The sequence below is a fragment of the Vicinamibacterales bacterium genome (genome assembly GCA_036496585.1).
In the GTDB taxonomy this organism is placed as follows: domain Bacteria; phylum Acidobacteriota; class Vicinamibacteria; order Vicinamibacterales; family 2-12-FULL-66-21; genus JAICSD01.
The window spans coordinates 115344-162426 of sequence record DASXLB010000024.1; the positions used below are offsets into that span (position 1 = coordinate 115344).

The window sequence follows — 47083 nt, forward strand, 5'->3', positions numbered from 1 at the left end:
GAAGGCGGATACCGATCGAGTCTCGCGTCCAGCCTGCTCGCGCAGGAAGGCATCGCCGTGGTGAACGTCGCGGGCGGTATGGCGGCGTACCGCGGCAGCCCACAGAGCGTCGCGGACCGCCACTGACGCCGCCGAGCGCCCACGGACGAATCCGCGGCGATCAGTGCTTGTCGGCTGCTTTCGCGGCGTTCCGCGGGGAACGCGTGTCGAGGACGTCGACCATCCCTTTCGCCGCCGACGGCACGGCAACGGTGCCGTGGACGATATCCTTCGCCGCAATCTTGCTGCCGTAGACGAGGGCGTTGCCGTCGTTGTCGGGGCGCAGCGTCGATCCTTCGAGCGAGATGCCGGCGAACAGCCCGCGGGCGCGCGAGTAGGACAGCATCTCGGCGCGCATCACGACGTCGGTTGCGGCGGCGGCGGTCCGTCCTTTCGGGCCCGCGGCGGCCGAGGCGTCGGCGCCAAGCTTCACCTTGCTGCTCAGTACGGACGTGGCGCCGCGCTTGTTCATCACCAGGATCACGAAATCGGTTTCCTGGCCGCCAAGCTGGAGACCGATGCTGCCGCCTTCGAGGGCCATCAGCGTCGGCGCGCTCCACGGCCCGTCGAAATCGGCGCCGGTTCGGCACGTCATCGCGCCGCGGCCGTAGCTGCCGCCGACGCCGATCGCGAGTTTCTTGACCCCGGGAAACACCACCACGCATTCCGACTTGTCCAGCAGATCCTTCGGGATGTTGTCGGGGATGTTCAGAATCTCCTTCACCACGGTCGCGCAGGCGCGCAGCCGATCCTCTTCCTTGCCCTGCGCCGCGAGCGTCGTCGAGAGCGCCAGGACCATCACGACCAGTCTCTTCATATTGCTGAGTCTACCCCGGCCGGCCGTCCGCATGCGGCTTCAGGACGGCATAGAGCGTCGCCATGATCGGCACCGCGACACCGGCCTCCGCCGCGCGGCGCACCACGCTGCCCTGGAGCGCGTCGACCTCGATCCGCTTGCCGGCCTGGAGATCGATGAGCAGCGACGAGCGCATCGATCCCGGGATGCCTTCGACGTAGGGGATGATGCGATCCACGACGTCGGCGGCCACCGGCACACCGCTGGCGCGCGCCACGGCTTCGATCTCGCGGCACGCCGCGAGGAACTGTGCGCGCGTGAACGGATCACCCCACACCGGGCCGATGGGCAGCCGCGCCGCGCCGGTGAACCCGGCGAGCGCGGCGAGGAAGACGAACTTCTCCCAGATCGGCACGCGGCCATCCTCGACCGGGTACGACTGGATATCGGCGCCGGCGAACGCCGCGTGAATGGCGCGCACCCGCGAGGTCAGCTCCGGCAGCCGGCCGAATATTTCGCCAAACACGATCCGCCGGTGATCGCCGGTCTGGACGATCGTGCCCGGCGCCTCGAGCGCGGTCGCGATGTAGGTGCTGCCGCCGAGCGTCCGGGAGGGTCCGGCGGCGCGCGCCACTTCATCGCCGCTGTCGACGCCGTTCTGCAGGGTGAGGACTGCCGTGTCGTCGCCGAGCAGCGGTCCGAGCCGCGGCAGCGCCGACGCGTTGTCGTAGCTCTTGACGGCGAACAGGACGAGGTCGACAGGACCGATCGCGGTCGTATCCTCCTCGGCGCGCGCCCGCACCGTCAAGTCGCCGAGCGCCGGACTGCGGATCTCGAGCCCGCGCGAGCGAATCGCTTCGAGGTGGGCGCCGCGGGCGATGAAGATGACGTCGTGACCGGCGCGCGAGAGGCGCGCGCCGTAGTACCCGCCAACCGCGCCCGATCCGAGTACGGCGATTCTCATACATCACCCGAGGCGAGTTGCCTCACGGCTTCCCTCGCCCCGCTTCGACATCAGGTAGAACGGCACGCCGATGGCCAGGAGCGCCAGTCCGGCCAGCGATTCCTTCGGGCGCTCGACGAGGGTGTTGATCACGACCGCGCCACCGGCGGCGATGAAGATGATCGGCACGACCGGATAGCCCCAGACGCGGTACGGACGCGGCAGATCCGGCCGCCGTCGTCTGAGCCTGAAGACGGCGAACGCGCCGATCACGTGCAGTAGGTTCGACGCGAAGATCACGTAGGTGAAGAGCTGCTCGTAGCTCCCAGACAAGGCCAGCAGCGCCGCCCATGACGCCAGCGCGACGATCGCGACGTGCGGCGTGCGATAGACGGGGTGCACGCGCGCCGCCGCCGGCAGGAACACCCCGTCGCGGGCCATCGCGAAGAGCAGGCGGGCGCCCGCCAGGATCGCCGCGACGTTGCAGCCGAACGTCGACACGATGACGGTCAGCGCTACGAAGGTGGCGCCCCGCGAGCCGACCATCGCGGTCGAGGCCCGTTCGGCGACCCGGCTGGCGCCGCGCAGCTGATCGAGCGGCAGCGCGTAGAGATATGCGATGTTCACCGCCAGGTAGATGACCGTCAGCAGCGAAATCCCGTAGAACAGCGCGCGCGGTAGATCGCGCTGCGGATTCTTCATCTCGCCCGCGATCCAGGTGACGCAGTACCATGCGTCGTTCGCCCACAGCACCGCGATCATGGCCACCCCAAATGCCGCGACGGGATGGGCGATCGCCGGCACGACAGGCGTCCACGCGGGAGAGGCCTTCGCGGCGGCAAGCGCCATGATCGGCAGCGACGCGAGGCCGGCCACTTTCGCGATCGTGATCACGACGTTGACGCGGTTGCCGCTGCGGACGCCGACGTAGTTGATCCACGCCTGCGCGGTAATGCACAGGACGGCGACGACCTGCGCCGCCGAGAGCGTCCACGTACCGATCGGGGTTGGCGCGCTCAGCAGCACGCGCGAGGCCGACAGTCCCGGCCAGAAGTAACTGAGGTAGTCGGCGAAGCCGACCGACACGGCAGCAATGCCGCCGCTGAAGAAGATGAGGAGGGCCGCCCATCCGTAGAGGTAGGCGAGCAGCGGACCGAACGCCTCGCGCAGGTAGACGTAGACGCCGCCCGAGTTGGGGAACATCGCCCCGAGCTCCGCGTACGTCAGGCCGCCGGTCAACGCCACCACGCCGCCGGCCAGCCACGCCAGCAGCAGCAGGGACGGCGATGGCAGCGTCTCGGCCATCACCCCGGTCGTCAGGAAAATGCCCGAACCGATGACGCTGCCCAGCACGAACAACACCGCCGAGCCCAGCCCCAGCGCACGGATGAGCCCTTCATCGGTCGGCGGCCCGACCGAACCAGCCGTTTTCTCTGCAATCCCCACAGGCGCCGGCACTTTAGCACGCGCTGCCGCCGACCCCTGCGCAGGATGGTAGAATCCGCCCTCAGGCCCGTCATGGCAACGCGTCTTGCTACTCTCCTCGTCGTTGCCATCGTCGGAGCCACGCTCATCGCCGGGCTGATCGTCGGTGCCCAGCGCGACGACAACAGCGGCCCGGTCGACCTCATCATCCACAACGCGAAGGTCTACGTCGCCGACGATCTGGGCACGACCGCCGACGCGGTGGCCATCCGCGGCAACAAAATCCTGCGAGTAGGCGGCGAGCGTGAGGTGATGCGTTCGCGGACGCCGCAGACGACCATCGTCGACGCGCACGGCGCCGCGGTGTTGCCCGGATTCGACGATGCCCACGTCTCGCTCATCGCCGGCGGCCTGGCCCGGGATGGCGTCCAGCTGCACGGCGCCCAGACGCTCGACGAGATACAGTCGCGCATCGCCGAGTGGGCCACGGCGCGCCCCTACGCGATGTGGCTCACCGGCGGCGGCTGGTCCTACGACGCCTTCGACGACGCCCCGACGCGCGGGCAGCTCGACTCGGCTGTCGCTGATCGGCCGGCGCGGCTGCTCTCGGCCGACGGCCAGGCGCTCTGGGTCAATACGAAAGCGCTGCAGGCGGCGCGGATTACGAAGAAGACGCCGAACCCGACCGGCGGCGTCATCGTCCGCGATCGGCGCGGCGAGGCGACCGGCCTGTTGAAGGGCGCCGCCATGGCGCTGGTCGATCGCGTGATGCCGCGGCCGACGCGGGAGGAACGCGCCAAGGCGCTGCAGCTGGCGATCGCCGACGCCGGCGCGCACGGCATCACCAGCGTGCAGGATTTCGGCGCCGCATCCGGCGACCTCGACCTCTACGACGCGGCGCGCGAGGCGGGCACCCTGTCGATCCGCGTCTACGCCGCGGTCCAGGCCAGCCGTACGGCGCTCGAGGATCTCGACGCGATCGCGCGGCGCTATCCCGACGACCCGCTGCTCAAGACGGGGCTGGCGGCGCTTGCGCTGGACGGCTCCGTGGAGTCGCAAAGCGCGGCGATGCTGGCGCCGTACATGCCGAAGGGGGCCGGCGACGGGACGACCGAGCTGGCGGCGCCCGAGCTGGCGAAACTCGTCGCGGCGCTCGACGCGCGAGGCTGGCAGATCGCGATCGACGCCAGCGGCGATCGCGCGGTACGGGCCGCGCTCGATGCCTACGGCGCCGTCGCCAAGAACGCCAGCGGCGCGCACCCGGCGCGCCATCGCATCGAGGATCTGTCGGTGATCGATCCGGAAGACATCCCGCGCTTCGGCGCGCTCGGCGTCGTCGCCTCGCTACAGCCGCTGCACGCCACGCTCGGCGGCCTGACGAACTGGGCGCAGAACCTCGGCCCGGAGCGCGCGCCGTTTGGCTGGCCGGCGCGCAGCCTCAGCGCCGCCGGCGCCCACCTGGCGTTCGGCAGCGACTGGCCGGTGCTGCCGCTCGATCCGCTCGAGGCGATCCGCGCCGCGGTGCGGCGGCCCAACATCCACGCCAGCGAAGCGCTCACGCTGAAATCCGCCATCAACGCCTGGACGTCGGGCGCGGCGTGGGCGTCGTTCGACGATCACCGCAAGGGCACGCTCAAGCCCGGCATGCTCGCCGACCTGGTGATCCTGTCGACGGACCTGTTCGCCGGATCCGATCAGCTCTCGGCTGCGGACGTCGAGATCACCGTCTTCGACGGCCGCGTCGTCTACCGGCGGCCGTCGTAGTGGGCAGCGGGCAGTAAGATGGGCGCATGTCGATGCGCATGTGTGTCCTGCTGACGACACTCGCGTCCTTAGCGGCGCTCCAGGCAGCCCCGCCGCCGATCATCGGCCGCTGGGATCTCACGTTTCAACGGGCCAATGGCGCGACCAGCAGCGGCTGGCTCGAGGTGCGTCATTCGGGCACCAAAGCGCTGGTCGGATCGTTCGTCGGTCTCTCCGGCAGCGCCCGACCGGTATCCGAAGTGAAGGTCACCGGCGCGGAGCTGCGTTTCACGATTCCGCCGCAGTGGGAGCGCGCCGACGGCGACGTCGCCGTGACGGCGCGGCTCGAAAACGATCGACTCGCCGGTTCGATGGCGATCGGCAGCGTAGCTCCGGTGACGTTCACCGGCGTGCGCGCGCCAGCGCTCCGCCGCGCCTCGCTGCCGCAGTGGGAAAAGCCGGAGCCGATCTTCAACGGCCGCGATCTGAGCGGCTGGCACGCCGCCGGCACGAGCGAGTGGGAAGCGGACCAGGGCATCCTGCGCAACCGCAAGTCCGGCGGCAACCTCATCACCGACGCGACCTTCACTGATTTCAGGCTGCACGCCGAGTTCCGCTATCCGAAAGACGGCAACAGCGGCGTCTATCTGCGGGGCCGCTACGAGGTCCAGGTGGCCGACACCGGCGACGAACGCGCGGTCGACAGTCTCGGCGCGATCTACGGCTTCCTCGAACCGTCGGAGTCGGCCGCGAAGGCGGCGGGCGAATGGCAGACGTTCGACGTGACGCTCGTCGGACGGATGGTGACGGTCGTACTGAACGGCACGACCATCATCGCGAACCGTGAAATCCCAGGCCCGACCGGCGCGGCGCTCGACAGCGACGAAGGCGCGCCGGGGCCGCTGCTCCTGCAGGGCGATCATACGGCGATCGAATACCGCAACATCACCGTGGCGCGGGCGCGGTGAGCTGACCCTGCTGACCGCGGCGTCGCCGCGCGAGGGTCACCCCTCTGGGCGACCCTCACTTCGACGCAGGCGTCACGTACACCGTGCCGCCCTTCATCACGAACGTGACCCGATGCAGCGCTGAGATGTCCTTCGTCGGGTCGCCGTCGACGGCGATGAGATCCGCGAGCAGGCCTTCCTTCACCGTGCCGATGCGGTTCTCCCAGTGCAGGACGCGCGCGGCAACCGAGGTCGCGCTTTTCAGCGCCGCCACCGGCGCCATGCCGTAGTCGACCATCATCTCGATCTCGCGCGCGTTGTCGCCGTGCGTGTAGACGCCGACGTCGCTGCCGCTGACGATCGTGACGCCGGCGTCGAGAGCCGCCTTGAAACTGGCGCGCTTGCGCTGGATGCCTGCCGGCTCCGGCTGCTCACCCTTCTTCCACCCCGCGTATTGCGCGGTCGCGTCACCCGCCGCCAGGGTCGGACACAGCGCGACGTTGTGCTCCTTCATCAAGCGAAAGATCTCGGGCGTGCCGGCGTCGCCGTGCTCGATCGTTTCCACCCCGCCGAGCACCGCCCGCCGCATCCCTTCCGCCGTCGACGAGTGCGCGACGACCGGACGGTTGCTGCTGCGCGCCGTGTCGACGATCGTCTTGATCTCGTCGATCGAGAAGGTCGGCGCCGCCTCGCCGCGCGCGCCCCAGCGGTAGTCGGCGTAAATCTTGATCCAGTCGGCGCCGTGGCCGATCTGATCCCTGACGACGCGGATGAGATCGCTGCCGTCGGCTTCCTCCGCTCCCTGCGGCACGCGCCACTCGAGCGAGAACCCCTTCGGGCCGTAGCTGCCGGTCGCGACGATCGCCCGCGTCACGACAATCATGCGCGGGCCGGGGATGATGCCCTGCTCGACCGCCTGCTTCAGCTCGACGTCGGCATAGCCGGCCCCCTCCGTGCCGAGATCGCGGATCGTCGTGAAGCCGGCCGTCAGCGTGGCGCGCAGATGGTTGGTGGCGCGTGCGATGCGCACGCCCAGGCTTTCATGCAGCACCTGGTCATTCCACGTCGTCTCGTTGTAGGGATGCAGGAGCACATGCGAGTGCGCCTCGACCAGACCCGGCATCAGCGTCGCGCCCGCCAGATCGACGACGGTCGCGCCGGAGGCGTCGATCGAGGCCGCCGGTCCCGCCGATTCGATCCGCTCGCCGCGGACGCGGACCGCCCATCCCTCGTGCATCGACTCGCCGTCGAAGACACGGGCCGGACGCAGGACTCGCGTCGAATCCGCCGCCGTCTGCGGCGGCCTCGCCTGCGCCGACACGACGATCGGCAGCACGACGCTGGAGAGCAGGAGCACTCGTTGTATGGCGCGCATGCGGGCCATAATAGCCCGCGATGGAGGGGATGCTGCAGCCGCCATCCGCCTCGGCATTCGATGCGGCCGCGTCGATCGTCTCGCTCCTCGTGTACCTCGGCGTAGCGGTGGCCGCCGTCTGGAAGACGCCGGCTGACACGCGCGCACGCGCGTTTCTCGCCGTCGCGGTGGCAAGCGGCATCCCCTATGCCCTGGCGCCGCTGCAGTGGTGGAAGGGCCCCGGCCTCTACACGCCCGGCGTGATCGCGCTCGCCGCAACGGCGTTCGCGGTCGGCGGTCTCGCGCTCTTTCACTTCACGCAGGTCTTTCCGGCACAACGGCCGTGGATCGCGGCGCACGGCCGCTGGATCACCGCGGCCTATGCCGCGCTGCCGCTGCCGGTCGCGGCGCTCTCGTGGGGCGTCGGCGCGGTCCTGATGCCGATGGCCGCATCGGCCGGAGGCGACACGGGAGCGGTCTCGCTTGCGACGGGACTGCTGCTCATCGGGCTGACCATTCCCCTTATCCTCCTCGTCGGCGTGCTGCTGCCGTGCGCCGGCGTGCTGTCGCTCGTCAAGAGCTGGCAGGAGGCGAAGGCCAATGGGCGCGAACGGGAGCGCTCGGCTACCTTCTGGATGCTCGTCAGCCAGCTCGGGGGCGGGGTTCTGGCCGTGCTGGTGCTGCCGATGCTGCACCTGATCGGCATCGGTCCGCCCTGGTCGATGCTGATCGCGGTGCTGACGTATGCGTTCGCGCTGCTGCTGCCGGCGTCGTTTTTTCGCTACGCCGCCGCCCGCTGAGTATCATGAACCCGTGATCATCAAGCCGCGCGACGTGATGCCGGCCACCGCATTCACGCTGCCGGCGCGCTACTACACGAACCCGGCGTTCTTCCAGCGCGAGCTCGACGAGCTGTTCGGCAGGATGTGGTTCTGCGCGGGCCGCTCACAGGATGCCGCCGCCCCAGGGCAGTACTTCGTCCGCGAGATGAACGGCCGCAACATCGTCATCACGCGCAACGCGCACGGCGGCATCAAAGCGTTCCACAACATCTGTCGCCATCGCGGCACGCGGCTCTGCGCCGAGCGAGAGGGGCAGCTTCCCGGCAGCATCCAGTGTCCCTATCACGCCTGGACCTACGACCTCGACGGACGCCTGATTGGCGCGCCGCATATGGACGACGTGCCGCACTTTCACCGTTCCGACTATCCGCTGCTCGGCGTGCATGCAGCCGAGTGGGATGGACACATCTTTCTGAATCTCGCCGGCGACGCGGAGCCGCTGGCCGCACAGCTTGGCCCGCTCGTCGACAGGTTCCGGAGCTGGCGGATGCCGGATCTCCGTCGCGGCCACCGGATCGTCTACGACCTGAAGGCGAACTGGAAGCTGATCATCCAGAACTACAACGAGTGCCTGCACTGCCCGAACCTGCACCCGGCGCTCAACCGGCTGTCGCACTATCTGAGCGGCGAGAACGAGCCGCTGCACGCCACCTACATGGGCGGCCTCATGGATCTGCAGCCAGGCGTCGAAACGCTCTCGATGGACGGCAGCTGCCGGCGCGCCATCCTGCCTGGCCTGTCACCCGAGGACGCGCGCCGCGTCTACTACTACTGCCTCTTCCCGAATCTGATGCTCAGCCTGCACCCCGACTACATGCTGACCCATACCCTCTGGCCGATCGCCCCGGATCGCACCGTCAATGTCTGCGAGTGGCACTTTCAGCCGGAGGAGCTGGCGCGGCCGGACTTCGATGCCTCGGACTGCATCGAATTCTGGGACATGACGAATAAGCAGGACTGGCAGGTCTGTGAGCTGTCGCAGGCGGGCATCTCATCGCCGGCCTACGTACCCGGCCCGTACTCCAATCGCGAAGATCTGCTCTACGCCTTCGACAGGTGGATCGTCGACCTTCATCAGGGCAACTGAGCCGACAACGCCAGCGACCGCCGCAGCGAGAACGCGGCGGTGAAGAGCACCATCAGCCACGGCAGGGTGACCGCCCACGGCAGCCACGCCGGAATCGAGTCGCCGCCGGGCAGCGTGCGCCGCGCCTGGACGAGATGCAGCGCGAACAGGTCCGGACCGTTGCCGGCGGCCCGCGTGTCGGCCAGCCAGTGGCCGCTGGTCAGCGCGAACTTGAACGGCACATAGTCGATGCGATACCGCAGGTTGGCCTCGCCGGGGCCAGGCTCGATCCGCTCGTAGTAAGGGCTCACCGCGCGGCCGCCGATCTGCACGGGGGACTGGTCCTCGAAGAACGACACCGTCACGGCCAGCGCCGCGATAGCGAACCCGGCGATCGCGCAGGCGCTCACGGCACGGCGCGCCACGCCGATGCCCGGCACGGCCAGCGGCAATAGCAGCAGCGGCACCAGCGGTACGAGGTGGCGCGGCCCGTGCGCGTATCCCCCTTCGGGAAGAAAGAGCGCAGCATAGAAGACGAGCGCCGTAGCGATGGCGAACGCCACGCCGACGGCGAGCCCGCGCCTGAGGCGCCAGCAGGATCGGAGGGCCACCACCGAGAGGAGCGCCGCGGGCGCCCAGACGAAGATCGACTTGCCAGGCGTCAGCAACTGCACGAAGAGGCCGCGCGGCGCCTGTTCCAGCACGAACGGACGCGCCGGCGGATACGGAATCATCCCCGCCAGGTTGTAGCCGAAGTCGAGCAACCGTCCGAATCGGTAGAGATTCCAGCCGACGTGCACCAGTCCCGCCGCGCCGATCGCCACGACAACGAGCGCGATCGTCCGCCAGCGGCGGCGCCGTTCCAGATCCGGTTCGCAGAGGACCGCCACCGCAAACGCCGGCGCCACGACGATCGCGGTCGGCTTGACGACGATGGCGAGCGCGATGAGCAGGGCCGCGACCGCGATCCTGCGGCGCTCGATCAGCAGCGCCGCCGTCCACGCGAACGCCGCCGCCAGCCACGCCTCGCAGTACAGCGTCTTGCCGTACGGCCACAGGATCGTGCACGCCCCGAGGACGATCGACAGCCGCACCGCGTCCGGCGGCGCGGCGCCAAGCGCAAGCGCAGCGCGGCAGAACCCGGCAACGGCGAGCGCCGCGGCGAATGCCATCGCCAGCGACGTGATTCCGCCGACGACGAATTCCCAGGCGATGCCGCCCGGCAGCGGCGCGCGCGGGATGCCCGCGGCCGCCGCCACCAGCCGCCCGGCGAGGTGAAACGGCAGGATCAGGAACGCGGCGCCTGGACCGTAGGGCGCGTACGGGCGGCCGTCGCGCCCGAACTCGCCAAAAAAGATGGGCGCCCCTTGTTCCTGGATCGCGAGCGTCTGCGGCACGCTGATGTCGCCCGCGTCGGCGAGGTGTTCGGCCTGAAAGTACACTTCGAACTCGTCCGGCACGCGAAAGGCGTTGCCCGACGCGGTCAGCGCATACAGGGCGAAGAAGCCCCAGAACAGCCGGACCGCGGGCCGCGGGACGATCATGCCGGCGGCGTCGCCGTCTTGCGCGCCGGGTTGAAGAACGGGGTGCTGACCACCTTGGCGCGGACCCGATGCCGCACCGCTTCGACGGTCATCTCGAACTGCAGCTCGGTGCCCTCCGCGTGGTGGGGCGTGTCGATCGTCGCGAGCGCGATCATCCGCTTCAGCACGGGCGACCAGGTCGTCGAGGTGGCCTTGCCGACCTGGCGGCCGTGGCGATACACCGGGACGGCGGCGCGCGACGCGGTGGCGGCGACGGTCGGCGCGAGGCCGACGGCGTCGTAGAGCTTCTCGACCTCGTTCCAGTCGATCTCGATCCCGACGACCTTGCGGGCGGCGCCACGCGCGCGCTCATCGGCCAGCGCGCGCTGGCCGATGAACCGCCCCTTCCCTGACGCAACCAGGCGATCCATACCGAGCTCGAACGGCGAATACGACTGCGCCGCAATCATCGCCTTGCGGCTGCCGAAGAAATCCACCTCGATCAGCAGCAAGCCGGCCTCGATGCGGGCGACGTCGAGCGCCAGCATGCCGGCCGGCTTGACGTCGAACGGGCGGCCGCCTTCGATCAGCGCGTCCCATACCGCGACGGCGCGATCGGCCGGCATCCAGATCTCGTACCCGAGGTCGCCGGTGTAGCCGGTGCGCGAGATGTCGACGTCGATGCCGGCGATCGTCCCGCGGGTGACGCGGAAGTACTTCAGATGGTCGATGTCGGCGCGCGCGACGGCGCGGAGCAGGCGCGCCGCGGTCGGCCCCTGCAACGCGACCGCCGCCGTTTCCTCCGAGACGTCGTCGATCTCCACCTTCATGCCCGCGGCGTTCTGGCGGAACCAGCGCAGGCTCGGGTCGGCAGCGGTCCAGCGGAAGGCCTGCTCCCCCAGCCGCGACACCGTGCCGTCGTCGATCACTTTGCCGCGCTCGTCGCACCAGGGCGTGTAGAACACCTGCCCGACCTGCATCTTCGACACATCGCGCGTGATCAGCCGATCGACGAGCCTCGCGGCGTCGGGACCGTGGACGATGTACTTGAAGAGCGGCGACACGTCGATCAGCGCCGCGGCGTTGCGGATGGCGTTGTACTCGTGTTCGTGGTGGCTCTCGTAGGCGCTGACGGCGTAATAGCCCGACCACTCGCGATAGTTCAGGCTCTCGCAGAGCGGCAGCGTGCGCGCGTGAAACGGCGTGCCGATCGGCATGGCGGGCATTCTAACTGGAAGGCGTCCCCCGCGCGACGCCCGGCTTGATCGCATAGAATGGCCGCGGCATGCCCGCCGCACGCCTCCGCGCTCTCATCCTGCGCAACCAGACGCTCGCCGCCGGTCTGTCGCGCTGACGCGGCCGGCTTCGCGCGGCCGGCTCTCTCACATCGGACATCGCATATCGGCTTTCAGCTATGCACTACGACGTCATCATCATTGGCGGCGGACACAACGGACTGGTCAGCGCCGCGTATCTGGCGCGGGCGGGACGCAAGGTGCTCGTGCTCGAGCGACGCCACGTGCTGGGAGGCGCCGCCGTTACCGAGGAAGTGTTTCCCGGCTTCAAGTACTCGGTCTGCTCCTACGTCGTCTCGCTGCTGCGCCCCGAGATCATTCGCGACCTCGACCTGCCGCGGCACGGCCTCGAAATCCTGCCGCTCGACGGCACGTTCACGCCGATGCCGAACGGCGACTATCTCTGGCGGGTCAACGACCACGCCCGGACCCGTCGGGAGATCGCGCGCCACTCACGGCTCGACGCCGAGGCCTACGACGACTACGGCAAGGCCATGATCGAGATGGGGCGGTTCGTGAAGCCCATCCTGAACATGACGCCGCCCGATCCGACGTCGCTCGATCCCAAGGGGCTGATGAACCTGCTGTTCCTCGGCCGGCGCTTCCGCTCGCTGTCCACCGAGGACAAGTACAACCAGATCCAGTTGATGACGATGAGCGCCGTCGATTTCCTCGACCAGTGGTTCGAGACCGACGTGCTCAAGGCGACCATGTCGGCGTCGGGGATCATCGGCACCTTTCTCGGAGTGCGCTCGCCGGGCACCGCTTACGTCCTGCTGCATCACTACATGGGGGAGATCGACGGCGCCTTCCGTTCCTGGGGGCTGTCGCGGGGCGGCACCGGCGCGATCTCGGACGCGATCGCGGACGCGGCGCGGGAGGCGGGAGCCGAGATCCGGACCGAGACGCCGGTCGCCCGGATCATCATCAAGAACGGCGTGGCGAACGGCGTGGCGCTCGCCAACGGCGACTACTTCACGGCGGGCGTCATCGCCTCGAGCCTCGATCCGCGGCAGACGTTCTCGCGGCTGGTCGGCGAGGAGCACCTGCCGTCCGACTTCGTCGAGGACGTGCGGCGCTACAAGTTCCGGGGCTCGTCCGGCAAACTGAATCTCGCGCTCGATGGACTGCCCGATTTCACGTCCCTGCCGGGCGCCGGCCCGCATCTGCGCGGCGCGATCTCGATTTCGCCCAGCGTCGACTACATGGAGCGCGCCTACGACGAGGCGAAATACGGCCGGTTCTCGCGCCGCCCGTACATCGACATGGTGATCCCGAGCCTCACCGACCCGTCGGTGGCGCCGCCGGGCAGGCACGTGATGTCGTGCTTCGTGCAGTACGCGCCCTACCACCTGAAGGAAGAGGGCGGCTGGGACGCCCACAAGGAAGCATTCGCCGACACCGTCATCGACACCATCGCGCAGTACGCACCAAATATCCGGAACCTGATCCTGCACCGCCAGGTCGTGACGCCGCTCGACCTCGAGCGCGAGTGGGGACTCTCGGAAGGCAACATCTTCCAGGGAGAACTGACGCTCGAGCAGCTGTTTTTTCTTCGCCCCGCGCCGGGATGGGCGCAGTACAAGACACCGATCCGCAACCTCTACATGTGCGGGTCGGCAACCCACCCCGGCGGCGGAATCATGGGGGCACCCGGTCGAAATGCCGCGCTGCGGATTCTAAAGGAGACGACGGGTAGAAGGCAGAAGGTGTGACCATGCGCGACACAGTCATCATCGGCGGCGGGCACAACGCCCTCGTCACGGCCTTCTACCTGGCGAAGGCGGGCAGGGCGCCGCTGGTCCTCGAACGCCGCGCCACCGTCGGCGGGTGCGCCACCACCGAGGAATTCGCGCCAGGGTATCGCGCCACGACGCTCGCGCACACGCTCGGCCCCATCCGGCCAGCCATCGTCCGCGACATGCACCTCGAGAGGCGGGGTGTCCAGTTCGTCCATCCCGATCCGCGGCTGGTCGCGCTTGGCGGGGACGGACGGGCTCTCGTCTTTTCCAGCGATCCGGCGCGCACCGCCGACGCGATCCGACCGTTCTCCGCGAGCGACGCGACCAGATACCCGGAGTTCTGCGCGACGCTGACACGTCTCGCCGGATTCCTCGGTGGCCTCCTGGAGATGACGCCGCCGTCGCTCGACGCGCCGGAGATGGCAGACCTCTTCGAACTGCTCCGAACCGGGCGGCGCTTCCGCACGCTCGCGAAGCGGGATGCGTTCGCGCTGCTGCGATGGGGACCGATGGCGGCCGCGGACCTCGTCGCCGAATGGTTCGAAACCGACCTGCTGCGGGCGGCGATCGCCTCGCGCGGCATTCACGGAACCGCCATGGGTCCCTGGTCGGCGGGGAGCGGCGCCGTCCTGCTGCTCGCCGCCGCCACTGATCCGTTGCCCGGCGGCAGCAGCATCACGGCGGTCGGCGGACCAGGGGCGGTCACCCGCGCCATGGCCGACGCGGCGCGTGACGCGGGCGCCGAGATCCGCACGGGCGCAGCGGTCGAGCGGATCCTGATCCACGACGGCGCGGTCACCGGCGTCGCGCTGGCCGATGGGACCGAAATCGCCGCGACTACGGTCGTCTCGGGCGTCGATCCCCGGCAGACCTTCCTGGGGCTCGTCGATCCGATTGAGCTGGAGCCCGGCTTCCTGACACGGATCCGCAACTACCGCTCGACCGGCACGGTCGCGAAGGTCAACCTGGCGCTACGCCAGCTCCCCCGCTTCCGCGGCGTGAGCGGCGACCCGGTCGCGGCGCTCGGCGGGCGGGTCGTTGTCGCGCCCGACATCGATTATCTGGAGCGTGCGTTCGACGCATCGAAATACGGCGAGGTCTCCGCGGCTCCCTATCTGGACATCACGTTTCCCTCGGTTGTCGATCCCTCGCTGGCGCCCGAGGGACGGCACGTGATGTCGGTGCACTTGCAGTACGCGCCCTACGCGCTGAAGGTGGGATGGGCGGGGCATGCCCAGACGCTGGGCGACCTGGTGCTGGCCACGCTCGAACCTCATGCACCCGGCATTTCGGGCCTGACCGAGCATCGCCAGGTCATCACACCGCTGGAGCTCGAGCAGACCTTCGGGCTGACCGGCGGACACATCTACCATGGCGAACTCGCGCTCGACCAGCTCTTCACCATGCGTCCCACGCTGGGCTGGGCGGACTATTCCGCCCCGATTTCCGGCCTGTTTTTGTGCGGATCGGGCACGCATCCGGGCAACGGCCTGACCGGTGCCAGCGGCGCCAATGCCGCCCGGCGGATCCTGAAAGCGTAAGTACGCAGTTTTTTTAACCCCGGCCGTCCCCCTGGGGTCTAATTCGGCATGAGGTTTCTGGCACGTTCGGCAGCGGTTCTTATCGCCGCGGCCGCTCTGTCGGCCGCTCCCAACTCGGCCGTTCCCGCCAAGCCGGACGACCGCGCCATTCTGCATGTGCTCAATCGTCTCGGTTTCGGCGCGCGGCCAGGCGATCTCGAGCGGGTGCGCGAGATGGGTCTCGATCGTTACATCGAGGCGCAGCTGCATCCCGAACGAATTCCGGACGCGGCCATGACCACACGGCTCGCCGGATTCGAGACTCTCTCGTTGAGCAGCCGGGCGATCGCCGAGGAGTACTACGTCCCTGCCCAGAAAGCGAAACGCCAGGCGCAGCTCGCGAACAAGAACGCGACCGCCGCCAGCGCCAATCCGGCGCCGAGCGCCGAAGATACGCCTGGGAAGGAGCGGACGCCCCTGGAAATGGAAAAGGCGCGCAAGCAGCGCGAGGTCGTCCTCGAGCTCTCCGAGCAGAAGGTCCTGCGCGCCGCGTACAGCGATCGTCAGCTCGAGGAAGTGATGACCGATTTCTGGTTCAATCACTTCAACGTCTTCGCCGGCAAGGGACCGACGCAGGAGTACCTCACCTCGTACGAACGCGACGTCATCAGGCCACACGCGCTCGGCAAGTTCCGCGATCTGCTCGAGTCGACCGCGAAGAGCCCGGCGATGCTCTTCTATTTGGACAACTGGCAGAGCGTCGATCCGCAGGCTGCCGACCGCATGGCCGCCGAGCGGGCCGCGCGGGCGCAGCGCGCGTCGAGGTTCGGGTTCATGCCGCCGCGCAATCCGCAGGCGGGCCAGGCGCAGCAGAAGCAGCAGCCGAAGCGCGGGCTCAATGAGAACTACGGCCGCGAGATCATGGAGCTGCACACGCTCGGCGTCGACGGCGGCTATACGCAGCAGGACGTGATCAACGTCGCGCGAGCGTTCACCGGCTGGACGATCGAGCAGCCGCGGCAGGGCGGCGGCTTCCGGTTCGATCCCCGCCTGCACGACGATCGCGAAAAGGTCGTGCTCGGCCACAAGATCAAGGCCGGGGGCGGACAGTCCGATGGCGAGCAGGTGCTCGACATTCTCGCGCACCAACCGGCGACGGCGCACTTCATCGCCACCAAACTGGTGCGGCGATTCGTCTCCGACACGCCGCCGCCGGCGCTCGTCGATCGCGCCGCGAAGACCTTCCTCAGCACCGACGGCGACATCCGCGAGGTGGTCCGCACGATCGTGACCTCGCCGGAATTCTTTGCGCCCGAGGCCTATCGCGCCAAGGTCAAGACGCCGTTCGAATTCATCGTCTCGGCGGTGCGCGCCACCGGCGCCGAGGTGACCAACGCACAGCCGCTCGTGCAGAGCGTGCGGCAGCTCGGGATGCCGCTCTACATGTGCCAGCCGCCGACCGGCTACGCCGACCGCGCCGACGCCTGGGTGAACACCGGCGCGCTGCTCAATCGCATGAACTTCGCGTTGCAGCTCGTGAGCGGACGCATGCGAGCGGTGCAGCCGGGTCCCGGCCCGGTCGGCGCTGCCCTGACGGGCGAACTCTCCGAGGCGACGTCGGCGACGATCGCCAAGGCGACCGACCCGACCCAGATCGCGGCGCTCACGCTGGGCTCCCCCGAATTCCAGAGGAGATAGTCATGTTCTCGCGACGCATCTTCATGAAGAACGGCGGCCTGGCGCTGCTCAGCCTCGGGTTCGCACCGGCCTTTCTGGCTCGCACCGTGGAGGCAGCCGCCAACGTCCGCCGCAAGGTCCTGATCACGATCTTCCAGCGCGGAGCGGTCGACGGCCTGAACATGGTCGTGCCGTTCGGCGAGAAGGACTACTACGGATCTCGCCCGAGCATCGCGGTGGCGCGGCCCAACGTCGCCGACGGGGCCGTCGATCTCGACGGCTTCTTCGGTCTGCACCCACGCCTCGCGCCGCTCAAGCCGTTGTGGGATTCGCGGCAGCTCGCGATCGTCCACGCCGCCGGCTCGCCCGACGGCACGCGGTCGCATTTCGACGCGCAGGACTACATGGAGAGCGGCACACCCGGCGTGAAGAGCACGCAGGACGGATGGCTCAACCGCATCCTGCACGCGCGCGAGCACGAGGCTGCCACGCCGTTTCGCGCGGTCGCGCTGGCGGCGCAGCTGCCGCGTTCGCTGCAGGGTACCGAGCCCGCGCTGGCCCTGAATCAGATCGGGCAGTTCGGCATCCGCGCCGGCCAGGCGACCGACATGGTGCAGGCGTCGTTCGAGTCGGAGTACGCGGCCGCCGCTGACGGCGTGCTGAATCGCACCGGCGGACAGGCCTTCGACGCCGTCCGCATGCTCAAGTCGGCCGACCCGTCGAAGTACGAGCCGGAGCACGGCGCCGAGTATCCGCGCGGCGCCTTCGGCGAGGCGCTCCGCCAGATCGCGCAGCTCGTCAAGGCGGATGTCGGTCTCGAGATCGCCTTCGCCGAAGTCGGCGGTTGGGACACCCACGTGAACCAGGGCGCGTCGGTCGGCCAGCTGGCGCAGCGGCTCAACGACTTCAGCCAGGGCCTGGCCGCCCTGGCCCGCGATCTCGGCGACCGCATGGACGACGTGGTCATTCTGACAATGAGCGAATTCGGCCGCGCCGTCGCCGAGAACGGCAACCGCGGCACCGACCACGGCCACGGCAACGCCATGTTCATCATCGGCGGCCACAACGTGCGCGGCGGCCAGGTCTACGGCCGCTGGCCCGGGCTGGCGCGCGAGCAGCGGTACGAGGGGCGCGACCTGGCGGTCACGACCGACTTCCGCAGCGTATTCAGCGAGGTCGTGCGCGGACACCTCGGCGTCACCGATACGACGACGATCTTCCCGGGCTTCACCGGCACACAGTCGCTGGGCTTTGTGGCGTGATTTGGAGGATGTGGAAATGTGGGAATGTGGGAATGTGGAAATGTAGGTAAAATTTCGACATTTCCACATCTCCACATTTCCACATCTTCCACAATGCTCCTCTCGGAAATCCCGACGCCGGCCGTCCTCGTTGAGTCCTCGAAGCTGGCGCGCAACCTGGCGCGCATGCAGAAGCTGGTGGCCGGGCACGGCAAGGCGCTCCGGCCGCACGCAAAAACACACAAATCGCCGGTCGTCGCGCGTATGCAGCTCGACGCCGGTGCGACCGGCATCTGCTGCGCCAAGCTCGGAGAGGCGGAAGTCTTCGCCGACGCCGGCATCACCGATATCCGGCTGCCCTATCCGCTCAATCCCGCCAACGCCGACCGTGTCTTCCGGCTGGCCGATCGCATCGCGCTCTCGTTCATCGTCGACGACCCCGAGGTGGCGCGGCAGTGGTCGGCGCTGGCCGTGCAGCGCGGGCGCAGGCTCGACGTCCTGATCAAGGTTGATGTCGGCTTCCACCGCTGCGGGATCGATCCGCGGGATGCGCGCGCCGCTGCGATCGTGGACGAGATTGCCGGGTTGCCGGGGCTGCGCTTCCTGGGCCTGCTCAGTCACGCGGGGCACGGCTACGGCGCCGGTTCGGACGCAGAGGCGGAAGCGATCGCCGAGGACGAGGCGCGGACGCTTCGCGACCTGGCCGGGGCCTCGGGCGCGGCGTGCGCCGAGATCAGTGTTGGCGCCACGCCGACGGCGCGCTTTTCCGTCCGGCAGGCCGGCGTGACCGAGATGCGCCCCGGCAACTACGCTTATTTCGATCGCACGCAGGTCGCGCTTGGCGCGGCCGCGTGGGACGACTGCGCGCTCACCGTGCTGGCCCGCGTGGTCAGCCGGCCGGCCCCCGATCGCGTCATCCTCGACAGCGGTAGCAAGACGCTGACCAAGGATCTGGCGCGGGGCTTCGTCGAGATGCCCGGCTACGGGACCGTGCTCGCCGATCTGCACGGCGCGACGCCGAACGATCGTCTGCTGATCGAGAATCTCTCGGAGGAGCACGCGACAGTGCGCGCCGCCGGTGGCGCCGCGCTGCCGACCGGTGCGCTGGTGCGGATCGTCCCCAACCACTCCTGCGTCGTCTCGAACCTGGTGGATGCGGTCTGGCTGGTGGACGGCGATCGGGTCGTGGAACGCCTGCCGGTGGCGGCGCGCGGGCGGATCACATAGAATGGCGTCCCCATGGCAAAGGACCTCGCTGGCGAAGCGCTCGGCCTCGTGGAAACGCGCGGCCTCGTCGGCATGATCGAGGCGGCAGACGCGATGGTCAAGACGGCGAACGTCGTGTTCGTCGGCTGGCAGAAGGTCGACGCGGGTCTCGTCACGGCGATCGTCCGCGGCGATGTCGCCTCGGTGAAGGCCGCCACGGATGCGGGAGCTTCGGCCGCGCGCCGGGTCGGGGAGCTCGTCGGCGTGCACGTGATTCCGCGCCCAGCAGACGGCCTCGACAAAATCTTCCCGATCGGCTGATTGATCGCTGCGCTTGCAGCTCTGCAGGCGCGCGGTGCTACGCGCGCGCGCGGCGGGCGGCAGACGGCGGCCGTTTGCGCGATTTCTTCCGCGGCCGTGCCGCCCGCGGGGTCAGCTCGCGCAGGTTCTCCACGTCAGTGAGCATCAGCATCGGCTGCTGCGGGTCGCGCAACAGGTTGAACAGCGTGCCCTCGGACGTCCGTCCGAAGATGTCGACGCCGTCGGTGTAGAGCGTCAGCACCCCGCCGCCGCCGACGGTCTCGAACAGCCTGACGCGGAACTGGTCGCGCAGCGTTGTCAGCAGGCGGCGCAGGTCGGCGACCGATTTCCCCTGGCGCCGCAGATCGGCAAGCACCAGCAGCTCGAGTAGATCCACAGGCGTGTAGCGTCGCTCGGTGTATCCGCCGCGAGGCGTCCGCCGTGACGCGACGTGTGAGATGAACAGGCGTCGCGCGTCCCACCACTGCAGTTGCCGCGCGGTGAGTCCCGTCATCGCCGCGACCTCACGCGCGCTGTACGAGTTTTTGAGCTCCGTCATCGTCTCGTCCGTCGGGCCCGGATCCCTGGCCTACAGCAGCGCGTCGACCTTCCGCGCGCCCTCGAAGTCCTTTTCGGTGAGTCCGCCCTCGGAGTGTGTGCTGAAGGTCAGGGTCACGCGCTTGTAATTGATCAGGATGTCGGGATGGTGGTCGGCGGCCTCGGCGTCGAACGCCAGACGGGTGACGAACGCGATGGCGTCGGGGAAGCCGCCGAGGGTGAACTGCCTGCGGATGGCGTTGCCCTCGAGGGTCCACTCCGCGAGCCCCGGGAGCCGTTCCTGGATCTCCGTATCTGTCAGCCGCTTAGCCATAGGGGGAGCATACGGGCCCTCAGGCCACCTTGCCCCAAAAAAAGCTCGACGCGCCCCGTTTCCGCGTCGGGAACCGACGCGAGGGATCGAACGTCTAAACATCGTTAGAATAGTGAACACTGTTCAATTCGTGATAGAATCAAGACCATAACTGCAAGGAAAACAAGCACTTGGGCGTTAAAGAACGGCAGGAACGTGAGCGTGAGGCTGTTTCCCGGTCGATCCTGGATGCGGCGCGTGAGCTCTTCGTGACGCACGGCTACCAGGAGGTCTCGATCCGGAAGATCGCCGATCGCATCGAATACAGCCCGGCCGCGATCTACAGCTACTTTCCGAGCAAGGACGACATCTTCTTCGCGCTCGCCGAGGAGGGGTTTCGACTCCTTTTCTCGTACGCGCACGACGTCAATACCACCGCCGCGGACGATCCTGCCGACACGCTTCGCCAGATGTTCTGGCGCTACTACCAGTTCAGCAAGGATCATCCCGAGTACTTCGCGCTGATGTTCCTCGACCGGAGCGTCCCGAAGATCCGCGACAACTGGGAGCGGTTCGGCTTCATCGGCCAGTTGAAGGACGACACACGCGCCCGTATCGGACAGGCGATGGCGGCGGGGGCCGTTCCGGACGGCACCAGCGCGCACGCCGTGTTCCGGCTGCTTCTGACCGCGGCGCACGGCGTCGCCGCGCTGCGGCTCTGCGATCGGCTTGCGCCCGGCGAGGATGCCGACGCGCTGGCCCGCGCCACGATCGACGCCGTGATCATCGGGCTGAAAGGTGGCGCCGGCCGCTCCTTGCCCGATCCGCCTTCGACCCTCTGCAACGACCCTCTTCCTTCTGTCAGCGAGGATTCGCGTCATGAATCGTAAGCTTCGTGTGTCCCTTCTCAGCGGCGTCGGACTCGCCGCACTGCTCTCGGCCGCCTGCAGCGGCGAGCGCACCAGCGCCGCCGCGCCGAAAGAACCGGCGCCGGTGGCGGTTCGTGTCTCCGCCGTACGGACGCAGCCGATCGATCGCTTCCTGCGCGTCACCGGATCGATCTCGGCAGACGAACGAGCGGACGTCGCCGCCGAGCTCAGCGGCCGTGTCGTCGGCACGCCGGTCGAGCGCGGCACGCACGTCAAGGCCGGCGCCGAACTGATCCGGCTGTCGGCGACGGAAGCCGACGCGTCGTTGCGCGAGGCGGAGGCCAACGCCGGGCAGCTCGAGGCGCGCCTCGGGCTCGTCCCCGGCGAGCCGTTCGATTCGGCGCGCGTCCCCGACGTGCTCACCGCCAGGGCGTCGCTCGACTGGGCCGAGGCCGACTTCGGCCGCATCAAGGCGCTGCTCGATCAGAAGGTCGTCTCGCAGTCCGAGTTCGACCAGAAGCTCACGGCGGTCAATTCGGCAAGGCAGCAGTACCAGCTGGCGCAGAACGTGGCGCAACAGTCGTACCGGAGCCTGCAGGCGGCGCGCGCCCGCGTCGAGCTGGCGCGCAAGACATCGGCCGACACCGTGGTCCGCGCGCCCTTCGACGGGATCATCGCGGAGCGCCTGGTCAGCACGGGCGACTACGTGCAGAAGGCGACCAAGGTCGCGACGATCGTCCGCATCGATCCGGTACGCGTCCAGTTGACGGTGCCGGAACAGTACCTGTCGCAGATCGTGACGGGGCAGGCAGTGCGGTTGACGGTGGATGCGTATCCCAACGAGGTTTTCACCGCCAAGGTGCGCTTCGTGTCGCCGGCTCTCAAGTCAGACCAGCGGGCGCTGACCGTCGAGGCGATTGCGGCCAACGCCGACGGACGCCTGAAGCCGGGCCTGTTCGCGACGGCGCTCCTGCAGCAGCCGTCGCCCGTGCCGGCGCTGCTCGTGCCCGTGTCGGCGGTTGAAACGGTGGCCGGCACGAGCCGGGTCTACGTCGTCGCCGCGCACAACAAGGTCGAAGAGCGCATCGTGACGATCGGCGAGAAGGTCGGTGACTCGATCGAGTTGTCGACCGGCGTCAAAGCGGGCGAGCAGGTGGCCGCCAACCCGCGCGGCAAGCTCGCCGACGGCGTGCGCGTCCAGGTGGAAGGGTAAGCCGTCATGCAGTGGTTAGCCGCCATATCCGTCAAGCGGCCGGTCTTCGCCAGCGTCCTCATTCTGTCGCTGACGGTCATCGGCGCGTTCGCGTTCTCGAAGCTCGGGCTCGATCGCTTCCCGAAGGTCGACTTTCCCACAGTCGTGGTGACGACGCGCCTGCCCGGCGCGGCGCCCGAGGAGGTGGAAACGGAGATCTCGGACAAGATCGAGGAGGCCGTCAACACGATCAGCGGCATCGACGAACTGCGCTCGACCTCGTCGGAAGGGGTCTCGACCGTGGCCGTCGCGTTCCTGCTCGAAAAGGACGGCGACATCGCCGCGCAGGAGGTCCGCGACCGCGTCAACCGCGTCCTGCCCCTGCTGCCGAAGAACATCCAGCAGCCGACCGTCGACAAATTCGATCCCGACGCGGCGCCGGTGATGACGATCGCGGTGTCGGCCGACAAGCCGATCCGCGACATCACCGAATACGCCGACAAGACGCTGCGCCGGCAGCTCGAAAGCGTCAACGGCGTCGGCCAAGTGCTCCTGCAGGGCGGCCGTCAGCGCCAGATCAACATCACCCTCGATCCGGCGCGGCTGCAGGCCTACAACCTGACGGTGACCGACGTCTCGCGCGCGCTGCAGTCGCAGAACGCCGAAGTCCCCGGCGGCCGCATCGAGGCCGGCGCGACCCAGATGACGCTGCGCACCCGGGGCCGCGTCCAGTCGGTCGGCGAGTTCTCCGACATCGTGGTGCGCGAGCGCGACGGGCACCCGATCCTGCTGCGCGACGTCGCCAAGGTCGAGGACGGCATGGCCGACGCGACCACCCGCGCCAACGTCAGTGGCAAGCCGACGGTGCTGCTGACCATCCGCCGGCAGTCCGGCGTCAATACCGTGGCGATGGTCGACGCGGTCAACGAGCGCCTCGCGGAGATCAAGGAGATCATGCCGCCGGGCTACAAAGTGTGGGTCGTGCGCGATCTGTCGGAATTCATCCGCGCCTCGATCGCGACGGTTGAGGAGCACCTGGTGCTCGGCTCGATCCTCGCCGCGCTCGTCGTCCTGGTGTTTCTCTGGAACTGGCGCTCGACGTTGATCGCGGCGATCGCCATCCCGACCTCGATCATCGCCACGTTCGGGCTCATCTGGTACGAGGACTTCACTCTCAACTCGATGACCATGCTCGCCCTGACGCTCGCCGTCGGCATCGTCATCGACGACGCGATCGTCGTGCTCGAGAACATCTACCGCTTCGTCGAGGAGAAGGGGATGAACCCCTACCAGGCCGCCGTCGAGGCCACCCGGGAGATCGGGCTCGCGGTGATGGCGACAACGTTGTCGCTCATCGCCATCTTCGTCCCGGTCGGGTTCATGGGCGGGATCGTCGGCCGCTTCATGAAATCGTTCGGTCTGACGATGTCGTTCGCGATCCTGGTGTCGCTGCTCGTCAGCTTCACGCTGACCCCGATGCTGTCGGCGCGGTGGATCAAGAGCAAAGACCCGAAGGAGACGAAGGGGACGAAGGATAGCCGCTTCTTCAGGCCGATCGACGACGGTTACAAGCGCCTGCTGTCGTGGTCCCTGGCCCACCGCGGGCTGGTCGCGCTCGGCGCCGTGCTGGTGCTGCTGAGCAGCGTGCCGCTGCTCATGGTGACGAACAAGAATTTCATCCCCAACGACGACCAGTCGGAGTTCGAGATTGGCGTCCGGGCGCCGGAAGGCACCAGTGTCGACGCCACCGAAGTATTCGCCAACCGCATCGCCACGGGCGTCAGGCAGCTGGCGGAGGTCGACTACACGCTGGTGACGATCGCCGACGATCCGGCTGCGACGCCGAACTCTGGCACGATTTACGTGCGGCTGAAGCCGCTCGATCAGCGCCGCCGCGACCAGTTCGCGGTGATGGACGACGTGCGTGACCACGTGATGCCGCAGTTCGCCTCGACCAACCTCCGTATCGGCGTACGGCCGATTGCGACGATTGGCGGCGGCGGCAACCAGAACGCCGATATCCAGTTCACGATCGCCGGGCCGGATCTCGGCAAGCTGGAGCAGTACGCCGACGCGGTCGCGGCCGCCGCCCGCAAGGAGCACGGCGTCGTCGACGTCGACACGTCGCTCAACGTCGGCAAGCCGGAGCTGTCGGTGAAGCTCGATCGCCTGAAGGCGGCCGACCTCGGCGTCCAGGTCGCCGACGCGGCGGAAGCGCTGCGGCTGCTGGTCGGCGGCGACCAGGTCACGACCTACAATGAAGGCGGCGAACAGTACGAAGTGCACGTGCGGGCCCTGGCGTCTGGACGGTCCGACGCGTCCGGCATCGGGCAGCTGACCGTGCCGTCGTCGACGGTGGGAAGCGTGCCGCTCGAGAACATCGCCGACCTGACGGCAGGCACCGCGCCGAGCAACGTCGATCGCCTCAACCGCCAGCGCCAGGTGACGGTCTACGCCGGCCTGCAACCGGGCGTGTCGCAGACGCCGGCGATGGCGGCGATGACCAAGGCGGCGGAGACGCTCAACATGGGGGCGGGTTACAGTACGACGTTCGCCGGACGTTCGCGGGAGCTCGGAAGGGCGGCGCAGAATTTCCTGCTCGCGTTCGTGCTCTCGCTGGTGTTCATGTACCTGATCCTCGCGGCGCAATTCGAGTCGTGGCTGCACCCGGTGACCATTCTCCTGTCGCTGCCGCTGACGCTGCCCTTCGCGCTGCTGGCGATCATCCTCACGGGTCAGTCGTTGAACATCTTCTCGGCGCTCGGCCTGCTCGTGCTGTTCGGCGTCGTCAAGAAGAACTCGATTCTGCAAATCGATCACGCAAATCAGCTCAGGGACACAGGCATGGAACGAGACGCGGCGATTCTTCAGGCGAGCCACGACCGGCTTCGCCCCATTCTGATGACCACGGCGGCGTTTGTCGCCGGCATGATCCCGCTCGTGATGTCGAGCGGCATCGGCGCCGGCACCAATCGCGCCATCGGGTTCGTCATCATCGGCGGCCAGTCGCTGGTGCTGGTGCTGTCGCTGGTGGTGACCCCGGTCGCCTATTCGCTCTTCGACGATCTGGCACACGTGCGCCTGCTGCCGCGGTTGTGGGCGCGGGCGCGCCGTGCCGCGCCGGTGACCGCTGCGATGCTCGCCGTGATGGCGCTGCTCGTGCCGTCGCCGGCCGACGCGCAGACGCCGGCGACGGCGGTTCCCCAGGCGCAACCGGCTGTGCCCACCGGCGAGGTGCTGCATTTGACGGTCGACGAGTCGCTGCGGATGGCCATCGCGAACAACCCTGACCTGGCCGCTGGCAACTTTGATCCACGGATCAGCGCCGAGCGGCTGTCGCAGGCGTCTGCGGCGTTCCTGCCGACCCTCACCAGCAGTTTCCTGCGCAACGTCCAGCAGGCGCCGCCGAGCAGCGTGTTCTTCGGCGATAGCGCCGTGCGCACCGACGTCTGGTCGGGCGGCGTCGGCCTGGCACAGCGGATTCCGGTCGGCGGCGGATCGTACACGGTCGGCTGGAACTCGATCCGCACCAACGCCAGCGCGACGCTCTCGACCTTCAACCCGGCAGTCACCGGCCAGATGCAGGGCTCGGTCACGCAGCCGCTGCTGCGCGACTTTCACATCGATCAGGCGCGCGGGCAGGTGATGCTGGCCCGCCAGAACGAGAAGGTCGCCGACATCGGGCTGCAGGAGCTCGGCGTCACCGTGACCTCGTCCGCCGAACGCGCCTACTGGAATTTGGTACTGTCGCGGGCCTCCGTCGCCGTGCAGCAGCGCTCGCTGGAACTGTCGCAGGAGCTCGAACGCAACAATCAGGCGCGGGTCGACGTCGGCCAGTCGCCCCCGCTCGATCTCGTGTCCGCCCGCGCGGAAGTGGCCTCACGCCGCGAGTCGCTGATCGTGGCGCAGACGCTGGTGCGTCAGGCCGAAGACCAGCTGCGCGTGTTGATCCTCGACCCGAGGCGTCCCGACTATTGGTACGTCCGCCTCGACACCGGCGACCCGGTTCCACCCCTCGGCCCGACGCCCGACGTCGACGCCGCGGTCAGGAATGCGCTCACCCAGCGCACCGACCTGCAGCGCGCCCGGCAGCAGATCGAGATCGACGACACCAACCTGCAGCTGGCCAAGAACGGCACGCTGCCGGACCTCCGCGTGACGGCGTCGTATCAGACGAACGCGCTCGGCGGCACCGAGCTGCTCCGCGACGGCTTCCTCGGTCCGGTGACCGGGCAGGATTTTGTGGCCTACGGCAGCGTCCTCGGCCAGTTGTTCTCGGCCAACTATCCGACGTGGCAGGTCGGCTTGACGCTCGCCTATCCGCTCGGGCGCAGCGCCGACCAGGCCAACTACGCCAGGACGAAGCTCGAAAAGGAGCAGTCGGCCGAACGCGTGCGCAGCCAGGAGTTCAAGGTCGTGCGCGAGGTACGACAGGCGGGGTTCCAGCTCGAACAGAACCGGCAGCGCATCGACACGACACGGCTCACCCGCGAGCTGCAGGAACAACGCCTCGACGCGGAGCAGAAGCGCTACGAAGTCGGCATGTCGACCAACTTCAACGTCATCCAGGCCCAGCGCGACCTCGCCGTGTCGCGTAACGACGAACTGCAGGCGCAACTCGACTATCAGCAGGCGTGGATCAACTTCGAGACGGTTCAGAAGGTGGGCGGCACGTCGGCCACGACGGTCACGACCGGCAACGGCACGGCAACGGTCGGCACGACGACGACGCCGAGCGGCGCGAGTGTGACCACCGTCACCGGCACGGGCGGACCTGGCGGCGGCAATTAGCTGCTGGCTTGCGACGTGGAGGCAGACCTGAAGGTCTGCGCTACGTCGCAGATAGGCAGACACAGCTGGCGCAGCCCTCGTAGCGCAGGCCTTCAGGCCTGCCTCGTGCGCGGGCCTTCAAGCCTGCCTCGCGCGCGGCCGGTGGGGGTGAAGCAGACCTGAAGGTCTGCGCTACGTCGCAGATAGGCAGACACAGCTGGCGCAGCCCTCGTAGCGCAGGCACTTCAGGCCTGCCTCGTACGCGGGCCTTCAAGCCTGCCTCGCGCGCGGCCGGCGGGGTGAAGCAGACCTGAAGGTCTGCGCTACGTCGCACATAGGCAGACACAGCTGACGCAGCCCTCGTCGCGCAGGCCTTCAGGCCTGCCTCGCGCGCGGCCGGGGGGTGAAGCAGACCTGAAAGTCTGCGCTACGTCGCAAATAGATAGAAACCTCTGGCGCCCCTCGTAGCGCAGGCCTTCAGGCCTGCCTCATGGCGCGGCCTGCGGCTTACACAAATCGCGTGATGCTGAAGTGACCCAGCGCCGGATCGCGGCGGCCGTCGGCGATCAAATCGGCCATCAGCGTCGCGGTGATCGGCGAGAGCAGGATGCCGTTGCGATAGTGGCCCGATGCGTGGAAGACGCCGGGCTCGGATGCATCGTCGCCGAGCACCGGCAACTCGTCGGGCGTCGCCGGACGCAGCCCGACGCGGACACTCTCGACACCATCGCGCGCCAGCGTCGGTAGTAGCGCGCAGGCGGCATCGAGCAGCCCTGCTCGACCCGATTCGGTCGGCTGTTCGTCGAAGCCCGCCTCCTCCACCGTCGCGCCGATCATCAGACCGGGCCCGTGCTCGCGCGGGACGATGTAGCAATCAGGGCCCCAGAGAATCGCAGGCGATCTGACGGATCGCTGGGTCGTCTCGAGCAAGCCGTGATGGAGCAGCAGCTGCCCGCGCACGGGCCTGAGCGGTGGCGTGCGCACACCGCGGATCCGGTTCAGCCACGCACCTGCAGTCAGGACGACGGCGTCGCTCGAGAGCGCGTCGCGTCCGGGTCCAAGGTCGATCGTGAAGCGCTGTCCCCGCCGTTCAATCCGCTCGACGCGCGCCGCGACGAACGTCGAGCCGTGACGCGCCGCCGAACCGGCGAGGGCCTCCACGAGCTGCCGCGCGTCGACATAGCCGTGCCGGTCGTCGCGGAGCGCGCCCGCCGTCGGCGCGAGATCCGGTACCAGACGTGCGACGCCGGCCGCCGGCATCCACTCCCCGTGACCGCTGCGCATCGCCTCGGCGCGCTCTTCGGTCAACGCGATCTCGAGCGTCGGAATCCGGCGATACTCGATGGCGGCTCCCTCCGCCCGCAGGCCGCCGATCCACTCGTCGTAGAGATCGAGACTGCGCACGCATAGATCGAGCATCGGTCCGCCGGCGTGCGCTTCCACATACGGCGCGAGCATCCCGGCCGACGCCTGCGTCGCGCCGCCGCCGGCGGGTCGCGGATCGACGAGCGTGCACGCCACACCGCGCGCCGACAGCTCGCGCGCGATCGCGCAGCCGATAATCCCCGCTCCTGCGACAACGACCGACCGATTCACGACCTACACGCTCACTCGGGGACACCGATGAAGAACATTCACAAGGGAGCAGGAGACCTGACTCCCTCTGGGGACTTTCCGACTAGTCGAAGCGGGTGATCGTCGCCTCGAGCTGGCGCACGCCGTCACTCGCGCGGTGCCACTGCACGAGGATGGGGCTCTGGTAGCGGCCGTCGGCGATCACGCCGTGGCCGTCGCTCTCGCGGACGCGAAGGTTGACGGTGCGCTTCATCCGCAGGAAGCGCCCCGCCGGAACGGCGATCGCCCGTGCGAAGAGACGCTCGAGCAGCGACTCGCGCAGCCCGGTGGCGTCGAGCACCCGGTTGAGCGCGCGCACCATGTCGTACTTGGCGTAGTCGAGCGCTTTCGCCGGAATCGCCCGCGGGTGCGCCCACATGTGGCGCCCCTTCTCCGCGGCGAAACGGAGCGGGTTGCGCAGCACGTGCGCCAGATCGTGGCGCATCAGCAGCGTCTCGTATTCGTTGACCGTCAGGCCGGCCTGCCGTTCGCCGCCGGCGAGGTCGAGGCGGACCCGCCCGCTCGTCACCCCGTACATCTTCACGAGCTCGACGATCTGCTCGTAGATCCCGAGCTTTGGATCCTTCAGGTTCACCGAATCGACCGGGTGATTCGACACCGGCACAGCGATGCGGACTTTGGCGACTTCGGCTTCGCGCGTGAAGCCGACGATGCTGGTGAGCCGGCGGCGGGGACGGCCGTCGGTGACTCCGTCCAGGTCCACGAAGCACACCGGTTCCATCGGCCGATTCACGTAGCTCACGCAGGTGCTGAGGCCGGCCGCCATGAAGGCGAGGTGCGAATCCGCGTTCCTCGGCTCGATCGCGCGTTCCTCGGTGGTCAGGTCCTTGCGGCGATCGAGCTGATCGTGCTCGTATCCGGCGCCTTCCGGGAACATCGCCCTGAACACTTCGACGTACGGGGCAACGGTGTCCTTGCCGCGCGTCAACCTTGCCGCGAGGCTCTGTTCGAGATAGCCGGCGGTGGTGTGGAAGGAGTGATAGAGGTGCCGTGGGTATGTGTCGAGCAGGTCGCCATGCGTCGCCCGCAGCCGTTCGCGAACGTCGATGATGTCGAACCGGGCCCGCGGCGTGAGCTCGAGGGTGACCTCGACCGGGGTAGCTGGCATTCGAATCTACGTGGCGGTAGTGTAACGCAGATTAACTCTATATTGCAAAGTTTGCCGTCCTCTAACCTGTTGAGGTCATACCAGTTCAGACGACAGTGGGGGGCGGGTTGGCCAGCCATTTGCTACGCCGGAGCTCATGCTGGCGTCCCTCGGTGTCCCTATCGGCTGGATGGAGGTGATGAAACGCACCGGCAAGGAGGCCGTGGCGGACGACATCTTCGATCTGGCAGCTCAACAGGCCTATTACTTTTTCTTCGCGCTGTTCCCGGCCCTGCTCTTCGTCATCGCGATCGCCAGCTTCTTCCCCTTGCTGACCCTCGTCGACGAGGTCGTCACGATGCTGTCGCGTTTCGCGCCGCAGGCGGTGATCGACATCATCACTGCCGCCATGACGTCCCTGTCGAAGCAGAACAGCGGCGGCATTCTCACGCTCGGGTTCCTGGTGACGATCTGGTCGAGTTCGGGCGCGATGGTGTCGATCATCACGACGCTCAACACCTGTTACGACGTCACCGAATCGCGGCCGTGGTGGAAGACCCGCCTGACCGCGATCGGACTCACGATCGCCCTCGCGATGTTCATCCTGGTTTCGATGTTCCTGGTCATCGCGGGCCCCGCGCTGGCCGAGCATCTGGCGAACCGGATGCGTCTTGGACCGGCCTTCACATGGACGTGGTGGATCGTGCAGTGGCCGGTCGTGTTCCTGCTCGTGGCGACGGCGATCGCCAGCGTCTACTACTTCGCGCCCGACGTCGAACAGGACTGGGTGTGGATCACGCCCGGTTCGGTTGCCGCCACAGTCCTGTGGATCGCGGTCTCGACGGCGTTGAAGCTCTACTACAAGATGGTGCCGGATGCCAACGCCGCGTACGGCGCGATCGGCGGGATCATGGTGCTGATGCTGTGGTTCTACGGCTCGGGACTGGCGCTGCTGCTCGGCGCGGAGATGAACGCCGAAATCGAGCACGCGTCGCCGTACGGCAAGGACCCCGGCGAGCGCGTGCCCGGCGAGAAGAAAGTGGTGGGGCCGCGCGCGCAGCGTCTCTACTCAGAAAAACGGGCGAAGGGAGAGATCCCCGTCCCGCCAATCCCGGACGGCATGAACTGCGACCTCGATCACGCACCGCGCGCCGCCCGGCCCCGCCAAGCGCCGAGCGATCTGATCATCGGCACGATCGCGCTGGGGTCTGCCGTGCTCCTCGCTGCGAACAGACTGCGCAAGGGCCTGAGGTGAACCGGAGGATGGGGTGATCGATCTTCGAGATCATCCGATCACCCGATCACCCGATGATCATCACCGGCAGACAATCGTCGGCGGCGGCTCCCACGAGCCGGGACGAAGCTTCCCCCCAAACCCCCAATAGACAGGCTCCGCCTTGACGCAGTTGGGCGGCACCGGCAGGTGCGCGGTGAACAGGCCCTGGTCCGTCGCGACCGTGGCCTTCACCGTGGCGGCGCTGCCGCGGCGCGGCCCCACAGCCCCCACTCCGTACGGCGCGAACGGAACGTACACAGGCACGGCGACGGGATAGTAGATCGGCTGCGGCGCTGGATCGATGACGGCGGGCGTCGGCGCCGTGTCAGCAGACGCTGCGGCGGCATCCGGCATGGACGGGTCGATTTCGAAGGTGGCGGGCTCGGACGCGGCGGGCTCGCGCGCGGCGGACGGCGGCGGCGTCTCCCGCCCGCTCTTGATCATCGCGAGGATCACCGTATCGCTGATACCTGTCTCTTTCAGGTGCTTCAGCGTGGCGGTGTCGATGGCGAAGACCGATCGATCGACTTCGATCAGCGCCAGCAGGACCGAGTCGCCGAGCCCCGCTTTGGAGAGCTCGATGACGTCGCGAACGGTGATCGCGTCGGCGCGACCCGCGGTCAGGGCAAGGGCGGCTATACAGGCGAACAGGGTGCGTTGAAACACGGACGACCTCCCGCTACCTCTATAGTGCAGCCAAACCGGTCCGGGTTGGGCCTGACGTCGGCCGAGGACAGACTGTCCCCCCGTCATGGCGGATCGGCCTGCACAACCCTTAGAATATGCGGGGCTTTTCGGGGTACGGCCCTTGCTCGCCCCGGTTGCACAGGGAGTATTCCGCCATGTTCTCGAAACCGTTGGCGTTCGTCGTCCTCGCGCTCGGCTGTCTGACGGCGGCCGCGGGGGGGGCGTACGTGGCGACGCGCCATACCATGTCCGATCCGACGGGCCGGCCGGCCGCGGCGGCTCCGGCGGCGCTGGCGTCCTCGCCGTCGAGCCAGGCCGCGGTCCCCACCCAGGCGGTGGCTGAAACCGAGTCGGCGGTGACGAGCGCGAAGCCTGAGCGCACGCCGGGGGAGGCAAATCCCGCACAGCCCGCCGCGACCGTGGCACCCGTTCCGACGTCCGTGACTGCCGACGCCCCCGCTGCGGAGCCGGTTCCCGCGCCGCGGCCGGCGGCCCGAACCACTACGGCGTCCAAGGCGACGTCGGCCGGCAAGCCGGCGACGCAGCCCTCGCACGGGCCGGCCGCAACGCCGCATCAGGCGCAGCGGACCGCGCCGGTGACGGCCGCGAACGGGTCGGCCGCGCCACCGGATGCGACCACCCCTCCGGCCGCGGCGGCCGCGCCGCCGGCCAAGCCCGCGGAGGCGATCAAGCCGGTTGAGGATCCGCTACCCGAGCCTCCGCGGTCGCCGCAGTTCGAGGAGCTGATCCTCCCCGCCGCGTCGGTGATCGGGCTGCAGGTGGAAACGACCTTGTCGTCGGAACGTGCGCGCGTCGAGGATCGCGTCGACGCTCGCGTCTCGCGTGACGTGATGTCGAGCGGCCGCGTCGCGATTCCGGCCGGGTCGAGAGTGATCGGCTCCGTGACAACCGTCGAACGCGGCGGCAAGGTGAAGGATCAGGCGCGGCTCGGCATCCGCTTCCACACGCTGGTCCTCGCCGACGGCTCGCAGGTGCCGTTGCACACCGACGCCGTGTACCGCGTCGGCGAAGAGCCGTCGAACGGCAGCACGAAGAAGATCGGGGGGGCCGCGATCGGCGGCGCCATCATCGGCGCCATCCTTGGCGGCGGCAAAGGCGCCGCGATCGGCGGCGCGACCGGCGCGGCCGGCGGCACCGCCGCCGTCATGGCCGGCGACCGCAGCGCCGCCACGCTTCGCCAGGGGGAATACCTCAATGTGAAGCTCGCCGCGCCGGCGACGATCACCGTGGAGAGACGGGAATAAATTGGAAATGTGGAAATGTGAAAATGTGGAAATCTAGATTCCGGCACCTCCACATCCCCACATTTCCACATCTCCCCCGTGTCCGACTTCAGAGATAACGCCCGCTTCCTGTCCGACTGGATCGCGGCCTACCTCGACGATCCGTCCCGCTACCCGGTACTCGCTCGCGTCACGCCGGGGGACATCCGAGACGCGCTTCCCTCGCACGCGCCGGAGCACGGCGAAACGTTCGCGCAGATCTTCGCCGATTTCGAGCGGGTGCTCGTTCCCGGCCTCACCCACTGGAACCATCCGGGCTTCTTCGCCTACTTCGCGAGCAGCGCGAGCGAGCCTGGTGTGCTGGCCGAGTTCCTGTCGGCGGCGCTCAATCAGCAGGCGATGCTGTGGCGCACGTCGCCGGCCGCAACCGAGCTGGAAGAGGTCGCGCTCGGGTGGCTCCGTCGGCTCATCGGGCTCCCGGATGTCTTCGAGGGGGTCATCTACGACACCGCATCGATCTCGACGCTGCATGCGCTCGCGGCGGCGCGCGAGGCGGCGGTGCCGGATGTCCGCCGCGCCGGGCTCGCGGGTCGCGCCGATCTGAAAGGGGTGCGCGTCTACGCCTCGGAACAGGCGCACTCCTCCGTCGACAAGGCGGTGATTGCGCTCGGCCTCGGACACGACGCGCTCATCCGCATTTCAGTCGATGCCGCGTTCCGGATGGAACCGGCGCGGCTCGCCGATCGCCTTCGCGCCGACCGCGACGCGGGCCTGCTGCCGATCGCCGTGGTGGCCACGGTCGGGAGTACGTCCACCACGAGCGTCGACCCGGTCGCCGCGATCGCGGACATCTGCGCCGCGCACGGCGTGTGGCTGCATGTCGACGCGGCGTATGCGGGAGTCGCCGCGATGGTGCCGGGCTGGGAGTGGATCCTCGACGGCGCCGCGCGGGCCGACTCGCTCGTCGTCAACCCGCACAAGTGGCTGTTCACCCCGTTCGATCTCAGCGCGTTCTACTGCCGCCGCATGGACATGGTCCGCGCGGCGTTCTCGCTGACTCCCGAATATTTGAAGACGAGCGAAGGCGACGCCGGCGTCACGAATCTGATGGACACCGGCATCCAGCTCGGACGCCGCTTTCGCGCGCTGAAGCTGTGGATGATCCTCCGGCATTTCGGCGCGGCCGGCCTGCGCGCGCGAATCGCCGAGCACATGCGGCTGGCGCGACTCTTCGCATCATGGGTCGACGCCAGCGATACCTACGAGCTGGCCGCGCCGGTTCCCTTCAGTGTCGTCTGCTTCCGCATGCGGGGAACGCGCGGCGACGCCGATCACCAGCGCGTGCTCGACGCCGTCAACGCGTCCGGCGAAGTGTTTCTCTCGCACACCAAGCTCGATGGTCGCTTCGTGCTCCGTCTGGCGATCGGCCACCTGCTGACGGCCGAGTCGCATGTGCGTCGCGCCTGGGAACTGCTGAACTCCGCCGTCTGACGGCGTCCGCCCCCCACAGCTCCTTCACCTCAGCCGATCCGGCTCGGCACTGGCAGGGCATCACGCTTGCAATCTCCTCCCGCGGGACGTTATCTGGAGGAGAAATGTAATGTCAGTACGCAAGTGGCTACTTTCCGCAGCAGTCGTGACGGCCGCCTCCCTGGCGATGCCGGGAATCGCGTCGGCTGATTGGTTCATCACCCCGTTCGTCGGATGGAACGCGGGCGGCTCAGCCGATGTGAACGGCTCCGACGGCTCGACCCGAGCCAGCGAGTTCGAGCACAAGGCCGACTACGGCGTGTCGATCGCCGGAATGGGCAAGGGCATCATCGGCGCCGAATTCGACTTCGGCTACTCGCCGAACTTCTTCTCGACGACGACGGACGCGAATGGATTCGCGTTCAGCAGCGGCAACAACGTCGCCACGCTGACCGGCAACCTGATCGTGGGCGCGCCGGTGGGCGGCCACGGCGCGCAGATTCGTCCGTACGCGGTCGGCGGACTCGGCCTGATCCGCAGCAACGTGGGTGCGACCGGCTTCTTCGACGCGACGACGGCGAACGATTTCGGGTTCGACGTGGGCGCCGGCTTGGCGGGGTTCTTCACGCAGAACATCGGCTTGCGCGGCGATGTGCGCTACTTCCGATCGTTCAACGGCTCGAACAACGGCGTCGGCCTCAGCAACTTCCACTTCTGGCGCACGTCGATCGGAGTGTCGTTCAAGTTCTAACGTGAGGGAGGCTGAAGGTTCGGCTCTCGAGGCCGGTTCCGGAAAGCCGGAGCGTCGGGGCCCTAGCCTTCGGCCTCCACACGTTTCAGCCACTCGCGCGTTTCGTCCAGCGCCGCAGCGACCGCCTTCGGGTTCGTCGACTGCGGCGTCTGCTTTTTCTCGACCGACGCCATCGCGGTGATCGCCCCGCGCACGTCGTCGCCGAACAGCGCCGAATGCGATCGCCATTCGTCGAGCGAGAGATCCTCGAACGATCGGCGCTCGGTCACCAGCCGGCGCACCATCGCGCCGACGACTTCGTGGGCGTCCCGGAACGGCAGCCCTTTCGCGACGAGATAGTCGGCCACGTCGGTGGCGAGCAGCAGGCCTGAGGCGGCCCGCCCGGTGACTACCGGGTTCGGCGTCAGGCCGTCGACGACCGAGGCCGTCGCGCGAAGACAGGCGAGCCAGGTGTCCTCGGCGTCGAACAGCGCTTCCTTGTCTTCCTGCAGATCTTTGTTATAGCCGGCCGCGAGACCCTTCATCGAAACCAGCCAGCCGGTGAGGTGGCCGATGACACGGCCGCTCTTGCCTCGGACGAGTTCGAGGGGATCGGGATTCTTCTTCTGCGGCATCAGGCTGCTGCCCGTCGCCGCCCGATCGTCGAGCTCGAAGAAGCCGAATTCCTCGGACGTGAAGAGGATGAAATCTTCGGCGATCCGGCTGAGATGCACCATGCCGACCGACGCGGCATGCAGGAACCCGGCGACGAAATCGCGGTCGCCGCTGACGTCCATGCTGTTGCGGGCGAGGCGCGAGAAACCGAGGTCGCGGGCCAGCGCGGCCACGTCGATCGGGTAGGCGGTGCCGGCGATCGCGCCGGAGCCGAGCGGCAGTTCGTCGACCTCTCCGAGCACCGCGGTCAGCCGCGCGGCGTCGCGGCGGAGCGCGGCGGCGTGCGAGAGCAGGAAGTGCGCGACGAGCACCGGCTGCGCGCGACGCAGATGGGTGTACGACGGCATCAGCGCGTCGCCGGCGCGGTCGGCGAGCGCCACGAGCGACCGCACCAGCCCCGCGATCCCCGCCAGGATGGACGGGACGCGTCGCTTCACATACAGACGCAGATCGACGGCGACCTGCTCGTTGCGCGAGCGGCCCGTGTGCAGCCGCCGCCCCGCCTCGCCGACCAGCGCGACCAGCTCGCGCTCGACGAATGCGTGCACGTCTTCGTCGCCGTGCGCGTCGCTGACGAAGCCGGGATCGGTCGCGCCGCGCGCGAGGATCGACCGCAGCCCGCCGTCGATCGCGGCCGCGGCGTCGGGCGAGAGGACACCGGCCCGCGCCAGCGCATTCGCCCAGGCGAGGCTGCCCCGCACGTCGTCCTGGAACAGGCGGCGGTCGAAGCGGAAAGACGCGCCGAATGCGAACAGCTCAGCGTCGGGATCGCCGGCGAAACGTCCGGACCAGAGATGCGCCATCAGTGAACGGATCCTTCCGAGGCTGGCGGTGACGCCGCCGCTGCGCGCGCGGCGTGCGGAGGCGGGACGGTGGAGAGGGGGTTGTCGGCCTCGATCGCCAGCGGCGAGCGGCGACCGACCACCCGGCAATCGCCCTTGAACAACTTGAGGCGGACGGCGCCGGTAACGCGGGGCTGGACGGTGCGCATGAACGCGTCGATCGCTTCGCGGGTCGGCGAAAACCAGCGGCCGGTGTACGCAAGATCGGCGTAGGCGCGTCCGAGATCGTGGCCGAGCCGCTCGAGGTCGCGCGGCACTACGAGCTTCTCGAGCTCGCTGTGCGCAGTGTGCAGGAGGACGGCAGCCGGCGCTTCGTAGATCTCGCGCGACTTGCCGCCGGCCGCCGCGTTCTCGACCATGTCGATCCGGCCGACGCCATGCGCGCCGGCGATCGTCTCCAGGCTCTCGATCAGCTCGACGAGCGGCATCTCGACGCCGTTGGCGCGCAGCGGCACCCCCTGCTCGAACTCGATCTCGACGTAGGCCGGTTCGTCGGGACAGTCGCGCGGTGCGCGAGTCAGCGTATAGACGTCTTCCGGAGACTCCTGCCACGGATCCTCGAGCACGCCGCGCTCGATCGAGCGTCCCCAGAGGTTCGTGTCGACGGTGTACGGACTGTCGATGTGCGCGGGGATCGGAATGCGGCGCGCCCGGGCATAGTCGATGAGCTGCTCGCGCGTCATCCCCCAGATGCGCGCCGGCGCCAGTACCGTCATCGAGGGATCGAGCGCGCGCACCCCAAGTTCGATGCGCAGCTCGTCGTTCGCTTGGCCGTTGCAGCCGTGGGCGATGATCGTGCTGCCCTCCATGCGGGCGACCTCGACGAGCTTGCGCGCCAGCAGCGGCCGGCTGAGCGCCGTCGCCAGCGGGTAGCGGTCCTCGTACAGCGCGCCCGCCTGCAGCGCCGGCAGGATGTAGTCCGCCGCGAACTCGTCGCGGACGTCGAGCACATGCGCGCGCGCCGCCCCCACCGCCAGCGCGCGCTCGCGCACCCCGGTCAGCTCGCGTCCCTGCCCGAAGTCGAGCGTCACCGCGATCACCTCCGCCGCATACCGCTCCGCGATCCAGGCGATCGCCGCGGACGTGTCGAGGCCGCCCGAGTAGGCGAGCACAATCCGTGGTGTGTCCATCGCTATCCTTTCACCCAGGCTTCGAGGCGCACGGTGAACGAGTGGGCCTCGCGATCGCTGCGGCAGATCACCAGGATCGTGTTTTCCCCACCGATCGTCCCGACCACTTCAGGCAGCGCCGCGCGGTCGATCGCCTCGGCGAGCGGATGGGCCTGCGCCGATTCGGTGCGCAGCACCACGAGCTGGTTGACCACGTCGAACCGCCTCAACGAGCCCGCCACCGTGCGCCGCAGCGCCGCCGTGTGGTCGACCGGCACGGCGGATTCCCCAGGCGCTTGACGCCGATAAGCACCGTCGCTGCTTCGCTTTACGAGGCCGAGGTCGCGGATGTCGCGTGACAGCGTCGCCTGCGTGACATCGATGCCTCGTGCCTGCAGGCGCTCGCGGAGCTGTTCCTGGCTGGTAATGGCCTCCTGATCGACGAGCTCGACCACAAGAGACTGCCTATATGCCTTCATAAGTATTCAGCCGAGATCGGTGATTATACACATGATGCATAAGCTAAAGCTATTATTTTGTTGTTGACGACCGTCTTGACGATCCGTATATTCAATCTTTTCGATGAATAGTTATTCTCAAATCAGGGTGGGTGTGGCCGGGGCCACGGGCTATTCCGGGGTCGAGCTGCTCCGGCTGCTCTCGCGGCATCCTGCGGCCGAGCTGGTCGCGGCGATGGGGTCTGCCGGCGCTGAGCCGCGCCGCGTGCCTGCCTTGCGCCACGTGTGGGATTCGCCGGTTACCGGCCTCGACGTCGACGCGCTCGCAGCGTCGACCGATGCCGTGTTCCTCGCGCTGCCGGATCACGCCGCGGCCGAGATCGCGCCGACGCTCGTCGAGCGCGGCAAGCGCGTCTTCGATCTGTCTGGCGCGTTTCGCCTGCGCGACGCCGCATTGCGGAAGCGCTGGTACCCGAGCACGCCGGACTCGCCGCGACCGGTCGTCTATGGCCTGACCGAGCACAATCGCAGCCGCCTGCGCGACTCGACACTCGTCGCCTGCGCCGGCTGCTACCCGACCGCGGCGATCCTGTCGCTCAAGCCGCTCGTCGAAGCCGGCCTGATCGAGACGGCCGCGCCGATCATCATCGATGCGAAGTCGGGCGTGTCGGGCGCCGGCAAGACGCCGAGCGAGCGCACCCACTTCAGCGAGTGCCACGGATCGCTCTCCGCTTACGGCGTGTTCGAGCACCGCCACGCCGTCGAGATCGAGCAGGAGCTCGGCACGGAGGTGACGTTCGTGCCCCACCTGCTGCCGATCGATCGCGGCATCCTCGAAACCATTTACGCGGTGCTGACGCCCGATGCCGGCGAGGCGGACATCGCCACGGCGCTGCACGCCGCCTACGACGCGGCGCCGTTCGTGCGGCTCACCGGGCGCGATCTGCCGGAGATCAAGCACGTCGCGCACACCAACTTCTGCGACATCGGCTGGCGCGTCCACCCGACGCGGCGGCAGGTCGTGCTCGTCGCCTGCCTCGACAACCTGGTCAAGGGAGCCGCCGGCCAGGCCGTGCAGAACTTCAACGTCGCCTTCGGCTTCGACGAGGGGCTGGGTCTCCAGTGAGCGAGCCTCGTACAGCGCATCGCCTGAGCGCCACGCTCTTGAAGCTCGGCGGAGAGCTGCTGGAGGACGCGGGCGCCATGCGGACGGCGGCCACCGGCGTCGCGGCGCTGCAGGCCTCGGGCCCGGTCGCGGTCGTGCACGGCGGCGGCCGCGCCATCGACGCCGACCTGAAGGCGCGCGGCAAGACGCCGCGGTTCGTCGACGGGCTGCGCATGACCGATGCCGACACGCTCGACACCGTCGTCTCGGTGCTGGCCGGACGCATCAACACCGCGTTCGTGGCCGCGCTCAACGCCGCCGGCGTGAAAGCCGTCGGCCTGACCGGCGCCGACGCCGCCATCGGCCTCTCGACCATCGCGCCGCCGCTGCAGACGACGAGCGGCGCAACGGCCGATCTTGGATTGGTCGGCGTGCCGTCGGCCGGAGCGCCGTCGCAGCTGCTGAGCGATCTGCTCGGGCTCGGCTACGTGCCGGTGGTGTCGAGCGTCGGCATGACCGAGGACGGCGCGCTGCTGAACGTCAACGCCGACGTACTGGCCGCGCACCTCGCGCGCGCGATCGGAGCGGCGCGGCTGATCATCGCCGGCAAGACGGCGGGCGTATTCGACGCCGACGGACGCACCTGCGGCCGCCTCGACGAGGAGGCGGCCCGCGCCATGGTCGCGGCCGGCACCGCGCGCGACGGCATGGTCGCCAAGCTCGGCGCCTGCCTCGAGGCCATGGCCGGCGGGGTCGAAGACGTCCGCATCGTGGACGGACGGGCCGGCGAGTACGAACAGGCCCCAGGCACTCTCCTTCGCTCGGGCTCCGCTCGAGCCACCGCGGCAGAACACTGACTATGATCACGACACATCCCGCCGATCCCATCGCCCTCGACGAGCAGCACGTGCTGCAGGTCTACAAGCGCGCCCCCGTGGTGTTCGAGAGCGGCAGCGGCTGCACGCTCGTGACGCGCGAGGGCGAACGCTATCTCGATCTCATCTCCGGAGTCGGCGTCGCGTCGCTCGGACACGCCCATCCGGCGTTGGCGCGCGCGATCGCCGACCAGGCGTCGCGGCTGCTGCATACGTCGAACCTGTTCCACCATTCGCTGCAGGCGGAGCTGGCCTCGCGGCTGTCGGCGTTGTCGGGACTCCCCCGCGCGTTCTTCTGCAACAGCGGCGCGGAAGCGGTCGAGGCCTGCCTCAAGTTCGCCCGCCGGTTCTGGTACTCGCAGGGAACGCCGCGCGCCGGCTTCGTCGCCCTGACGCATTCGTTCCATGGGCGGACGCTGGGCGCGGTGTCGGTCACCTGGGACCCGCACTATCGGGATCCGTTTCAGCCGCTGGTGCCGGAGGTCACGTTCGTCGATCCGAAAGACCCGGCGGCCATCACGGCCGCGATCACCACCGACACGGCCGCTGTGATCGTCGAGCCGATCCAGGGCGAAGGGGGCGTGCGGCCGATTCCCCAGGCTGCCGCCGACGCCATCATCGCGGCCTGCCGACGCACCGGGGCGCTGCTCATCGCCGACGAAGTCCAGTGCGGCCTCGGCCGCACCGGCCGTCCGTTCTACTCGAGCGCGCTCGGCATCACGCCGGATCTGATGGCGCTCGGCAAGGCGCTCGGCGCCGGCGTACCGATCGGCGCGGCGATGTTCTCGGACCGCGTTGCGGCGGCGGCCAAGCCCGGCGACCACGGCAGCACCTACGGCGGCAACCTGCTCGCCTGTCGCGCCGCGCTGACCTTTCTCGACGCGCTCGAGAACGGCCTGCTCGATCACGTCGCCCGCGCCGGCGCCCATCTCGAGCAGGGGCTGCGGGCGATCGCCGAGCGTCAGCCGGCGATCCGCGACGTCCGCGGCGCCGGACTCATGTGGGGCCTCGACGTCGACCGACCGGCCGCCGCCATCGTCGACGCCGCTCGCGAGCGCCGGCTGCTGATCAACCGGACGTCGGACACGGTGCTCCGTCTGTTGCCGCCCTACGTCATCACCGAGCAGGAGATCGACGAAGCCCTGCCGCGGCTCGAAGCGGCGATCGCCGCCGTGGTGGAGGGATCCAGACAGTGACCGAGCAAATCGTCACGGCCCCGATTCAGTTGCGCGGCGGAGTGCCCGAAGACGCCGTCGCGATTCACCGGCTCATCACCGCCAATCTGAGCGTCGGGCACCTCCTGCCGCGCACCTTCGACGACGTCGAGTCGCACGTGCAGCGGTTCGTGGTGGCGGTGCTCGACGGCGCGGTCGTCGGCTGCGGCGAGCTGGCCCCGCTCAGCGCCGAGGTCGCCGAGGTCCGTTCGCTGGTGGTGGACGCGTCGCACCGCGGCCAGCGGTCCGGCGTGACCCTGGTGAACGCCCTGGCGGAGCGGGCCCGCGAGCTGGGCTATCTCACCCTCTGCGCCTTCACGCACCAGCCGGCGCACTTCATCCGCCTGGGCTTTTCGATCGTGCCGCACGTCTGGGTGCCGGAGAAGATCGCCCACGACTGTGTCGCCTGCGGCCTGTTCCGCCGCTGCGGGCAATACGCGGTCTCGCTCCCGCTGCGCGCCGGGTCGGGCCTGCGCCTCGAGGCTACTGCGCCGCCGTCGCGCGCGGTGGCCGCGCCGCGCGCCAGCGTCGAACGGCTTCGCCTCGTCCCGATCCCGGCATGACGCTGCTGGACATCGCGGGCAGTGTGTCGGCGCCGGCCGGCTTTCGCGCCGCCGGTATCGCATGCGGCATCAAGAAGAACGGCAATCCCGATCTCGCGCTGATCGTGTCGGACCGTCCGGCAGCCGCGGCGGCGGTCTTCACGACCAACAAGGCGCAGGCGGCGCCGGTGCTCGTGTCGAAGGCCCGGCTCGCCACGTCCCACGGCCGGGCCCGCGTCGTCGCGATCAACAGCGGCTGTGCCAACGCCTGCACCGGTCCCGACGGCCTTGCCACCGCTCACGCCATGGCGGACGCCGCCGCCCGCGCCGTCGGCGTCGATCCTGGCGAGGCGCTCGTCGCCTCGACGGGCGTCATCGGCGTCGCGATCGATCGCGGCACCGTCACGAAAGGGATTGCGGCGGCCGCGGCGGCGCTCTCCGAGACCGGCGGTCCCGCTGCCGCGCGCGCGATCATGACGACCGATCCCTTTCCGAAGGAGTCGGCAGTCGAGGCGACGTCGGCGGCGGGGACGTTCCGCGTCGGCGGAATTGCCAAGGGCTCCGGCATGATCGAGCCGCTGATGGCCGCTCCTCAGGCGACGATGCTCGGCGTCGTCACGACCGATGCCGAGGTGTCGGCGCCGCTCCTGCAGCGCGCGCTCGCGGCGGTGACCGATGTCACGTTCAACGCGATCACCGTCGACGGGGAGTGCTCGACCAACGATTGCGTGTTCGCGCTCGCCAACGGCGCGAGCGGCGTCACGATCGGCGACGCGGAGCTCGAGCTGTTCATCGCGGCGATGCGCCGCGTCTGCGAGCAGCTGGCAATCGGGATCGTTCGCGGCGGCGAAGGAGCAACCAAGCTGGTCACGATCGACGTCGCCGGCGCGCGCACCGACGCGGAGGCGAAGCAGGCCGCGCGCGCCATCGGCAATTCGCCGCTGGTCAAGACGGCCGTGCACGGCGCCGATCCGAACTGGGGCCGCCTCGTCGCGGTCGCCGGGCGTGCCGGCGTCGACTTCTCGCTCGAGCGGGCTCGCATACAGATCGGCGACGTCATCCTCTTTGCCGACGGGAGGCCGTTCGACGAGCGGGCGCCGGAGGCGTCGGTGCACCTGCAAGGAACGAACGTGTCGCTGTTCGTCGACCTCGGCACCGGCGGCACCGGCCGCGCGCGGATGTGGACGTGCGACCTGAGCGCCGAGTACGTGAAGATCAACGCGGAGTACAGAACATGAGCGGACCCCGTCGGGCGGCCACGCCGGCCTGGCAGCCCTCGCAGTTCCTGTCGGTGCTCGACCTGACGCCGACCGAGCTCGAGACGTGCCTCGAGCTCGCCGCGTCGATGAAGGTGGCGCGCGCCACCGGCACGCAGCACGCCGCGCCGCTCGCCGGCCGGCACATCGCGCTGCTCTTCGACAAGCCGTCGCTGCGCACCCGTTCCACGTTCGTGATCGCGGTCCGCGAGCTCGGCGGCGACGTCATCGAGCCGGCCGGGGACGTCGCGCTCGGCGGACGCGAAACGATCGAGGACGTCGCGCGCAACCTCGAGCGCTGGGTCTACGGAGTGGTCATCCGTACATTCGGGCACGATCGCCTGCGCCGTTTCGCCGCCGCCGCGCCGGCGCTGCGTGTCGTCAACGCGCTGACCGACGAGGAGCATCCCTGCCAGGCGCTGGCCGACTGCCAGACGATGATCGAGCGCTGGGGAACGCTGCGGGGAAAGACGATCGCGTTTGTCGGCGACGGCAACAACGTCGCCGCGTCGCTGGCGCATGCGGTGTCGATGCTCGGCGGCACCGTCGTGGCCGCGTCGCCGGCCGGATTCGAGCTGCCCGAACGGGTGCGGCAGCAGGTCGCCGCCGTTGCCCGCTTCGGCGGCGGCGTCCGCGTCACCCACGACGCGATTGACGCGGTCTCGCGCGCCCATGCCGTCTACACCGACGTGTGGACGTCGATGGGCCAGGAGCGCGAGGCCGTGGCGCGCCGCGACACCTTCCAGCCGTATCAGGTGAACGCCGGGCTGATGGCGCACGCGCCGAAGGGCGCGATCTTCATGCACTGCCTGCCGGCGCACCGCGGCGACGAAGTCACCGACGACGTGATGGATTCGGACGCGTCGGTCGTGTTCGACCAGTCGGAGAACCGACTGCACGTGCAGAAGGCGCTGCTGGCGCTGCTCGCCTCCGGCTGACGACTCTCGGCTCTCGACGATGTTCGACGCCCACGCGCTGTACGACGCCATGGACAGGCGACGGGCCGAGCGCGGCCTCAGCTGGCGGCAGGTTGCCGATCAGATCTGGGAGCTGTCGGCCGACTTGAACCGCCGGCGCCCTGCCGATCATCCCATCAGCCCGTCGACGATCACCGGCATCGCCACTCGCCGCGAGACGAGCTGCCAGCACGCGTTGTTCTTCGTGCGTTGGCTCGGACGAACGCCGGAGAGCTTTCTCAGGCCGGCGCCCGCCGACACGAGCGCCCTGCGACTGCCGCCGGCGGGCCCCGGCGAGCGGCTTCGCTGGAATCTTCCGGCGCTCTACGACGCGGTCAACGCGCGACGGCAGGAGCAGCAGCAGACGTGGGCGCAGCTGGCGCGCGAGTTACGCTGCACGAAGAATCAGTTGACCGGTATCAGGACGGCGAAGTTCGCGATCGGGATGACGCTGGCCATGCGCATCGTCGTCTGGCTCGAACAGCCGGCGGCGCGGTTCGTCTACGCTGCCCGCTGGTGACGACCGCGGCGCGCGCCACCCCGGCGGCGTCTGAGCCTGGGCCGCACGTGAGGTGCGGTCTATACTGACCGCCACGTGACGCTCCGCAAGCCGCATCCGGTCGCGCTCGCGACGCTCGTCTACGTCTTCATCACGCTCGCCTACTCCTGGCCGCTGCCGCTCCACCTCCTGCACGGAGTGGCGCACGATCCCGGCGATCCGCTGCTCAACGCGTGGATCCTGTGGTGGTCTACGAAAGCCGTGCCGCTTACGGCTGCCTGGTGGAATGCGCCGATCTTCTACCCATCGCCTGGCACCTTCGCGTTCTCGGAGCATCTGCTCGGCGAGGCGCCGATTGCCTGGCCGATCATCGCCGCAACCGGCAACGCTCTGCTCGGCTACAACCTCACGCTGCTCGCCAGCTACGTTCTGTCGGCTCTCGGTGCGTACTTCCTCGGCTTCACGCTGACCAGGCGCCACGACGCCGCCTTCGCCGCCGGAATCGCCTTCGCATTTGCGCCCTATCGCGTGGCGCAGCTGCCGCACGTCCAAGTGCTCTGGTCGTGCTGGACGCCGGTGTGCCTCGCGGCGCTGCATCGCTACGATCGCGAAGGGCGCCCTACCTGGGCAGCGACGGCCGCCGCCGCGTGGCTGATGCAGGCGCTGGCGTGCGGCTACTACCTGCTGTTCCTTACTGTGCTGCTGGCCGGATGGTTCGCGTGGTTTGCGCTCGGGCGCTGGCCGCTGCGGAAGGTCGCGGTCGTCGCCGCGTGCTGGATCGTTCCGGTGGCCGTGGTCGCTCCCATCCTGCTCGGCTATCAGCGAATCCTCGTCGATACCTACGGCTTCTCGCGCGGCCTGGCCGAGATTCAAACCTACAGCGCGGACGTGGGAGGCCTGCTCGATGCCGCCGAGGGCCTGCGATTCTGGGGATGGCTGCGCGTCGTCGACCGCCCGGAAGGCGAGTTGTTTCCGGGCCTGACGATTGCCGCGCTCGCGCTCTTCGCCGTCGTGGCGGCCAGGCCGTTTTCGACCGCCGTCGAGCCCACGCGCACGCGGTGGTGGCTGCGCCGGCTGTCCGCGGCGCTGTTCGTCGTCTTCGCAATTGCCGCGACGCTCGCGGTCTATTACCAGTCGTTGAAACTGACCATCGGCGGCGTCCGCCTGCTGTCGATCGGGCGCCCCGACAAACCGGTGACGCTTGCGCTGTTCGCGGCGCTGGCCTGGCTCGCCCTGATGCCGCGCGTGGTGATGGCGGCGAGGAACCGGAGCCCGCAGCTGTTCTACTCGCTCGCCGCGCTTGGGACGTGGGTGCTGGCGCTCGGACCCGACCCGATGTTCTTCTCGCACCACGCCATGTATCAGGCGCCGTACGGGTGGCTGATGCGGCTGCCTGGCTTCGACGGACTGCGCGTGCCGGCGCGCTTCTGGATGATGACGCTGGCGTGTCTCGGAGTGCTCGCCGCGCTCGCCATCAATCGCTTCCGGGGGCGCTCGCGGCGGACCCTCGCCGCCGTGGCGGCCGCCGGGCTCCTCCTCGACGGGTGGCCGCGCGCCATACCGGTCTTTCCAGAACCCGAACGCCGGCCGGCCGCATCCGGCGTGACCGCTCGCCTCGATCTTCCGTCGACTGACGACGTCGACGCGGCGGCGCTTTTTCAGCAGACGCTCGAGAACGTCCCGCTCTTCAACGGGTTCAGCGGCTACGCGGCGCCGCAGATTTACCCGATGCGTGTCCTCCTCGCCGACCACGATCAGCGCATCCTCCAGGCGATGACGGCGCACGGACCGCTGGCCGTGATCGTCGATGGCGCGTCCGACGAAGACGGCGGGTGGCGGAAATTCGTCGGCGCGTTTCCGGGAGCAACACTGCAGCAGACCGGCGCCGGCTGGACGAGCTATCGTCTGCCAGCCAGCACGGCGGGCGACTTGCTTCCCGACCGCCGGGGCGAGGCGATTGCGATCAAATCGCTCGACGCCTTTCCCAGTCCGCCCCACACGCCGCGGGCGCTCGATGGCAACCTGCGAACCCGGTGGTCGGGCGGCGTCCAGCAGAGCGCGGCCGACTTCACCATCGAGCTGA

Annotated in this window: 40 protein-coding genes (1 of these 40 running past the window's edge); 26 read left to right on the forward strand and 14 right to left on the reverse strand. The window is 68.8% G+C overall.

What is annotated here, in order from left to right; genetic code table 11:
• Window positions 1-126: the final stretch of an MBL fold metallo-hydrolase gene (locus VGI12_08345; GenBank protein ID HEY2432671.1), read on the forward strand. Its footprint begins 1236 nt before the window's first position; the window shows 126 of its 1362 coding nt (coding positions 1237-1362); its start codon lies beyond the left edge, outside the window; it ends in the stop codon at window positions 124-126.
• A 34-nt stretch (window positions 127-160) separates the two neighbouring features.
• Here the strand turns inward: VGI12_08345 and VGI12_08350 are convergent, their stop codons facing one another.
• From VGI12_08350 to VGI12_08360, 3 genes are read right to left on the reverse strand one after another with little or no spacing between them, the layout of a single operon-like run.
• Entirely contained in the window at window positions 161-856 is a 696-nt protein-coding gene (locus tag VGI12_08350; protein ID HEY2432672.1) for a lipid-binding SYLF domain-containing protein, read from the reverse strand.
• Window positions 857-866: 10 nt separating this feature from the next.
• The gene (locus VGI12_08355; protein HEY2432673.1) at window positions 867-1799 is read right to left on the reverse strand and encodes a ketopantoate reductase family protein; all 933 of its coding nucleotides are present in this window, start codon (window positions 1797-1799) and stop codon (window positions 867-869) included.
• Window positions 1800-1802: 3 nt separating this feature from the next.
• Entirely contained in the window at window positions 1803-3224 is a 1422-nt protein-coding gene (locus VGI12_08360; protein ID HEY2432674.1) for an amino acid permease, read from the reverse strand.
• Window positions 3225-3296: 72 nt separating this feature from the next.
• Between VGI12_08360 and VGI12_08365 the strand changes: the two genes are divergently transcribed.
• Both VGI12_08365 and VGI12_08370 read left to right on the forward strand, forming a co-directional pair.
• Window positions 3297-4967: an amidohydrolase gene (locus VGI12_08365; GenBank protein HEY2432675.1), complete on the forward strand. Its 1671-nt coding sequence runs from the start codon at window positions 3297-3299 to the stop codon at window positions 4965-4967.
• A 26-nt stretch (window positions 4968-4993) separates the two neighbouring features.
• Window positions 4994-5914 (forward strand): DUF1080 domain-containing protein, encoded by a 921-nt coding sequence (locus VGI12_08370; protein ID HEY2432676.1) that lies wholly within the window; start codon window positions 4994-4996, stop codon window positions 5912-5914.
• Between the two features lie 55 nt (window positions 5915-5969).
• On the opposite strand, the gene VGI12_08375 is transcribed toward VGI12_08370, so the two are convergent.
• A complete protein-coding gene (locus VGI12_08375; protein HEY2432677.1) occupies window positions 5970-7268 on the reverse strand; it encodes an amidohydrolase family protein in 1299 nt (432 codons plus the stop codon).
• Between the two features lie 20 nt (window positions 7269-7288).
• On the opposite strand from VGI12_08375, the gene VGI12_08380 reads away from it, so the two are divergent.
• Window positions 7289-8047: a hypothetical protein gene (locus VGI12_08380; protein ID HEY2432678.1), complete on the forward strand. Its 759-nt coding sequence runs from the start codon at window positions 7289-7291 to the stop codon at window positions 8045-8047.
• Between the two features lie 13 nt (window positions 8048-8060).
• Window positions 8061-9176 (forward strand): aromatic ring-hydroxylating dioxygenase subunit alpha, encoded by a 1116-nt coding sequence (locus tag VGI12_08385; GenBank protein HEY2432679.1) that lies wholly within the window; start codon window positions 8061-8063, stop codon window positions 9174-9176.
• On the opposite strand, the gene VGI12_08390 is transcribed toward VGI12_08385, so the two are convergent.
• Window positions 9164-10699, reverse strand: coding sequence for a hypothetical protein (locus tag VGI12_08390; GenBank protein ID HEY2432680.1), 1536 nt, complete (start codon window positions 10697-10699; stop codon window positions 9164-9166). The genes VGI12_08385 and VGI12_08390 overlap by 13 nt on opposite strands.
• The gene (locus VGI12_08395; GenBank protein HEY2432681.1) at window positions 10696-11895 is read right to left on the reverse strand and encodes an aminomethyltransferase family protein; all 1200 of its coding nucleotides are present in this window, start codon (window positions 11893-11895) and stop codon (window positions 10696-10698) included. Before VGI12_08395 ends, VGI12_08390 begins: the two co-directional genes overlap by 4 nt.
• Before the next feature lie 197 nt (window positions 11896-12092).
• Here VGI12_08395 and VGI12_08400 point away from each other — a divergent pair, with 197 nt between their 5' ends.
• The 6 genes from VGI12_08400 to VGI12_08425 all read left to right on the forward strand — a co-directional run bounded on the left by VGI12_08400 (window position 12093) and on the right by VGI12_08425 (window position 19680).
• A complete protein-coding gene (locus VGI12_08400) occupies window positions 12093-13688 on the forward strand; it encodes an NAD(P)/FAD-dependent oxidoreductase (GenBank protein HEY2432682.1) in 1596 nt (531 codons plus the stop codon).
• A gap of 2 nt (window positions 13689-13690) precedes the next feature.
• Entirely contained in the window at window positions 13691-15256 is a 1566-nt protein-coding gene (locus VGI12_08405; GenBank protein ID HEY2432683.1) for an NAD(P)/FAD-dependent oxidoreductase, read from the forward strand.
• A 48-nt stretch (window positions 15257-15304) separates the two neighbouring features.
• On the forward strand, window positions 15305-16933 hold the full coding sequence (locus tag VGI12_08410) for a DUF1800 domain-containing protein (GenBank protein ID HEY2432684.1): 1629 nt from the start codon (window positions 15305-15307) through the stop codon (window positions 16931-16933).
• 2 nt (window positions 16934-16935) lie between these two features.
• Window positions 16936-18174, forward strand: coding sequence for a DUF1501 domain-containing protein (locus VGI12_08415; protein ID HEY2432685.1), 1239 nt, complete (start codon window positions 16936-16938; stop codon window positions 18172-18174).
• Between the two features lie 93 nt (window positions 18175-18267).
• Window positions 18268-19380, forward strand: coding sequence for an alanine racemase (locus tag VGI12_08420; protein ID HEY2432686.1), 1113 nt, complete (start codon window positions 18268-18270; stop codon window positions 19378-19380).
• A gap of 12 nt (window positions 19381-19392) precedes the next feature.
• Window positions 19393-19680: a BMC domain-containing protein gene (locus tag VGI12_08425; protein HEY2432687.1), complete on the forward strand. Its 288-nt coding sequence runs from the start codon at window positions 19393-19395 to the stop codon at window positions 19678-19680.
• Between the two features lie 37 nt (window positions 19681-19717).
• Here the strand turns inward: VGI12_08425 and VGI12_08430 are convergent, their stop codons facing one another.
• Complete coding sequence (locus VGI12_08430; GenBank protein ID HEY2432688.1) at window positions 19718-20218, reverse strand: MerR family transcriptional regulator; 501 nt, start codon at window positions 20216-20218, stop codon at window positions 19718-19720.
• A gap of 30 nt (window positions 20219-20248) precedes the next feature.
• The gene (locus VGI12_08435; protein HEY2432689.1) at window positions 20249-20530 is read right to left on the reverse strand and encodes a 4a-hydroxytetrahydrobiopterin dehydratase; all 282 of its coding nucleotides are present in this window, start codon (window positions 20528-20530) and stop codon (window positions 20249-20251) included.
• A 170-nt stretch (window positions 20531-20700) separates the two neighbouring features.
• Here VGI12_08435 and VGI12_08440 point away from each other — a divergent pair, with 170 nt between their 5' ends.
• Genes VGI12_08440 through VGI12_08450 form a run of 3 tightly spaced genes read left to right on the forward strand, consistent with a single transcriptional unit; the run spans window position 20701 to window position 27361 of the window.
• Entirely contained in the window at window positions 20701-21399 is a 699-nt protein-coding gene (locus VGI12_08440; GenBank protein ID HEY2432690.1) for a TetR/AcrR family transcriptional regulator, read from the forward strand.
• Window positions 21389-22591: an efflux RND transporter periplasmic adaptor subunit gene (locus VGI12_08445; protein HEY2432691.1), complete on the forward strand. Its 1203-nt coding sequence runs from the start codon at window positions 21389-21391 to the stop codon at window positions 22589-22591. Before VGI12_08440 ends, VGI12_08445 begins: the two co-directional genes overlap by 11 nt.
• A gap of 6 nt (window positions 22592-22597) precedes the next feature.
• Window positions 22598-27361 (forward strand): efflux RND transporter permease subunit, encoded by a 4764-nt coding sequence (locus tag VGI12_08450; protein HEY2432692.1) that lies wholly within the window; start codon window positions 22598-22600, stop codon window positions 27359-27361.
• Window positions 27362-27847: 486 nt separating this feature from the next.
• Here the strand turns inward: VGI12_08450 and thiO are convergent, their stop codons facing one another.
• Together thiO and VGI12_08460 are read right to left on the reverse strand one after the other, a co-directional pair.
• Window positions 27848-28936 (reverse strand): glycine oxidase ThiO, encoded by a 1089-nt coding sequence (gene thiO / locus VGI12_08455; protein ID HEY2432693.1) that lies wholly within the window; start codon window positions 28934-28936, stop codon window positions 27848-27850.
• 82 nt (window positions 28937-29018) lie between these two features.
• Window positions 29019-30083: a hypothetical protein gene (locus VGI12_08460; protein HEY2432694.1), complete on the reverse strand. Its 1065-nt coding sequence runs from the start codon at window positions 30081-30083 to the stop codon at window positions 29019-29021.
• Window positions 30084-30261: 178 nt separating this feature from the next.
• On the opposite strand from VGI12_08460, the gene VGI12_08465 reads away from it, so the two are divergent.
• Window positions 30262-31317: a YihY/virulence factor BrkB family protein gene (locus VGI12_08465; GenBank protein ID HEY2432695.1), complete on the forward strand. Its 1056-nt coding sequence runs from the start codon at window positions 30262-30264 to the stop codon at window positions 31315-31317.
• A gap of 60 nt (window positions 31318-31377) precedes the next feature.
• Here the strand turns inward: VGI12_08465 and VGI12_08470 are convergent, their stop codons facing one another.
• A complete protein-coding gene (locus VGI12_08470; protein HEY2432696.1) occupies window positions 31378-32004 on the reverse strand; it encodes a hypothetical protein in 627 nt (208 codons plus the stop codon).
• A gap of 176 nt (window positions 32005-32180) precedes the next feature.
• Between VGI12_08470 and VGI12_08475 the strand changes: the two genes are divergently transcribed.
• From VGI12_08475 to VGI12_08485, 3 genes are all read left to right on the forward strand, one after another.
• Window positions 32181-33290: a TrbI/VirB10 family protein gene (locus VGI12_08475; GenBank protein ID HEY2432697.1), complete on the forward strand. Its 1110-nt coding sequence runs from the start codon at window positions 32181-32183 to the stop codon at window positions 33288-33290.
• Window positions 33291-33368: 78 nt separating this feature from the next.
• The gene (locus VGI12_08480; protein ID HEY2432698.1) at window positions 33369-34760 is read left to right on the forward strand and encodes a pyridoxal-dependent decarboxylase; all 1392 of its coding nucleotides are present in this window, start codon (window positions 33369-33371) and stop codon (window positions 34758-34760) included.
• Between the two features lie 109 nt (window positions 34761-34869).
• Window positions 34870-35490: an outer membrane beta-barrel protein gene (locus tag VGI12_08485; GenBank protein HEY2432699.1), complete on the forward strand. Its 621-nt coding sequence runs from the start codon at window positions 34870-34872 to the stop codon at window positions 35488-35490.
• Between the two features lie 62 nt (window positions 35491-35552).
• On the opposite strand, the gene argH is transcribed toward VGI12_08485, so the two are convergent.
• Genes argH through VGI12_08500 form a run of 3 tightly spaced genes read right to left on the reverse strand, consistent with a single transcriptional unit; the run spans window position 35553 to window position 38574 of the window.
• Window positions 35553-36947 carry an argininosuccinate lyase gene (gene argH, locus VGI12_08490; GenBank protein ID HEY2432700.1) on the reverse strand — a complete coding sequence of 465 codons (1395 nt, stop codon included), beginning with the start codon at window positions 36945-36947 and terminating at the stop codon, window positions 35553-35555.
• Window positions 36947-38116, reverse strand: a complete 1170-nt coding sequence (locus VGI12_08495) for an argininosuccinate synthase (protein ID HEY2432701.1) — start codon at window positions 38114-38116, stop codon at window positions 36947-36949. Before VGI12_08495 ends, argH begins: the two co-directional genes overlap by 1 nt.
• Before the next feature lie 2 nt (window positions 38117-38118).
• Window positions 38119-38574, reverse strand: coding sequence for a hypothetical protein (locus VGI12_08500; GenBank protein ID HEY2432702.1), 456 nt, complete (start codon window positions 38572-38574; stop codon window positions 38119-38121).
• A gap of 133 nt (window positions 38575-38707) precedes the next feature.
• On the opposite strand from VGI12_08500, the gene argC reads away from it, so the two are divergent.
• The 8 genes from argC to VGI12_08540 all read left to right on the forward strand — a co-directional run.
• Window positions 38708-39679, forward strand: coding sequence for an N-acetyl-gamma-glutamyl-phosphate reductase (gene argC, locus VGI12_08505; protein ID HEY2432703.1), 972 nt, complete (start codon window positions 38708-38710; stop codon window positions 39677-39679).
• Window positions 39676-40515, forward strand: coding sequence for an acetylglutamate kinase (gene argB, locus VGI12_08510; GenBank protein ID HEY2432704.1), 840 nt, complete (start codon window positions 39676-39678; stop codon window positions 40513-40515). The genes argC and argB overlap by 4 nt, the downstream gene beginning before the upstream one ends.
• Before the next feature lie 2 nt (window positions 40516-40517).
• Window positions 40518-41729 (forward strand): acetylornithine/succinylornithine family transaminase, encoded by a 1212-nt coding sequence (locus VGI12_08515; protein ID HEY2432705.1) that lies wholly within the window; start codon window positions 40518-40520, stop codon window positions 41727-41729.
• Window positions 41726-42310: a GNAT family N-acetyltransferase gene (locus tag VGI12_08520; GenBank protein ID HEY2432706.1), complete on the forward strand. Its 585-nt coding sequence runs from the start codon at window positions 41726-41728 to the stop codon at window positions 42308-42310. Before VGI12_08515 ends, VGI12_08520 begins: the two co-directional genes overlap by 4 nt.
• Window positions 42307-43527, forward strand: coding sequence for a bifunctional glutamate N-acetyltransferase/amino-acid acetyltransferase ArgJ (gene argJ, locus VGI12_08525; protein ID HEY2432707.1), 1221 nt, complete (start codon window positions 42307-42309; stop codon window positions 43525-43527). Before VGI12_08520 ends, argJ begins: the two co-directional genes overlap by 4 nt.
• Window positions 43524-44483: an ornithine carbamoyltransferase gene (gene argF, locus VGI12_08530; GenBank protein ID HEY2432708.1), complete on the forward strand. Its 960-nt coding sequence runs from the start codon at window positions 43524-43526 to the stop codon at window positions 44481-44483. Before argJ ends, argF begins: the two co-directional genes overlap by 4 nt.
• Before the next feature lie 19 nt (window positions 44484-44502).
• Complete coding sequence (locus VGI12_08535) at window positions 44503-45021, forward strand: hypothetical protein (GenBank protein HEY2432709.1); 519 nt, start codon at window positions 44503-44505, stop codon at window positions 45019-45021.
• A 75-nt stretch (window positions 45022-45096) separates the two neighbouring features.
• Window positions 45097-47083 (forward strand): hypothetical protein (locus tag VGI12_08540; protein HEY2432710.1); only part of this gene is annotated, 1987 nt, incomplete at its 3' end.

Excerpts from the sequence above, each read along its gene's own strand:
- VGI12_08445 (HEY2432691.1), top strand. The coding sequence starts at position 21,389 with ATGAATCGTAAGCTTCGTGTGTCCCTTCTCAGCGGCGTCGGACTCGCC.
- VGI12_08495 (HEY2432701.1), bottom strand. The coding sequence starts at position 38,116 with ATGGACACACCACGGATTGTGCTCGCCTACTCGGGCGGCCTCGACACG.
- VGI12_08375 (HEY2432677.1), bottom strand. The coding sequence starts at position 7,268 with ATGCGCGCCATACAACGAGTGCTCCTGCTCTCCAGCGTCGTGCTGCCG.
- VGI12_08365 (HEY2432675.1), top strand. The coding sequence starts at position 3,297 with ATGGCAACGCGTCTTGCTACTCTCCTCGTCGTTGCCATCGTCGGAGCC.
- VGI12_08410 (HEY2432684.1), top strand. The coding sequence starts at position 15,305 with ATGAGGTTTCTGGCACGTTCGGCAGCGGTTCTTATCGCCGCGGCCGCT.
- VGI12_08425 (HEY2432687.1), top strand. The coding sequence starts at position 19,393 with ATGGCAAAGGACCTCGCTGGCGAAGCGCTCGGCCTCGTGGAAACGCGC.
- VGI12_08380 (HEY2432678.1), top strand. The coding sequence starts at position 7,289 with ATGGAGGGGATGCTGCAGCCGCCATCCGCCTCGGCATTCGATGCGGCC.
- VGI12_08515 (HEY2432705.1), top strand. The coding sequence starts at position 40,518 with ATGATCACGACACATCCCGCCGATCCCATCGCCCTCGACGAGCAGCAC.
- VGI12_08405 (HEY2432683.1), top strand. The coding sequence starts at position 13,691 with ATGCGCGACACAGTCATCATCGGCGGCGGGCACAACGCCCTCGTCACG.
- VGI12_08350 (HEY2432672.1), bottom strand. The coding sequence starts at position 856 with ATGAAGAGACTGGTCGTGATGGTCCTGGCGCTCTCGACGACGCTCGCG.
- argF (HEY2432708.1), top strand. The coding sequence starts at position 43,524 with ATGAGCGGACCCCGTCGGGCGGCCACGCCGGCCTGGCAGCCCTCGCAG.
- argH (HEY2432700.1), bottom strand. The coding sequence starts at position 36,947 with ATGGCGCATCTCTGGTCCGGACGTTTCGCCGGCGATCCCGACGCTGAG.
- VGI12_08390 (HEY2432680.1), bottom strand. The coding sequence starts at position 10,699 with ATGATCGTCCCGCGGCCCGCGGTCCGGCTGTTCTGGGGCTTCTTCGCC.
- VGI12_08400 (HEY2432682.1), top strand. The coding sequence starts at position 12,093 with ATGCACTACGACGTCATCATCATTGGCGGCGGACACAACGGACTGGTC.
- VGI12_08435 (HEY2432689.1), bottom strand. The coding sequence starts at position 20,530 with ATGGCTAAGCGGCTGACAGATACGGAGATCCAGGAACGGCTCCCGGGG.
- VGI12_08535 (HEY2432709.1), top strand. The coding sequence starts at position 44,503 with ATGTTCGACGCCCACGCGCTGTACGACGCCATGGACAGGCGACGGGCC.
- VGI12_08415 (HEY2432685.1), top strand. The coding sequence starts at position 16,936 with ATGTTCTCGCGACGCATCTTCATGAAGAACGGCGGCCTGGCGCTGCTC.
- VGI12_08450 (HEY2432692.1), top strand. The coding sequence starts at position 22,598 with ATGCAGTGGTTAGCCGCCATATCCGTCAAGCGGCCGGTCTTCGCCAGC.
- argJ (HEY2432707.1), top strand. The coding sequence starts at position 42,307 with ATGACGCTGCTGGACATCGCGGGCAGTGTGTCGGCGCCGGCCGGCTTT.
- VGI12_08465 (HEY2432695.1), top strand. The coding sequence starts at position 30,262 with ATGAAACGCACCGGCAAGGAGGCCGTGGCGGACGACATCTTCGATCTG.
- VGI12_08355 (HEY2432673.1), bottom strand. The coding sequence starts at position 1,799 with ATGAGAATCGCCGTACTCGGATCGGGCGCGGTTGGCGGGTACTACGGC.
- VGI12_08420 (HEY2432686.1), top strand. The coding sequence starts at position 18,268 with ATGCTCCTCTCGGAAATCCCGACGCCGGCCGTCCTCGTTGAGTCCTCG.
- VGI12_08370 (HEY2432676.1), top strand. The coding sequence starts at position 4,994 with ATGTCGATGCGCATGTGTGTCCTGCTGACGACACTCGCGTCCTTAGCG.
- VGI12_08430 (HEY2432688.1), bottom strand. The coding sequence starts at position 20,218 with ATGACGGAGCTCAAAAACTCGTACAGCGCGCGTGAGGTCGCGGCGATG.
- VGI12_08485 (HEY2432699.1), top strand. The coding sequence starts at position 34,870 with ATGTCAGTACGCAAGTGGCTACTTTCCGCAGCAGTCGTGACGGCCGCC.
- VGI12_08395 (HEY2432681.1), bottom strand. The coding sequence starts at position 11,895 with ATGCCGATCGGCACGCCGTTTCACGCGCGCACGCTGCCGCTCTGCGAG.
- VGI12_08500 (HEY2432702.1), bottom strand. The coding sequence starts at position 38,574 with ATGAAGGCATATAGGCAGTCTCTTGTGGTCGAGCTCGTCGATCAGGAG.
- VGI12_08460 (HEY2432694.1), bottom strand. The coding sequence starts at position 30,083 with ATGCCAGCTACCCCGGTCGAGGTCACCCTCGAGCTCACGCCGCGGGCC.
- VGI12_08475 (HEY2432697.1), top strand. The coding sequence starts at position 32,181 with ATGTTCTCGAAACCGTTGGCGTTCGTCGTCCTCGCGCTCGGCTGTCTG.